This window comes from Taibaiella sp. KBW10, from assembly GCF_003852495.1.
In the GTDB taxonomy this organism is placed as follows: Bacteria; Bacteroidota; Bacteroidia; order Chitinophagales; family Chitinophagaceae; genus Edaphocola.
The window spans coordinates 263,573-321,243 of record NZ_QAJI01000003.1; the positions used below are offsets into that span (position 1 = coordinate 263,573).

A 57,671-nucleotide genomic window follows, 5' to 3' on the forward strand; every position below is an offset into this window, starting at 1 on the left:
TTAAAGTGCAGCGGGCGTTTTCTTACGTGGCCTCAACACATTTAATAAAGCACTTGCTGTAAAGCCACCCAGCCCTCCGGTGATAAAACCAATTACCGCACCGATCAAAATCACAAAAATATAAGAGGGTACGCCCATCAAAACCACAATCTGCCGGCTCAGAATATGTTCATTACTAAAATCACGGAACACGATGACCACCAGCCAACACAGACCGGTGCCCAAACCTGTAGCCAGTGTAGCGGCACCCATTCTTAGGGGCATCATCAAAACCAGCAAGAAGCCAATCACCATACATACCCACCAGGGCAGGAAATGCAATAGCAGTACTGATGCCAAAGCGGTAATCGTCATGATAATCAAAAAACGCATAGCTGCTAGTTATTTTTTTTAGGATAAAAAGTGAGTTCATTATACAACCCTTCTGTCCATTGCTGCAGAAAGGAACGATAATATTTGCTGCCGGGATGTCCGCTTTGTCCGCCGGGGTAAATGCCATAGGCCTTAATTCCTTTCGGATCCATGTCTACAATCATTCTCCAGCTTGGCCCCATACGTTCCTGCATAGCATTTAAAGTATTATGATCGCCGCCCGTGGCCAGATCGGTAAACCCAAAGGCACTTTGCTTACTCAAATGCTCTACAGTTGTGCGTTTCTGCCGGTACCATTCGCCGCCGTTTTTTGCGACTACACGGTTAAAGCTATCCAATGTCTTAGCATAACTCTGACTCATTACTTCCGAAATCTTCTTCCCGGTAAGGCTTTCAAATAAAGCAGCCCCTTCTATTGTAGTATCATTGAGTAGTAATTGAAGCGTCACCGCTTCATCCGGCCGGGTCAGTAAAGGATACTTTTCAAAACGATTTGCCCACATCTGACGCTGGACCTGATACCAAAGAATGCCAAAAAAGGTGGCATCTTTACTGTCTTTCCATAATTGATACTGATGTGCCTGATCGTGCCATTTCAGCGCCGGAATATAGCCCTGTACCAATGGTATTAACTGTTCTGCCAGTAAAGAATAGGTACTGGTTTGCAATTCCATCATATCGGATACCGTAGCGCGGTACATCGTATCGGACAACCATTGTTGCAACGTTCTGTTCAGGTACCAGCTTCTGAATTCCGTAAAATCACCGTTATACCAATAAGGATAAGTCTGGTCGGTTACACTTTGATTTGCACTGGCAACATATCCCTGTGCGGGATTAAAGACCCAAGGGTTTTCATTCGTCGGGATACTTTTGCCCCATAAGGTTTTCGAAGTATTGCCTTTCATCACATATTTACCCTGTTCCTTCCATTTATTAATAAATTTACCTTGCGCCCAAAGGGCAATATTACCCAGTCGATCCGCATAAGCAAAGTTTTGTGCCGGGCATTCAAAATCCGTAATAGCCTGTACAAAAGCGGTATAATTTTCGGCCCGGTTCAATTTATAAAAGGCCAGCAATTCGTTGGAGGGACGATGTGCCATCCACTGTACAGCCAGTAGTTTACCCGATTTAAAGCGATCCGGGAATGTGGTATCATACTGTACCGGTCCATGAATCGTGTACTTCACACTATCTATAAAAGGATTCGTTCTGCCCCTCACCGCAATTTCTTCTACACTATAGTTATAAGGCACTTCCTGCCCGTCAAATATATAATAACGGGGATCTGCGGCCTGCGTGATCTCATAAAAATCTTTTACATCCCGTGCATTATTGGTGAAACCCCAACTCACACTATCATTAAAGCCTATCACTACAGAAGGAATACCGGGAAAGCTCACGCCATAGGTGTTGATACCGGGCGCGGTCAATTGTACTTCATACCATAAAGAAGGTAAATTAAGCTGTAAATGCGGATCATTACATAAGATCGCCCCGCCGGATCGGCTGTGTCGGCCATCAATAGCCCAGTTATTCGATCCGATGCCCGGCTCTTTTTGATCTTGCTCAGCAATATTTACTGCAGTCAGCGAGTCCTTAAGGGTAAAATTTGCCCAGAGATCGCCCGGAGGTATTTGCGCCGGCGCCATAGATGCCGCTGTAAATACTGTTCCCGCAGGAATCACGGTACTACTCCCTTTTATTTGTTCCGGATATAAAATATCAAATTGCTCTTTGGAAAGTATTTTCTTCAGGTAAGTATTTGAAATATCATCGGAATACCCGGTCAGCTTATCGGCCATGAACTTTATGATCAGTACCGAATTCAGATTGCTCCATAATTCGGGTTTAAAATCCATCATTTTATACTCCACCGGATAATCCATAAGGCGTAGAGAGGCAATATAGGCATTTACACCTTTAGTATAATTATGTAGCATTGCCCGGCTTTTCGGGTCTTTTTCGATGGTCTTCAAGGCATTTTTTGCGGCAAAAACCATGCCTTTGCGTCTTTGCAAACGGTCATATTCCAAAGCATCGCTACCCGCGATTTCACTAATGCGGCCCGAAGCGGCGCGGGCTTGCATATCCATTTGCCACAAACGGTAATAGGCATGTACATAACCCAAGGTAAAATAGAGATCCGCGTCATTCTGCGCATTAATATGCGGCACCAAACGATCATCAAACCTGATGTCGACCGCTTGTAACAAACTGGCCTGGGGAATGCGGAGTTCTCTGCCATCTTCTGTAACCGGGATGGCATTTTTCCAAAACCCTTTTACAGGGCCAAAGAATTTGCCCAGCGGAGGCGTATTGCCGATGCGATTTCCCATAAAGAAAATCCAGGCAGCACTCATCAACAAGGCCAATGTGGCTACGATTATGCGCATTTCAGTATTTGTGTGCTTTTATGCATTATTTATAGGCACAAAGATAATAAGTCGCTTATGTTTTGCCCGATTTTATTTTATCTATTCGGATGTTCCTCTATTTGACCCATATTCATCATAAATTAATACACAAAACAGGGAATTTTAAAGGTTCAAAATGAGTACTTTTAAAGAAATATACAAAAATAGTTGTTTAACTAACTATTTTTAGTTTAACTTTGCAGTTGTCTAAACAACTATAATTATGAACACAGATCATATCATTTCCACAGAAGACAAACACAACTTACTGACCGGAAGAATTTTCATGTATGTAAACCGGTTTTTGGGCCAGCAATTCAAAGCGAATGATATCACCCTGACCAGGGAGCAATGGACGATTCTGGTGGTTTTATGGAAACAAGACGGTGTATCGCAGCAGGCTATCGCAGATGAAACGGGTAGAGATAAACCCAGCACCACCCGATTGCTTGATAACCTGGAGAAGGAAGGCTACATCCTCCGTAAACCGGATGCAAAGGACAAAAGGCTCAACCTGATTTGCCTGACCCCAAAAGGAAAAGCCATAGAGAAAAAGATCATGAAAGTGGCGAACGGTACTTTGGACACCATAACTCAGGGTTTGACCACGGCACAACTCCTTACTGTAAAAGAGGTGTTTGCTACTATTTATCACAATATTGACGCACATAAATAATGAAAAAGAAAATTTTTAGTTATCTCGTCTTCAGCATCCTGAGCATTCAGGGCATACAGGCACAACTGCAGCTTCCGGAAAGCTTGCAAGAGGCCATACAGGCTGCATTGCACAACAGCACCGAAATCACGAACCAAGGTTTAGAAATTGAGAAACTGGAACTCGAACGTAAGAGTGTGTGGAATAAATACATTCCTAAAGTAGAAGCCAGTGCCTTATACAGTTACCTGAATAACGAACTGACGCTGGATATTCCGGCTACAACTCTTCCGCTGTCAGGTACAACTCTTTTTGACGGCAAGCAGACGTTCAGCAACCAGGGACAGGTCTTCTACGGAGGCATTACCGCCAAGGCGGTCTTATTTAGCGGCGGACAAATTTATAACGGAGCCAAAGCAATTGAGGCTAAAACAAAAGGTACTGCTTATCTGCTGGAACCTAAAAAGGATGAAGTAATCAAAGATGTGATTCATTCTTTTGACCACATTCGCTTGCTCAATGAAGCGGAACAACTCTTGCAGGAAAGCGAAAAAAGGCTGAATAAGGAAACGGAACGGGTAGAAAAGGCCATCGCACTGGGTCTGGCGATTCCTTATGACCGGGATAAAATCAAACTCGCAGCACTGGAACTGGCTTCTAAAAAAGTAGAAATCTCTGGTAAACGTAAAGTATTGTATCAAAAAATAAATGACCTTACGGGTTATGATGATGTGCAGATTGATGCGGTTAATTACGAACTCTATCCTATTACGGTCGCAGAAGAAGCAGCGCTCAATACTGAAAACCGTGCGGAGGCAAAAGCGTTATCTTCTTTTAAAGACGCTTATAGTTATGCTTTGAAAAAGGAAAAAGGTAGCTTGCTCCCTACCCTGGGCGCTTTTGGTTCTTATAGCTATGCTTCTTTATTTAATGGACAAGCTACGGGCAATATTCCTTTGGGGAACATCGGCGGAACGGCTTATAATTATAACCTTAATTTACAATTGAATCAAGCTACCCTAAGCCCCAACTGGATGGTAGGACTGGCCTTTAAATGGGAAATCTTCAGTGGTTTTGAACGTAAGCACAAAATTGAAGAAGCAAGGATCAACATCACCCAGATCGAAAACAAACTGGCAGATACCAAGCATAAAATGAACCTGCAGTTACAGAATAATAAGGCACGTTACGAAACCTCCTTACAACAAATAGCGCTGGCAGAACAACGTCAAAAAATAGCGTCCAATAACCTGACGATGGCGGAAAAACAATATAAAGCAGGATTGATCAATATTACGGAGCGCCTGACGGCAGAAACCGATATTTATCAGGCTTCGCTAAACAAGATTAATGTGCTGATCGAAGAACGCTTGGCCGCTTTAGAAACCTATGCCGCCACCGGAACATTACAATCATCTCTTCAAACAAAATAATCATGAAACACTATATTTTATGTGCAGCAGGAGCACTGTTACTGACTTCCTGCGGAAATAATAAGACCAATAAAGATCAGATTCAGGGAAAAGTAGAACGGGAGCAAATCTCGGTGGTGGGCAAAATAGCCGGCAGAATCACGACGATTAATGTAAAACAAGGAGACCTGGTCAAAAAAGGAGATACGCTCGCTATACTGGACATACCGGAGGTAGCCGCTAAAAAAACGCAGGCAGAAGGTGCCGTAACCTCGGCCAGCGCACAATATGCTATGAGTGTACATGGGGCTACGGGCAATCAGCTGAAACAATTAAATGCTAAAAAAATGGCTTTGAAAGAACAGTTCGATTTTGCGCAAAAATCGCTGGATCGTTTGGGGGCTATGGTCAAAGATTCGTTGATTCCACAGCAACAATATGACGAGGTCTTCGCAAAGTATCAGGGTGCTAAAGCACAGCTGAGTGCGGTAGATGCCGAAATTGCCGATGTGCAAAACGGCGTACGCATCGAGCAGCAAACGATGGCTTTGGGGCAGCAGGACCGCGCGCTGGGCGCCTTGCAAGAGGTATCGGTTGCGGATAAAGAACGTTATATCATTGCGCCTCAGGATATGCGTATTGAAAATATTACCTTAAGCGTGGGCGAGCTGGCCTTACCCGGCTATACCTTGTTTACCGGTTCTTTAAGTGAAACGACTTATTTCAGATTTACGATTCCGGAAAGCCAGTTAAAAGCTTATCCTGTGGGCAAGACGATTAAGGTTAGCATTCCTTATCAGGACAATAAAGAGATCGCAGGTGTGATCAAGAATGTAAAACAAATGGGCGCTTATGCCAATATCGCTACGGCTTATCCGGATTATGAAATGCAGGATGCTTTATATGAAGTAACTGTTAGTCCTCAGGATCCGGCGACAGCCATCAACTTATATCCCAAAACGACGGTCCTTATCAGACCTTAATTTATCATCATGAAAACATTTCTTCAATTACTCAAAAGAGAGTTCGGCTTATTCTGGAATAATAAGGTGTTACGGGTGTTGTTTATCGGTGCGCCGCTCATGTATGGCTTATTGCTCGGCTATGTATACAGCAAAGGAAAAGTGACCGATCTGCCCATCGTTGTCGTAGATCATGATCAGAGTAACCTCAGTCATAAAGCGATCGAGATGATGAATGATAATGAAGTACTTTCCATTGCGGCTTTACGCTACAATGAAAACGACCTGAACAGGATTGCTATTGAGAAAGAGGCCGCCTGTATCGTTATCATTCCCGAAGGATTTGAAAAACAGGTACTGACCAAAAGATACCCGGAAATCACGACTATTGTTAATACATCTAATGTATTGACCGCCAATTATGCTTCTACAGCGATCCAGGTATGCCTCGGTACGCTGAAAGTCGGCAGCCAATTAGAAGCTTTACGTAAACAAGGGGTTCCGGAAAACCTATTGATGAGCCAGTACGAGCCCTTTAAAACTACTTTTATTAAAAAGTATAACCGCTCTACAAACTATATGTATTTCTTATGGCCGGGTATATTGGCCACGGTACTGCAACAGGTGCTGATGCTGGCTTTGGCGCTTTCTTTTGCTTCGGAATTTGAAAAAGGCACCTTCAAAGAACTATCCTTAAAGGTACCGTCCACCTTTAAACTGATCTGGATCAAAATTATTCCTTACCTGATTATGAGTTTCGGCATATGGTTGATGTACTGGGGCTTTACGAAATGGTTTCATATTCCCTTTACAGAAAACCTGGGTATGCTCACTCTGATTGCGGGGATATTTGTGCTCTCGGTTTGTTTCATTGGTATATTGGTCAGTATTCTTATTCCCAATCAGTTGAAAGCAACAGAGATACTGATGGTGATCGCTACGCCAAGCTTTATTCTATCAGGTTTTACCTGGCCTTTAAGCCAGATGCCGGTATGGATACAATATATTGCGAACGTTATCCCGCTCACTCATTTTTTACCGGCATTCCGCATTTTAATTATCGAGAACGGACCGGTAGACCTTACCTATCCTTATATCTTTAACCTCTTGCTGATCGCCGTTATCGGATTTATTTTATCCTTTATCGCTTTACATTTTAAACAGAAAAAAGCCATACCGCTTCCTGTAAAAAAATAATGATAAGAAAAGAAAAGCCGCGCATCTGCGCGGCTTTTCTTTTCTTATCATTTAACTGTTTTATCTTATCAGCATGATTTCTCCTTTAAATTCTTTAACCCCTTCCCTCGTTCTGATGCGGGCGGTGTAGTAATAAACCCCACCGTCAACCATCTCTCCGTTAAAGGTTCCATCCCAACCGCTCAGGGCTTTAGTACCATAAGATCCGAAGATCATCTGACCCCATCGGTTGAAGATATCGAACTGTTCTACCATAACTAAATTAGGATAGTTGATGACCGGCCCAAAACGATCGTTACGACCATCTCCGTTAGGGGTAAAGGCATTAGGGAACATAGTTACCTTGTCTTTATAGTTTACCTTAAGGTTTACAATTACCAAACTATCACAACCTACAGAAGATAAGAAGTGTTTCTTATAAGTACCGGGCGTGGTTAGGGTCAGCTTATCAAAAATATAGCTCTCCCCTTCATCAATTGTTTTATTAATTACAATAGAATCGCTTGGCAGTACGACTACCGTTACAATCGCGGTATCCTTACAACCCTTATCAGTCGTACCGACTGCGCGGTAAGTTGTGCTTTGTACAGGAGAGGCACTTACACTTGTTCCTGTTGTCGCGCTTAAACCCGAGTTAGCAGGAGACCAGACTACTGTAGAGGCTCCGGAAGCTACTAATAATATCGGCGTACCCTTACATATCTCCGCATAAGGCGGGTTTACGGTTACATCCGGTTTTGTATTTACCACAACACTAATCGGCATTCTGACACTTTCAATAGGACAACCTGCAGCGCTTTGAGATACATACCATGTAGTTGTACCCGGATTGCCGGTATTCGGTATTGGTGCTACAGTGCTGCCTGTTCCACCCGTCGGAGTAGTATACCAGTGAATAGTTGCACCCGGAAGCGCACCAGACACCGTCAGCGCAGGCGCAGGTGTACCGGCGCAATAGCTTAAGCTTGTCAAAGTCAAAGGATCAGGCTCTTGTCCACCGGAAATGATTACATTTCTGATAGAATGCACTTCATATAAGGCACCTGTAGAAGCCGAGAATCCGAAATAACCCACATTACTATTTAAGGCCAAAGGACCGGAAATAATAGCAGTGGTTCCTCCATCTAAATACACACTCATTACACCCGTTTGATAGATCATGGTACAAGTGTGCCAGTTCCCATCAATTAAGGAGCTTTGGTTGTACACCTCTGAACCGACCAAACCGGTCGTAGAACCCTCTACATAACCATTGTTATTGAATTTCCTTAAAGAAATCAAAGGGTTATTAGGAGGAGTCACATTGTTATCGTTACTATACACATCGAAAACTAGTCCAAACCCGTTCATGGTATTGGGCATTCCGATACCACCACCAAGCACAAAGCCAGAAGGCGGATTGGCAATATACCAGAAAGCAAAACCATCGGCAGGCTCTACACCCGGGGTTGTAATCATTTGAAAGTCAAAAGAAACGCTAAAATAATCACAGGCGCTACTCAAGTTTTGGGGCACATTATAATAAATGAACCCATTTTGAGAGGTCGTTGCGTTATTTAACTTAATAGAGGTGACGTTATTCGTAGCACTTCCTCCCATGGTCCAACCGGTAGTATTGATGGGATTTCCGTTCAGCGTATAGGTATAGCTTTGTGCATACACTTGTGCCATAAAGACACTAAACATACTACTAAGAATGAGTAAAAGTATTTTTTTCATATAACAAGACTGATTTATAGAATTTAAGACACCAATATACAGCCCTTTGGTTGGAATTCATAGCATTTTTCTTGTTTTTTGGGAAATAAACGATAACAAATGACTCGAAAATCCCGATATTGAAATTTAAAATTGCTTCCTATCTGCTCTTATTCCTTAATGGTCAATAAAATAAAGCGCCGAAANNTTTCGGCGCTTTATTTTATTGATAATCTTAATTATTGTTTTAGAAAAATTTCATCAGGTTGTCCCTACCGGTACCATTAGATACATATTGTACTTTCGTGCCCAAATAGGTTTCAATGAATTGACAATAGTCCGTAAAAGTCTTTGGCAATTGATCCAAAGTAGTACAGTCACTGATTCTTTGCTCAGTCCAACCCTTAAAAGATTGATATACCGGCTCAATAGCCATGTCACAAATATCAAAAGGCATTTCGGAAGTTTCCTCTCCGGCAACCTTATATGCAGTGGCCATTTTGATTTCGTCAAACTCATCCATTACATCGGCCTTCGTGATGATCAACCTTGTTACGCCGCTCAACATAATCGTATAACGTAAAGCAACCAGATCAATCCAACCGCAACGTCTCGGGCGTTTGGTAACCGCGCCAAATTCGTTTCCGGCTTTACGCAAGGCTTCTCCGGTCTCGTCATGCAGCTCCGTAGGGAACGGTCCGCTACCAACCCTGGTACAATAAGCCTTCGTAATCCCGTATACTTCACCTATCATAGAAGGTGCAATACCTAAACCGGTACATACGCCTGCTGTGATCGTATTGGAAGAGGTTACAAAAGGATAAGTACCATAATCCACATCAAGCATAGAGCCTTGTGCCCCTTCGGCCAATACTCTTTTGCCGTTCGCAATATGATTGTTCAGCCAATATTCTCCGTTCACCACATTTAATTGCTGTAAATAAGCAATGGCTTCAAAGAAATCCTGCTCCCATTCCTGCCAGGCAAGCTCCATATTATATAAACGAAGCATTTCAATATGTTTCGTTTTCAATTTTTCATAACGCTGCATCCAATCGGCCGCCATTACATCACCTACTCTAAGGCCATTTCTACCGGTCTTATCCATATAAGCCGGTCCGATACCTTTTAGCGTAGACCCTATTTTATCAGACCCTTTTGCCTGCTCAGAAGCGGCATCCAAAGCCCTGTGTGTCGGTAAGATGATATGTGCTTTATGAGAAATGAACAGGTTTTCCGCTACCGGCACCCCTAAAGCTTTTAAGCCCTCGATTTCTTCTTTTAAAGTCACCGGGTCAATCACGACCCCATTTCCGATCAGGTTCAGTTTATTTTCCTGAAAAACACCGGAAGGTATGGTACGTAGTACAACCTTTTGACCATTTACGTAAAGAGTATGACCCGCATTAGGGCCACCTTGAAAGCGTGCAATGATCTCGTACTGAGCGGCAAGATAATCTACAATTTTACCTTTACCCTCGTCTCCCCATTGCAAACCTATTAATACATCTACCATAGCTTATTGAAGTAAAGCGCAAAATTAAGGAATCTTTTGGGCTAAAAAAGTATTTTTATCAACAAGGGGAAAATAAAAAAAGCCTTCTATCAAAAAATGATAAAAGGCTTTTGTAAGGGTACCACGTACGGGAATCGAACCCGTGATTCCTCCGTGAAAGGGAGGCGTCTTAACCCCTTGACCAACGCGGCTAAAAAACGACTATTTTAAAATTACTCTGTACCACGTACGGGAATCGAACCCGTGATTCCTCCGTGAAAGGGAGGCGTCTTAACCCCTTGACCAACGCGGCAGTCGTTTCTTGTTTTGGGATTGCAAAGGTAAACACTTCTTTTTTAAAAACAAAATTTTATTTTATTAAAGATTTTTTTGAGCTGGAATGCCCTGTATTCCACCCTTTATGTGCCCCTCCTTCATGTGGTAATTTGGGTCGTTCGGTCGCCGGCAACCCTATGGGTTGGGCATAATTGATTTCTTTCAGTAAAATATCGACCTGATACTCGGCCTCCCTGACCAAATGGCCCGTCACCGGATTATAATAGCGCCAGTTTCCATGTTTCGTATATCCCTGTTCTGAAGGTGTGGCCACCAAAGTATCGATCAGGGTAATGGGATTGGTCACCAAAAAGGTATCATAAGCGTATTTAGAATAGATACCCCTATAGTTTCCGATGCAATACAATTTTCCATTTTCGAAATATTGTGCCTGCCCGTTGAGTACATTCTGCTTATAATTTTCTATAGCGATTAACTGCTGCTCTTTACTCAGCTTATACCACAAACCCGTCTTCTGATCATCTTTATAAGCCCCGAACTCCATATAAGCCGGATCTCCAAACTGTCCAGGTACATTATAAAACCACATACCCTGCTTGCGGTTTTGCTTGTCCTTTTTATTCAGGTTTTCGTCTGCAGCAGACTTCACCTCTTTGCTATTCTGCGCCAATACGGGTATTATCCCTAACCCAAAAGACACACAACTCAACCCTACACAAAGCATTATGCTCTTTATTCTTTTCATCAACAATTTAATTTCAATATTAATTCTATGTCAAAATAACGTAATTTTAGCTTATTACGTGTGTAAGCCATATTTTAATATTAATTTTGCCTCATATTCTTCTATGCGATTCTTCTTCCTGCTTTTATTCCTCTATTGTTTATCCCCTTCAAGGGAGCTAAAGGCGCAGGAATTATTACAGCAAAAAGTTCTGGCCAATGCGGTAAATATGACGACCGACGAGCTCGGTAATATTTATATTACCTTTTCCGATAATAGCCTGGTCAAATATAACAGCAACGGGGACAGCCTGGGGAACTTCCGAAGTATCCAAAATGGCCCTTTACAAATTGTCGATGCCAGTAACCCGCTCAAATTGCTGTTGTTTTATCCCGATTATTCCAAAGTTGTCTTTCTTGACCGGATGATGAGCTTTAAGAATGAGCTGGATTTAAAAAAGCTGAAACTCTACCAAACTACCGCGATCGGTATGGCCCGTGACGGGAATATCTGGGTTTTCGATGCCAATACGATCCGTTTATTGAAAATAGATGATAACCTTAGCCTGTTGCAACAAAGTGATGATCTCCGTTCTGCTTTGGGCGATGTGTTACAGGCCACCCAAATCATTGATAAAGACCGGAAAATCTATGTTTTAGACAGTCTTAAGGGCTTATATGTGTTCGATCAGTTTGCCAGTATTTTAAATAATATAAATTTGTTCCATGTGAAACATATACAGGTATTTAACAACACACTGATATATAATACTGCAGATAGTTTAGTGAGTTATGACTTCAATAGCCTTCAGGAAAAGAAAATACCCCTACCCCAAACAACCGGTTTTATTTGTGCCCGGATCGAAAAAGAACGTTTATTCTACCTGTATAAAGACAAGCTGGAAATATACCGGCTGAACAATTAATTCACCTTAAGACATTATAGTTTATGAACGAACTGAGCCATATCAATTTCAATGAGATTGTAACAATCTCCCTCACCCTTTTTGCCGTAATCGACATTTTGGGTTCCATACCGGTGCTGATCGGTATTAAGAAAAAAATGGGGGATATCAGTGCCCTGACCGCTACGGTAGTATCCGGTGCCTTAATGATTCTGTTCTTTATGGCAGGTAATGATATCTTAAAGTTTATGGGCCTGGATGTATCTTCCTTCGCCATAGCCGGTTCGATTATTATCTTTATTTTGGGACTGGAGATGATCCTGGGCATGGAATTTTTCAAACCGGATGGTGGCTCTGCCAAAACCGGCAGCATTGTCCCCATCGCTTTCCCACTGATTGCCGGTTCGGGTACGCTGACTACAGTATTATCTTTAAAATCGGCTTATCACCAGTATAATGTATTGATTGGTATCATCATTAACCTGATCATTATTTTCATCTGTATTCGCTCGCTGAATGCGCTGGAGAAATTACTGGGTCCTGCGGGTATCCTAGTGATCCGCAAATTTTTCGGGGTAATCCTGATTGCCATTGCTGTGAAAATATTCAAGGAAAATATCAAATTATAAAACGCTTTACCCCCTGTCATTCCAATCTTTATGGAAGAAACCAACTACGCTAACCGGAAAATCATTATCCTCGCTTCGGGACTAATTGTACTGAACTGGATCATGAGTTTTTTGCTGACATATATTACGATTGCCGTAACGCCTTTTCTGTATATTATCGTTGCGGCGATGATCTGTATTCTTACCCAGCAACTCAATCTAGTATATAAATCGCTGATTATTGCTTTGCTGATTATCATTAATGACCTGGTACTGAAATGGACAACCCAAGCCTACAAGCTGCCTGAAAACATGGAATTCATTAATTTAATGCGCCTGCTGGGCATGATTCCGGCTTATCTTACTGTGCTGATCGATGCCTTAGTTACCAAAAAACGCAGCATTGGGGAGAAGGTATTGGCTATTGTACTCTTCCCTGCACTGATAGCTGCTTATATTTTTGGTACGGCCTTGATTGTTAATAACATACCATAAATCAATTGTATCCCGACCCGATTATAAATATTACTTGGAGTTTGGGCGGTATTACAACCCTTCATTTGAGCAAATCTAGATCGGCTGCGCCGGTTTTATGGAATCGTACGTAAAACGGCTCCAAAACGGATACCTATTTCCGGCAAAAAGCCGTTATGATGAACAAAGTCGCTTTTCAAGCCATTTTCCATAAGAAGTTAGTAAACAAGGAACTTGTATTGGGCGTAAGTTTAAGTTGCTCTTAGGATTTCTAATTTTAAAATCCTGATCATTTAGCCTAATTTTGAGCCACTTTTACTGCGGCAACGCGGTTACCCTAATCTTTATAAAAATCTAAATAATGAGTGCAGACAAAAAATACGGCATTGGTACTACGTTAATTCATGCAGGTGTAACACCGGATCCGAGTACAGGGGCCATTATGACCCCTATTTTCCAAACCTCTACTTATGTACAGGATGCCCCGGACGAGCATAAAGGATATGATTATTCCCGTGCCGGCAACCCGACCCGTACTGCTTTGGAAAATGCTTTGGCCGGTATCGAACATGGCGCGTATGGCCTGGCTTTTAGCAGCGGTGTAGCGGCTACAGATGCCATTATTCGCTTGCTTCATCCCGGAGACGAAGTAATTGCGGCTAATGATATGTATGGTGGTACTTATCGCTTGTTTGAAAAATTGTTTGTAAAATTCGGCATCCGCTTTCAATATGTAGATATGAAAGATCCCGAAAACATTCGAAAAGCCATTAATCCAAATACGAAACTGATCTGGACGGAAACCCCGACCAATCCCCTGATTAACATTACTGATATTGAGGCGGTAGCTGCTATTACCAAGGAAGCTAAGGTGCTTTTATGTGTTGACAATACCTTTGCCTCTCCCTATTTGCAAAATCCATTAGATCTGGGTGCGGATATAGTGATGCACTCGGCAACCAAATACTTGGGCGGACATAGCGATGTGATCTTAGGCGCGGTAATTGTGAATGACAAACAACTGAGAGACGATCTGTTTTTTATTCAGAAAAGCAGTGGTGCCGTACCGGGACCTCAGGACTGTTTCCTGGTCTTAAGAGGGATCAAAACCCTGCACGTACGTATGGACAGGCATTGTGAAAACGGCGAAAAAGTAGCCCATTTCCTGCGCAACCATGATAAAGTAGCTAAAGTGCACTGGGCAGGTTTTGAAGACCATCCCGGCCATGCTGTGGCCAAAAAGCAGATGCGCGGTTTTGGCGGTATGATCAGTTTTGAACTGAAAGATGACAGCCCCGAAAATGTAAAAAGAATGCTGATGTCCACTAAATTGATTGCCCTGGCAGAAAGTTTAGGTGGTGTAGAATCCCTGATCAATCATCCGGCAACGATGACACATGCATCCATTCCTCGTGAAGAACGCCTCAAAAATGGTCTTTCTGATGGCCTGATCCGTCTGAGCACGGGTATTGAAGACGTAGCTGATATTATCAACGATTTAAACCAGGCTATCGGATAGCAGGTCACTCTTATATCCTTTTATACAGAGTACCTTAAACCTAAATATGAAGGTTGTAACACAAATAGCCCTATACTGTTTTATACTACTGCTTGCTGCTGTGCCGGGTATGGCGCAGCAGCAAGTTCCTGTTGTGGCTAATGATACGGCCAAAAACAGCAATACCTCCTTTATTGAAATCCTGAATTCTGAGTATACAGACATCGTTAAGGTGGGTACTGAACAGGTAACTAAGATCGTGGGCAATGTAAAGCTGCGCAATGGTACAGATATGTTGTACTGCGACAGTGCGGTCTTATACCAGAATAAAAAAGTAGCCGAGGCCTTTGGTAATGTCTCCATAGAGCAGGCCGATGGCACGGAAGCCTTTGCCGACTACCTTAAATATACCGGTGGCAGCAAAACGGTATATATGAAGGGAGATGTGATTCTTACCGATAATAAAGGCAATGAATTATGGTCTGATGAAGTGGATTATAACCTGAGCACTAAAGTGGGTAAGTTTTACAAAACAGGTACTTTAAAAAATGAATCCACCCTACTCTCCAGTAAATACGGAGAATATAATCTTAAATCAAAAGATGCCCGTTTTAAGGGTGATGTGGTGGTGAATGACCCTGAGTATACCGTCACTTCTGAAGATATTGGCTATAATACAGACACGAAACTGGTTCGTTTTTATGCTCCTGCAGTGGTTCAGAATGAAAGTACCTATCTGGTAGCCAAGGCGGGAACCTATGATGCCAAAAATAAGATTGCAAAGTTTCTGGGACGCTCTAATATGATCCATAATGCGCAATTTATAGAGGCCGATGATATTAAATATAATAAAGTGTCGGGCTGGGCGGTCGCAAAAGGCAATGTTGTGGCGATTGATACGGCGATGAAAACAACCTTATACAGTGGCTTTGCGGTATATAATGAGATTTCGGAGAAAATGACAGCGACGGATCATCCCATTATGAAACGAAAAGACGGAAAGGATAGCCTGTTTATCTTTTCGGACACCGTATTCAGTGAGCCGGTTGCTAACCTGAAACGTCCGGATGCCGGACCGATCGATACGGCTAAAGTACAGCTGGACAAGCTGATTAATGAATTACAATCCGGGATTGAAGTGGACAGCACTAAAATCCCTTTACAAGTTCCTGCGGCCAGGGATTCTTTGGGCGCTAAGTTGCCTAAAGATAGCATTGCTCATCCTGCTGACAGCCTTATTCATGTTCAAGCGACAGACACCCCGATCACTGCGGCCGATAGCCTCAACCTACCGGAAGAAGCGCCTTTGGACCTTCCTCAGATGAATATTGCAGGCAGCGATAGCCTTGCAGACCATAACAATACCGATACCATACGGCATGCCGTAGACCTGAACCCGGCAGATAGCCTGGAAGCGACAGGTGATCGCCCACAACGGCCAAAGCATGGCATCGGAGAAAACCCGGAGCAAAAAATCTTTGAAAAAGGAACACAAGGCACTAAAGAGGGGGAACAAAAACCCCGGTATTTCATTGCCTATCATAATGTAAAAGTGTATGCCGATTCGGCACAGGCTAAATGTGATAGCCTTCGCTATTCTCAGCTGGACTCCCTGATGATTCTGTATAAAAATCCGGTGATCTGGGGCAGACAAAGCCAGATATTAGGCGATACGATCTATGCGCTGTTGGACAGCAGTAAGATACAGGAAGTATATGTTCCGAAAAATGCGATTGTCATTCAGCAGAATGGCCCCGCAAAAGCAGGTATGTTCGACCAGATACAAGGGAGCCGGATTCATGCTTTCTTTGTTAATAATGAATTGGATTCTGCTGTAGCCTACCCTAATGCAGAAACGATTTATTTTGCTAAGGATGACGATGACGCTTACCTTGGGGCTTCCCAGGCTTCCAGCACGCGTTTACGGATTCAGTTTAAAAACCGTAAGATTAAGAAAATCCATTACCTTTTGGATTTCAAACAAACCATGACCCCCATGAGGAATGCGGATCCGGAAGCGCTAAGGCTCAGCCGCTTTAAATGGCGGGAAGCGGAAAGACCTAAATCATTGGAGGAACTTATGAAAGACGCTACCCCTTTTCAAAGACTACAAATTTTAGATCAACCAGAACCCGCTGTAGCCGACAAAGAAGCGCCGAAAGAAGATCAGAAAAAGGAGCCAAAACAAAAGAAAAAGGGTAAGCAGAAAAAGAAATAAGCTGAAAATAGGATATAAAAAAAAGTTGCGCGCCGCTATGCGGCGCGCAACTTTTTTTTATATAAAGTCCGCTTTACTGTTTTTGTACTTTTACCGTACCGGTTCTTGCGCCATCTGTATATTTTATGAAGTAAGCACCTGCAGGTAAGGCCTGCATATCAATCACGGTATTGTTGCTGTTGGTTTTTAGTTGCTGTTGCACCTTACCTTCAATACTTAATACCTGGATCGTAGCCTGTTTCACTATTCCTTCTACCAGCAAATTTACGGTTGCCGTAGCCGGATTCGGGAACGCATAACAGAAAGTATGTTGGTCTACCCCTTCTGTAGCCGTCGGTGTGGCTATTGGCTTGATCTCAAAAATACTCAGGCTGGAAGAAACCTCATTGGCCAGAATCACATAAGGTTTTCCGGTAGGTGAACTTGCAGAATCAATGTATAAAACACCTTCGGCACCATTGTCCCCACCATAAGTCGCTATGGTACGGCTATTTTTATAATCTACGTATGCAGGCATAGCCGGATTAGTAATATCATAGACCATACAACCACCTATTCTTTCCAAAGCGACAAAGGCATATACTTTGGCACCGATTTTAGCCACTACGATACCTTCGGGTTCGGGACCTTTATCATCGCTTCTGTTTTTAAGGGTATTATTGGTATTGCTGGCATTAAAAATTGCTGCAAGCTCCGGATGTTTGGCGATCAGCAATTCAAAATCCTGCCCGTTATCCGATACCAAAGCGCCGGTCGTTGCATTCCAGATGGAGAAGGAACGGGCACCAAAAGTATGAATTTCATCAAAATCACCATCTCCATCTGTATCTCCAGAGGCTGTGGTTACATTTAACCTGCCCAGGTTAGCTTTAAGAAATGCCGCATTCGGAAAGGCAACAGGATCTAAGACATAAGCAGATGATCCTAAACGCAGCACTTCAGCATAAGCATCGTATTCACGAGCATCCCCTTCATTGGCGGTAACCAGATAGGTTTGTCCGTTCACACGGTAAGAACCAATCGCATCCGGCATATACAAGCCTTTAACCGGCCAGTTTGCTAATACGACATTTGTTCCCTGGTCGCTGACATCTAAAGCATTGGCAGGCGCCATATGGTCTTTGGTACCCAAAGGAAAGATGTCGGTAATACTATTGGTCACCAGGTCTATTACGGCAATAGCATTGTTTTCCTGGCAGGTAACCCATGCCTTACTGTTATCTTCTGCCACAGTAATATATTCCGGTTCCATATCCTGCGCTACGCTTGCATTAGGCCCGAAAATACGTACCCCGGCAGTTCTTAAAGCAGCAATCTGGCTGTTAAAAGATTGAAAGCCAGCTGTAGCCACATTTGTTTGTGCCAAACCGGCAATACCGCCACTGATATCAATGATCGAAACAGAACCTTCCGGATCGATGGAATAATCTGTTTTCGGTTGGCCTTCATTTGCCACCAATACTTTTGCACCGTCATGTGTAAAGGTGATCATATCGGGCATAGCGCCTACCGTTACCTGGTTTTTAAAGACCCCATTGGTATCGAAGAATACTACTTTTCCCGGGTTTTCAGGCACCAGGTCTTCTACAGCTGCCGCAACAATCCCGTTTCTAACCGCAATGGAATTGATATTACCATAAGTAGGATTAATATCAATGGAAGAAATCATAGACGGGCTGGCAGGATTATGAAAATCGACAATATCAATTTTACCGCCAATAGAGTTGGCAATAAATAAGCGTTTTGATTGTTTATCAAAAGCAACGATCTCCGCAGAATTGGTTCCAGCAGGGTGGTTTTGATAAGAACTGATATACGTCAGAAAATCTGATTTTAAAGCTACCGGCGCTTGTTTATCATCATCTAAGATGAAGGCTGTAAATACATTAGCCGCAGCATTAGGTAAGGTTACATTTACCGGATTAGTAAATTTAAAGGCAAAGTATTCTGCATTTTCCGCAATATTATCATTGTTGATTACAATGGTGATGGTATCATTTACATTATTGGCTAAAGCCGGCCATTCAAAGCTCAGGTTAGTCGGTAAGGTATAATCAGAACCACTGGTCGCCGTTCCGTTTGGCAATAGCTCGATCGCTACAGAAGCGGGATTGGCAATACCGCCTACCAGGTTGGCTACTATTTTTAATTCCAGTTGGTTTTCATTTACGGCAACCGAACTGCCCACAAAACTTACAGAAGCATTGGTCGGCACAATAACCGGTGGCGGATAAATACCGGCAGTGGAACGGATGACACCGACACTCGGTTGAGGAGTAATCTCATTTATCGGTACGATCCAGTTGGTGCCTACATTATTATCCAGATTGGCCGCCATCAACTCATAGGAATACCCATAAATACCGACCGGAGGTGTAGGCCAGTTATTGGTACCCACAAAATAATGTACCGAGTCAATGACTTGGTTCAGTGAGTTACGCACCACCAAAATATCATCCGTAGAACTCAAACCGGCATTCAACATATATATAGTCGGTACGTGCAACAGGGTATCCGCAACAGCAGGGCTTGTAGAAAACACTACATTTCCACCTGCGGCTAAAGACATCACCGGGAAATTTCCGCTTGTGCCGTCGGTCCATTTCAAACCACCTAAATTCACAGCAGTCGTTCCGGCATTATACACCTCGATCATTTCTATCGTATTCGGACTGTGAATGATCTCGGTAATCACCAGATTCGGTGTTCCTTGGTTCCATAATAAATCCACGGTATCTGCCACATTATTAGCACCACCTGCATTTTGCACGCCATTTATGGCTAAAGTATAGGCAACCCCATTGGCTAGCGGTGCATGCGTCAACACAACCGAATCATTACCGGCCGTTAATACCGCACTGCTCACCGCAATCGAAGGACTGATCACATAATGACTGGTATTGATCGCCGAAGCATTGGTCACCGTCTGATTAAATTTAACAGAGGTACTCGTAGCACTGTTTTGTTTAAATGAAGTAACGATGGGTGCCGGATTAGGCACCGGAGGCGGATAAACACCCGGAGTGGCCCATATCGGTCCCGAAGCAGAAGAAATAATATTCTGTGTAGTTGCCGTCCAGTTAGCACCTACATTATTATCTAAAGCCGCATTATTCAGTTCAATTGAAGCACCATAGTAGGTACCTGCAGGTGCGGCCGGCCAACCGGCTGTACCTACCTGATAGGCTACAGAATCGATGATATTACCTGCCGCATTCTTGATCACCAGGATATCGGAAGTCGCTCCTAAACCGCCGGTAAGGCTATAATAGGTACCTCCCATTAAGCTATTGGCGCTAGTCGGATTGGTTGAAAACAAAACGGTAGCACCGGCTGCCAGCATCTGGGCAGGAAAGTTTCCGCTTGTACCATTACTCAGGTATAAGCCCGTCATATCCACCGCGGTAGTACCGGCATTATACACTTCGACCATCTCTATATTATTAGGCGTATGGAGGATTTCTGTAATCACCAGATTGGGCAATACTGGTGTGGTGGAGATTACATCTCCTTTTACGGTCAACATATCGAAACGCCAGGTACCGCTCACGCCATAACTGGACGCAGGATTACTAGGGGCATAGTTACCGCCCGGAGCAAAGGCCGAAACGACCCGGAATCCGGCATTGGGATTATTATTCAAACCCGTAACTGCCGACAAATTGAAGGATCTGCTGTTCCAGATATCTCCGGATGGAGCGGATGCCGTATCAACATCAACCCATACCGGATTACTCACCGTCGCGTTCAGCGTATACTGTAACTGCATATGTGCCGGACCGGTATTACTATGGCGTTGATCAAAGGATATTTTAATGTTTTGATAACCGGAAGTACCCGCAATGAATTGGATGCCCGCTGTTTTATTTGCAGTTCCCTGCGCAGGAAAGGTAGACAAACCCAATCCTGTATTATCTGTAGTCGCAGGATCAGAAGACCCTCCGTTTGAGGTACCACTGGCAAAAGAGCTGATGGTTCCACCTACGGCTGTTATGGTACCCACACCCAGTGATGACGCCATGCTGCCCGTGGTGCTTGAAGCATCGGGCGGTACGGAATTAAAATTCCACTGGGTGATGGTCGTTTGTGCCAAAGACACCTGCGCCCAAAAGCATCCCAGAGAAACCAGTAATGCCGATTTCGTAAAAATCTTATTCATTGCTAAAAAATTGATAAGCTACAAATTTGATTCATGCATATTACCCCTGCCTTTATCCTGTATTATATTTATGTGAATTGCTTCAAAAAGGCGTTTCTTCAAAAGAGTAAATATTGACCCCTTAAATTGGCTTTTAGGAGCAAAAAGTACTGTTATTTACTGTTTTACACTATAACAAAAAACAATGTATGTTATTTATTTAATATTGTTATTATTTTGAATAACATAAAATTAACAAGCGCAAATACAAGACCTAAAACCAATACCACAAAGCATTACAGCAGATACCATTTCCCAAAAAGAAGCGAAATCATAGACTTAACCGATGTCAAAAACATTTGCTTTATATCTTTGCTGGGTATAATAAGGGCATCACAACGCACACAAGCCCTTATGGCTCACCGTCTTTTGACGCCAGGCCATAATTAGTTTGTTTGGGAGCGGTTTCCCTGACTGAAGGAGCATTACATTGATAATCAATCAATTAATTATTCACATGTATCAAAAGGTTTTTACACCTTTTTTGATTGATTGGCGGCATATACCGCCGCATAGAAATACATAAAACCTATTTGTAACAATTACCGTACTTATATATAATAATTACTGTACTTATATAATAAATAAAATGATCAATAAAGTATACTTTTTTATTTTACTGGGCTTGATATCTGTTTTTCGCTCCTATAGCCAGACTTATACAAAACATTACATTGCCCCGGCTCCCTGGCAATACTGGTCACAAGCCAATGAACTGGTGGTGACAACCAACTCAGCCAGTACAACGGTAACCGTAAAGAAGAGTGATGGTACATTGGTAACCACTCTTACCCCTACCCCAACAGTACCTTCTGTGTACCGTTTTGTAGGGGCGCCTAATAGCATTGCCCTCAATCCACTGAATACTATTGTATCTGATCAGGGTATGATTGTGGAAGGCAATAACCCCATTACGGTAAATGTAAGGAATGTAGCCTCTGATCAATATAATGATGCCAATATTAAAGGAAATTCGGCCCTGTTTTCTTTTGGAAATGCAGCGATTGGTACGATTTTCAGAGTTGGATATTATCGGGACGGCATTCTTCAAGGCACGACACAAAAACCTATCTATAGCATTATGGCTATAGAAAACAATACAACCATAAGGCTGAATGGCTCTGCCATCGTAACCCTTAATGCAGGGCAGAGTTATTTATTCCAAACAGCAATTGGTAGCCTGGTAGAATCTTCTGCATCTGCTGTGATGAACTCAGCGGCTCATATTGATGCACCTGCAGGTTGCGGAGATGGTGTGTATAATCCTGTACCCCCTGTTAACTCTTTGGGAAGCGAATATATTATTATCCGGAGTGCGGGGAATAGTACGGCAGAACAAACCACTATAGTTGCTACCCAACCCAATACAACCTTAAGCATTACCAATTTTAATGTTAATGGCTCTATTGCGTCTACCAGTACACAAACGCTTGTTGGTGCAGGTAGTTTTACAACAATACCCAACGGAAACGGAACCAATCAATATAGTGCGACACGCGTTCTGAGTTCGAAGAATGTGGTTACCTATTCCGGAACCGCTAATACCTGTGAAGTAGATATGCTTACCCTTGCTCCGGTATCCAGTTGCGGAGGAAGCTTGATTGCCAAAACCTATAAATTCAGGAACAGCAGTGGCGCAGACCTTCCGTACTTTGCCTACATTACGACGACAAGTCCTACGGAGAAGATATTTTTAACCACAACAGGAGGCACTACAAACTACACTAATACTGATATTGAATCGATTAGCGGCGTTGGTGTAAGAAGGCAGCTCGGCAGCACCGGCGTGTACCTGATCGATTTTACAAATAGCAATATCGGTACACCGGCAGCCATAACGCTCAACAGTGCTTCAAGAATAAATGCCGTAATGGTACAAAGCGGGGCCGGTTACTCGATGTCTAACTTTATCACGCCTCTTCCGGAACAAGCGGTGACTCCTACTGCTACACAAACAAGCTGCGCTAATGTGACGCTCACGGCTGCGCCTTCAGCTACCGGACCCTATCAATGGTATTTAAACGGGATTGCGCTTGCGGGTGCCACCAATAATACTTATACCCCTACAGAATCAGGGTCCTATTCGCTCACGACCATGTTGCCCTGCGGGATCAGCGCACAATCGGTACCGGTTACGGTTGCACTTTGCAATATTGAGCGTTCTATCGTAAAAACAGTCGATATGGCTACTCCGGCGGTCAATGGTACGGTTCAGTTTACCTTAACGGCCAGCAATCTGGGTGTGGGTACGGCTTTAGGTGTTTCTGTGACTGATTTATTAAAATCGGGCTATACCTATTTGAGCAGCAATGCTGCTCCGGGAACAACGTACAGCAGCACCACAGGAATCTGGAATATTGGTTCTTTAGGTCCGGGTGCAACAGCCACATTGACGATTTCGGCTAAAGTAAAATCGACGGGTGATTATAGTAATACAGCCACCATTACCGGATCACAAATAGATCCGGTGAGTACAAATGATACCAGTACTGTTAGCACAACCCCTTCATCGACGATTACCCTTACCTCAGTATCCCCGCCCCCCTCAGATGCACAAACGGTATGCATCAATACCCCAATTGTAAACATTTCTTATTCCATTGGCGGTTCGGCCACAGGTGCTATTGTGACCGGTTTACCGACCGGGATCAGCTATAGTTACAACAATACTACGAGGGAAGTGACCATTACCGGTACCCCTACAGTAGCTACAGCAGGGCCACAAACCTATACGGTTACAACTACCGGAGGTAGCCCCAATGCCAGCACGACGGGAACCATACAGGTTAATGGTATCGTGGGTACGCCTACCTTCGCTGCAGGAAGCACTTCTACAAGATGCCAGGGACCTGGCACCCAAACGTATACCGCAACTGCTGCCAATGCCAGCAGCATAAGGTATAGCATCAACACAACGAGTACACAAGCCATTATTGATTCGATAACGGGTACGGTAACCTTTTCTTCTTTATATACAGGCACTGCCGTGATTACGGTCACAGCTGCGGGTTGTACACCCAAGACAGCAACACATACGATTACAGTAACCTCTACCGGTACGGTGACCGGTGCCACACCGGTATGTAGCGGTGCCAATGGTACGTTGACACTGGCCGGCACGACCGCAACGGTGGTACGATGGGAACAGTCGATCGATAACGGAACTACCTGGACGACCTTTTTACCCAACAATGCAACAAACACTTTAAATTATACAAATCTCAATACGAGCACGATGTTTCGTGCTGTAGTGAGCGGCGGTGGCTGTTCTAATGCCGCTTCCAGCCCGGTGTCTATCAATGTGACCCAACGCCCCGACCTTGCCAGCCAAAGCTACCGTATCTGTACCAGCGATTCGTTTAATTACGCACCGGTTACGGCACCTGCGGGTACCACATATACTTGGTCTGCCCCAACAATTACCGGCGGCACAGTTACCGGCGCTACTGCGGGAAATACATTGGCATCGGTACGCCAAACCTTGACCAATACCGGAACCACTACGGCTACGGTAGTCTATAATGTCACTGCAACCAATGCCAGTTGTGTAGGTACGCCCTTTACCATAACCACGACAGTGGTACCGGCGCTCTCTGCATCGGCAACCAATCCACCGGTGGTTTGTAACAGTGGCCTGTTCTCCGTAACACCAAGCACGACAATCAGCAACCTAAAATATACTTGGACAGCGGCGCTGCAAAGTGGTTCAGGACTCAGCGGATTCAGCAATCAGACTAGCCCGGTTTCCGGCCCCATAAGCCAGACCTTAACCAATAGTTCTACAGCCATTGCGACGGTACGCTATACGGTGACACCGGTGATGGATAGCTGTAGCGGCAGTCCCTTTACGTTTGACGTTACGGTACAAAAATCACCCGTAGCGCCTACCCTGAGCATCACACAACCGACCTGTTCGGTCACAACGGGCAGTATTACGGTAACGACACCGACCGGATCAGGACTGACCTATAGCATCAATGGTACCAGCTATCAATCTTCCCCCAATTTTACGACGGTAGCGACCGGCACCTATAATGTTACGGTGCGCAATACTGAGGGCTGCACTTCTACATCCTCCCCTGCCACAATCAGCGCAGTAATAGGATGTGAACCGCCTGAATCGTACAGCGTCACCAATACCCAAACCGGAGCACCAAGAGTGACCAACCTGGGTGGTTCACCCCTACAAGGCAGCGATCCGACAGATCAGCCGGTGCAAGGATCCTGGTCGGGCAGAACAATCGTCATCACTACACTGCCCACAAATGGTTATGTTTTGAGGTATAACGGATCTGTGGTAACAACGAATCAGGTAATTCCCAATTACAATCCTACACTACTGACGATCGAACCGGGGCCGACTTCTTTTGGTACTTTATCTACAATATTTTATTATGCTACGAGGGATGGTTTGGATATTCAGGACAATACACCTGCTGCCTATACAATCAACTGGCAAGTTCCTTTACCGCTACAATTATTGTCTTTTACCGGCCAACAAGATAAAGACTGTGGTATTTATCTGTCCTGGACAACCGGGCTGGAAGATAACGTGAGCCATATCATACTTGAGCGTGGTAGCAATGGACAAACATTTAGCAACATACAAACATTTGCGCCCAAAGGTTCTGATAGCCGATATGTGTATACAGATGAAACACCGCTGAACAGCAGTAATTATTACCGTTTAAAAATAACGGATGCGGACCGGAGCACTGCTTACAGCGCAGTGATTAAAATCGATAATGACTGTAAGGATGCGATAGCGATCTATCCTAATCCGGGCACGGACCACGTCTCTGTCAAAGGGATCAAGGAAGGGAAGACCACGATTCGTATTTATACACAGGATGGGAAACAGGTTTATCAAAACCGGTTCATCGGTGTGATCCCGAAAATTGATATCAGCCATCTTGCTGCAGGGGTATACCAATTTACCATTACAACCGATTCAGACAGCAAAACCATTAAACTGATCAAGCAATAAGACAGGCATGAAAAAGTCACCAGCTTGGAGCGAGCCGATACTAAAATAGCCTGAGCGCAGTATGTGTTTTAGCTAGGAATAATTATTACATAATTATTGTAAACGGCTATTTAAAAAATTTGTGGTATTCTTATACCGGGATGAGCAGTACCCATAAAATAAGGTGGTCCGTTTGGACCACCTTATTTATTAAAATCAACCTGTATAGTATCTCTTATTGCTTACCTATTCTTAAGGTTTGCACTGCATCTCCTTCCGTTATTTTTAATACATAAACACCTTTGGCCAAATGATGCAAATCGATTGTCGTAACCGGTTTTGTAGCACTATATACCTCTTCTCCAATAATAGTATACATTTTTACGGTTACTTCTTTCACTTGTTTTTTCCAATTGATATTCAGTTTATCGGTCACCGGATTTGGATATACACCCACTAATTCCACGTTTACTTTATTTATTGCAGTAGGGCTATTGGGTTTAACTTTTGTAGCGGTTTGGGTAAAATCTCTCGTGTTACTGCTCGGATTTGTGTTCCCTAAAGTGATATGCTCATCCGCTATGGTTTCAAAATTAAGCGCATCGGGAAACACCGTATACGTTCCTAAAGGTAAATTAGCGAATGCATAGTGACCTTGCATATCTGTTGTCGTATATCCTACGATAGAACCTGTCGCGTCATCTTTCAAATAAATATCCATATTACTTACCGGATCACCTATGGCAAGCGTTCCTGCTCCGGCAGGGCGATTAGCACCTTGGGTAACATCTCCTCCTATAAAACCAGGACCTGTAGTTTGTGCGCCACCCATCATCATTACATTCCTATTATAAAAAGGCCCAACAAGGTTACTATGATTAATTGTGCTTGCATTGTACCAATATATATCATCCATGTGATAGGTAGGAACCATATAAGTACTATTATAAGTAAGGCCTAACATATCTTTAGCTTTAACTAAATAACTACCATCTGGTTTATTATGAAAGGCGTAGGGTACCATATAAGTATTGGTGCCATTTACAATTTGTGAGTCCACAGCACTTAACATGTTGGTGGCCGCATTATACTGAATGAGCCATACTTTAAAGGAGAGGTTAGGATAAGTGTACGTGGCAGGATTATTGATACTGTCATGGAGCGCAATAATAGTTCCTTGAATAGGATTGTTGATCACTACAGTTTGTGTATCGTATGCGTGACAGTAACCAAGTGCCGATGAATCATCCATGGCAAGTACAACCTTATAGATCCCCGGACCACTAAATGTATGTTGCGCCGTAGATCCGTTGCCGCCAATAGAAGCCAATGATGTTAAGTAAAGATTATTGTTCAGCAAATAAAGTGTATAGCTTTGATAAGAGCTGCTGCTGGCAACTGTCGTGTTTGTAAATGCGTATGTAAGATAGTTGGAACCCGTTTGTGCATAAGAAAAATCCGGGTTACAGGTAACTTGTGCTGTCGCAGCATCGCATAACAGCGATGCACATACGAAACTGGCAAGGGTGATAAAGTTGTTTTTCATAAAAGATAATTTTTTGGGGTTAACAATTTGGCATTATTATCTGCCACTATATATAACGATACTGCTATACCGTTCGTTAGTAAAAAGAAAATTATTTTTATTGAGTATCTGCTTTTAAGAAACAAAGACTTAATTATTCTTTTGGTTTCCGTTTATCACTATGCTACCTTTTGCCTTGAGGCAAAAGGTAGCGCCAAAAAATCAGGGCTGTATAAATCCATGGCTAAAAATCAATGTGTCGGTCGGTCGCCAACCAAACTCGCTGCGCTCAGATAGTGGTTTGCACCTTTATCGACCGAGCCAATTATTTTCTTGACGCCGGATTTATAAGGCAGGACCTAAGCAATCTGTTCTGTACGGATCGCTTATTGTTTTCACCACAGCGATAACAATTTTGTGAGTGAAGTTGCGATGCACAGCAATCGCCTTGATAAAAACAGGGTCGCCTATATGCGGATTTCATATTATTTTTTACCTAGACGGAAGAGTGTATACCCCAAGGATAGTCGGATATAGGTTTGCGAAAATATTTGACGCAAATCAGGTTCCGCAATGCGATTATAACCCGATAGATTTTGTTGTATTAACACATCAAGCATCAGCTTCTCTCTGAAAGTATAACTAAGCCCTAAACTATACCCGAAGCATACTGGGCTTTGGTTTTGGGGTATCAGGGATGGCTTATAGTTATAGAAGGGATTGCTTCCCGGGTGCAAAAACTTACCTGAGGCCGCAGGTGCTGTGGTATCGATACTATTTAATACGGTATCAGTAATCGTAAGACCAGATAATGTGCGTAGTTTATTATTCCACAAAACGATCTTACCAAAAGTCAAATTGACTCCTGCCGTGGCAGAAAAATGCCGGCTTATTTTATATTGGAATAGGAAAGGCAGTTCCAGTTCTACAAAATTTCTTTTCGCTTCTATTGAAGTAATGATAGAGTCATAGGTTTGCCTGTATGCAAAATCATATCTATTTCCGAGTAAGCTATCTTGTCTGATATTAAATAGTTCCGCTATGGTTGGCCCCGCCTGATAAAAATTACCGGTCATACGTGTATAGGAGCGGTTTAACCGCGCTACTTTAATACTTGGCTGGAACAAGAAATTCCAGCGGTTTGAAAACTGCAGCGCTCCAAATATAGAACCCACATACTTTCCGGCAGTAAAACTATTGAATCCATTTTCATAGCCGGCCTTGATGCCCATAGATACATTTAGCGGTTTCTTGATCTTCTTTTCTTCTGTAACATTAAGGGTTTTGGTTTTTGATATGCTCTCTTTAGGGAACGTATTATTTTTATCTTGTTCTTTCTTTACAACAGCTGATTTTCCGGTATGCGGAACAATTGTATGCTCTACTGTGTTCTTGGTGCTTTCCTCCGCTTTTATGGATATATCAGGATTAGCAGCTATCGTTTGCAAGCCCGGTTCCGGAGTATTATTTTGCTCCTTTAGGGTTCCGATTCGACCCACCTCGGCATTGGTTTTTTTATGGGCCGGTGCGTCTGTCGGATCTTTAAATTGCGCGCTATGCACGATTATCGAATTTGACTCATTTTTCGCTGCACTTTTCGGAGCAGGCTTATTGTACTTCTGCCTTTTCGATTTGCTGCTTACCGCAATATCCTTTTTATATGGTTGCTTTATGGCGTTCTGATCGCTTGTTACTTCGGTATTTGATTCTTCCATACCCACTGTAGTACTCGACTTTTGTGCTGATTTTTTAGATTTCGTCAAAGTATTTTCAACCACGCGTCCTTTTAAGACCGTATTTTCTGCCGGGGAAGCCTCATCCGTAATACGATTTACGTGATGTGCTTCGATTTGCCGATCCTGATGCGGCAATGTGTGCTCATTTTGTGCTACAGTCCTTTGTGCCACATTAGGGGTTGCCTTCCTTTTTTGATGAAGCAATTGTACTTCCTCTTTTGTAACCACACCTCTAACAGCATCCGATTTAGCCCTATGATTGCGCTTACCCGGATTACGCTCCGGTTTATTTTTAGTTAACGGATGCTTGCTTACCGACATCGCTATGTCATTTATATTGACCCGCTCCTGCGTTTTTTGTTTCGTATTTATTTTGGGGCTATACTGTTGTGCTACATTTGTCTTATTTCTTTGAGACACAATAGACTGGCTCACTGCATGCTTAATCAAAGAGAATGAGGACTTGGACCGGGTGGCATAATATGCCGCAATAGCGACCCCAATCAGTAACACCGCTAGTGAGATCTGAAACCACCATCCGAATATACGGCGATCCGCACGATCGTCATCTAATCTCTTTTCCAATGCCTCCCATACCAATAAGGGAGGTGTCTCGGTAGCATTACCGAGCTCTTCTTGAAAAAATTGGTCAATATTTCTTTTGTTATTATTCATTGCTTTACGTTAAAGCGTCAATCTTTTCTTTTAATCGGCGTCTGGCATCATTTAAATGCCATCGACTATTGTTTTCTGTAATACCCAATAAACCTGCAATTTCTTTATGCGAAAAATCGTCAAATACAAACAAATTGAAGACACTCCGCTGCATATCGGGTAAACCATGAACTAATGTGATCAATTCATTGTAGGCTAATTTTGCTATACTTGTTTCGGGGATGGAGATCTCTTGTCCTTTGACTTCTGTCTTTACAATCTGATCTTGTTTTATTTTTTTACGCAGAAAGTCCATCGTGGTATTGATCGTAATTCTATGCATCCAGCCTTCAAAAGAACCGGAATGAGCATATTTTTCGATATGCGTCAAAATTTTAAAAAAACTTTCGTTCAGGATTTCTCCGGCATGATTTACATCATATACATATCTACGGATTTTGGCATAGAGGGCAGGCGAAAAATGGTCATACAGCGTTTTTTGCGCACGTTTATCTTTGGCAATACACTGTTGAATAAGCAAAAACAACCCTTCAACGCCTGAAAAGGCTCTGTCTTTTTTCAAAGGGGCGGTTTGTGTTTCTTCTATTCTCAAAATATTTAGCGGGATCTATTAGGTCATTACGAAGCATACTTCCATAAGCATGACGTATGGAAATCATAAAGCGTTAGTACTTAATCATATTTTATTTTCAATCATATCATTCATCATCCCCGACTGAACTTACCGATAACCGTTTGCTACACGAAAAGCGGGTACAGTACTTTAAAAGATAAAGAACAATCTGTTTATAAAAAACAGGGTTTGATAATATTTCAATACGCATCTATTTGCATCATGGTGGCAACCATCCTATTGGCACAAACAGGCATTTTGGTCGGGTTGTTGTCTGGTAAAAAACGGAAAAGCACCTGTCACTTTGAATCATCAAAATCGCTTAGCCGGAGAAAGAATAGAACAACATTTCGATTGCCTAAAAATAGTCAAATAAAATTGTATATTTAACCCGTTGAATAAAAATGAATAACATGAGTAAAATATATGTAACCCACTTAACCATATTGCTACTATTATTTAACGCCTTAGCCGCACTAGGTCAGGGAGAGAATAATCAATGGCATTTTGGAAGGGGTCATCATATGGATTTCAATAATAGTCCGCCCACTTATGATACGAACTCAAATATAGTTACTTCGGAGGGCAGCGCTACGGTTTCCGATGCTCAGGGTAATCTAATCTTCTATACGATGGGTTGTCGTATCTGGGATCGGAACGGCAATGAAATGCCTAATGCCACCGGCCTCTTGGGCAATGGACCGGCCAATAGTGGATTTGTGGGTTCCGGACGGGAAAGTGTTCAAATCCTTCCCAACCCCGGCAATGCCAATCAGTTTTATGTTTTTTCGGCCAGCGATGCGGAAGACGGCCTGGATACACTTTTCTACCACATTGTGGATATGAGTCTGAATGGCGGTTTGGGCGATGTGATACCCGCTTCTAAAAACACGGTATTATTTGATGCCGGCTATTTCGGACTTACGGAAATAACCGCTACAGCTTACGGAGATTGTAATACCTATTGGTATATTGTCGCTACCGGCACACCTCAAAATGGCGATATCCTTGCCTTCAAAGTAGATGAGGACGGCGTATCTACTACTCCGGTCAGGTCTATAGTGGGTATAAACTATATGGCTGATATGTACATATCAAACATGAGTCCGATAGCCTATTTTGCAGTACATCAGGGTGTAGTACGTTCCTCATTCAATAAAAGTACCGGGGTATTCAATAATTTCGAGATGCTCATTAATAATTTTGGCGATAGCCACATTGCATTGTCGCCTAATGAGCAGGTTTTATACCGTGCTACTCCTTATTCCTTAACGCAATATAATCTGCAACCCTATCCCGATACGACAGCCATTGCAGCCTCTGTAGTCACGCTTCTGCCATTAGCCAATTTAGGAGATATCCGGCTGGGTCCCGACAACAAAATCTATATGCCGCAGGCTTTTCTAAACGCATATATGTCCCGGATAGAACAGCCCAATGTATTAGGTACAGGCTGTATGTTTATCCCACAGTACATGTCGATCCCCAACCAAATATCCTATTATGCTTCTTTCGGTCCACCCGCGAGAATCCGGACACACCGGGATACTATTTTCAGCAAAACCATGCCCGCGTTTCCCTGTTCCAGTAGTGGTCTGCAGTTAAGTAGTACACATCCCAATATCACTTCATATCGTTGGAATAATGGAAATACCAGTTCACAGCAGACCGTTTCCCAACCAGGAATTTACTGGGTCGAGGCCCGATCCAGCGATTGCAAACTCTACATCGACAGCTTTATTGTACAGTACCCGAATATGACTTCATTTCTTGGCGCCGATACGCTAATCTGCACGGGACAACCTTTAATATTGAATGCATATCCCCCGGATGCAGATGCTTATACCTGGAGCGATGCCAGTACTGGCGCTACACTTGCGGTAACTGCCGCCGGCACCTATTATGTGACCGCAAAAGAGGGCAATTGCACTTTTTACGATACGATAAAGGTCGACATGGTGAGCCCGGCAATAGCCATCCTGCAGGCAGATACAACTATTTGTTCCGGAAGCAGCATAATGGTAACGGCCGCTACGAATATGAATAGCACCATATATTGGAACACAGGACAGACTGGTTCTTCTGTGTCAGCAACCAAAGCCGGGCCTTATATTGCTGCTACGCAAAATATATGTGGTATACAGTCCGATACTCTGCTCCTTACAGAAGTAAACTGCGACTGTCTACCTATGGTGCCTAATACCTTTACCCCAAACAAGGATGGCCGTAATGATGTCTTTATGCCCTTATTCCGCGGCACTTGTGAGACAAAGTTCTATGAACTGCATATCTATAACCGTTACGGACAGCTGGTCTTCTCTTCTTTTCAGAAAGACAAAGGTTGGGATGGGAATTACCAGAATAACAAATCAGCAGATCCAGGGGTCTATTTCTATATGGTTAAGGTGATCAGCCGCTATGGAGCTGAGGACAAATCGCTTATATTTAAAGGGGATATTACTCTGATACGATAAGACTCCCATTTAATGCACGGATAAAATTCTTTATTACTATCCGCATATAAGCAACTATTTCATTCGTCCTTTTGTGGCAATGGTCATTACCGTTTAGCTTACAAATAACTTGGGTAGAAAACCCCGCGAAATAAAAGCAATAAACACGGGCCGTAAAAGCGCATTAAAAAAATAAAAAGGGGTGCCTGCGCATCTCTTTTTTATTGATCTTGCTTGTTTTAGCTGAAGTTTGTTCAAGGAGATTGGCCCATAAATAAAGCAGTCTTCCAGCTCACATAAAAGAAAAAAAATTGTATATTGAGGGGGTATAATCAGATTCACATGAAGAAAATATACCGTATCTGGCTACCGCTATTATTTATGTTGCTGTCAGGGAGCATGGTGGCACTGGCGCAGGGAGAGAATAAGCAATGGCACTTCGGAATGGGTCATCATATCAACTTTAATACCACGCCACCCAGCTATAACCAGAATTCTAATATGGCTACTTTTGAAAGCAGTGCTGCCGTAAGTGATGCTCAGGGCAACCTGCTTTTTTATACCATAGGCTGCCGCATCTGGGACCGCAATGGCAACCAGATGCCCAATGCTACCGGCCTGTTGGGCAATGGGCCATCCTGGGGTACCGTGCAAGGTTCGGGCCAGGAAAGTGTGCAGATATTGCCCAACCCGGCAAATTCCAATCAGTATTACGTGTTCTCTGCCAATGCCAGCGAGGACGGTATGGATAAAGTATATTACCATATCGTGGATATGAGCCTGAATGGAGGCTTGGGAGATGTGATACCGGCTTCAAAAAACACCTTGTTGCTGGATGCAGGGCTGTATGGTATCACCGAGAATACCGGTACTGCTTATGGCGATTGTAATAATTACTGGTATATTGTATTAACAAAGGCCCCTTGTCAATATTATGCTTTTAAAGTAGATGCCAACGGTGTATCAACCACTCCTGTTATCTCCACGCCTAATATTCCGGTTGCTGAAGGATCTTTTAAGGTCTCGAATCTCCGGCAGGCTTCCTATACCGCCTCGAATAGCGGCGATATGATACGTTCCTCATTTAATAAAACCACCGGGATATTCAGTAATTTCGGAACTATTCCGAATACGGCGACCTGGCATTTTGAACTGTCTCCTGATGAGCAAATCCTATACACTTCTGATGCCGCAACCATAAAGCAATTTAACTTACAGCTCTACCCTAACCTAACGGCGATCGGGGCTTCGGTAACAACTGTTGGCACAGGTGGCCCTCATTTTGATTTTCGACTCGCTCCTGACGGTAAAATCTATGTGTCCAGCATCGGCAACTATATCGGCCGGATTGAACAGCCCAATCTCATCGGCCCGGCCTGTACCTTTACACCTCAGTTTTTCACCGTCACCGGAACTGCAAGCTCTTTACTCTTGGCCAGATTGGGGCCCAATAATTTAAAGCCGCCACATAACTCTTCAGATACAATCCGCAGCCACACCTCAGCAATGCTTCTTTGCGAGGAAGACAGTGTAGTGCTCGAAAACCTGCACCCGGGCAATACTACTTTTTACTGGTATGACGGCAGTAATGCTGATCACCATACGATAACGCAGCCTGGGACTTATTGGGTACGCTCCTCCCATAATGCCTGCACGCTCTATATAGACACTTTTACCGTCAGCAGGTCTCCCGCTCCCCTGATCCTGGGCAAGGACACCATGATCTGTAAAGGCCATGAAGCCATCTTAAATGCTTTCGATCCCAGGTTCGATCATTATGAATGGAGCGACGGCAGCACCGGAACAACACTTACAGTAAATACGCCGGGCACTTATTATGTGACCGTACAAGCAGGGCCATGCACTTTCTCCGATTCGATTAAGTTAGGTATCACGGAACCGGAAATAAATATCCTTCAAGCGGATACATCAATTTGCAGCGGAAGCACAATATATGTAAGCGCCAGCACCAATATGAACAGTGCTATCTACTGGAATTCCGGGCAAAGCGGGCCGTCCATTCCCATAAGCAAGCCGGGGACTTATGTGGCTTCCACGCAAAATATGTGCGGTATACAGTCGGATACTCTGCTGCTCACAGAAATCAATTGTGACTGTGTACCCATCATCCCTAATAGCTTTACCCCCAACAGGGATGGTCGTAATGATGTATTTATGCCGGTATTTCCAGGCAGTTGTGATGCAAAGTTTTATGAGTTGCATATCTATAACCGCTATGGCCAGCTGGTTTTCTCCTCCTTTCAGAGAGACAGGGGCTGGGACGGAACCTATCAGGGCAATACACCCGCAGATCCCGGCACCTATTTCTATATCGTTAAGGTCATCAATCGTTATGGCGCGGAGGACAAACCGCTTACGCTCAAAGGAGATATTAGCCTGATACGGTAATATTTATACCGGGTAAAATGCATAACTGAAAACATATTCGCAAAAAAAATCCCCCGAAACCAAGGTTCCGGGGGATTTTAATATAATAATCGTACAGACAAACTTAGAGATTACCTCTTTTCGCTTGTTCTCTCTCGATACTTTCAAACAATGCTTTAAAATTACCCGCGCCAAAACTTTGGGCACCATGTCTTTCGATAATTTCAAAGAACAAGGTCGGACGATCTTCTACCGGTTTGGTAAAGATCTGTAACAAATAACCTTCTTCATCGCGATCTACGAGGATGCCTAAAGCCTGCAGCTTTTTCATATCTTCATCGATCTTGCCTACCCTTTCAGGCAACATATCATAGTAAGCTTCCGGTGGTGCACTTAAAAATTCTACGCCTCTGCTTTTCAGATCTGTAACGGTTTTTACGATGTCTTTAGTCGCTACGGCAATATGCTGTACGCCTTCACCTTCATAATACTCCAGGTATTCTTCAATCTGGGATTTCTTCTTTCCTTCTGCGGGTTCGTTGATCGGGAATTTAGAGAATCCGTTACCATTACTCATTACCTTACTCATTAAGGCAGAATATTCGGTATTGATTTGCTTATCATCAAAAGAAAGGATGTTTACAAATCCCATCACGTCTTCATACCATTTTACGGTCGGCAACATTCTGTTCCAGCCTACATTACCCACACAGTGATCTACATATAACAATCCGGCCTCTGCAGGTTGATAATCACTTTCCGATTTTTCATAACCCGGCATAAATGCACCATTGTAGTTTTTACGCTCAATGAACATATGTACCGTTTCTCCATAAGTAAAGATACCACTCATGCGTACCTCTCCGTTCTCGTCACTAATCGTCACCGGCTCCATATAAGGCTTACCACCTCTTTTCGTTGTTTCTTCAAATGCGCTATAGGCATCATCTACCCATAAAGCCAGTATTTTCACTCCATCTCCATGTTTTTTCACGTGCTCCGCAATGGGATGATCTGAATGCAAGGCGGTCGTTAATACTAAACGGATCTTACCTTGTTGTAACACGTAAGAAGCTCTGTCGCGCACACCCGTTTCAGGACCGGCATAAGCAACCGATTGAAAGCCAAACGCCGTTTTATAGTAGTGTGCCGCCTGCTTGGCATTACCTACGTAAAACTCGATATAATCTGTACCATTAATTGGTAAAAAATCCTGCGCTTTGGCAATTTTCTGTGCAAATGTTTCTGTAGTTGACATGATATATTTTTAATTAATTATGTAAATAGTTTTTGCCGTTCAAATGTAATATTTTTTTTACAAACACTTACGCAAGATATTGCTGCATTTGCTGTATTTGCGGCATCAGCTGGGGCTGTACTTTTAGTCCCTTCATACGCTGCAAATAGCTCCTGGCCACTTCTTTTTCCCCCTTAATCACCGCAATATCAGCCAAAGACAGTAAAGCAATGGCCTTATCCTGTTCAACACGCAGACCTTCATCCAATGCCAGTTCAAACAGGTTTTTAGCCGTACTAAAATCATCTTTTTCCCTGGCGAGGTATGCTTTAATATAATAGAAATAGGCCCTGCGGTTTTTCATTAATCGCTCCGGCTTCGTATTAAGGTTGATGATGGTCTCCGCTTCTTCCAACTGATTTCTACGCAGTTTGCCCAATGCAAGGTAAACAGTACCCAATTTATAGTATCCCCATAGCAAAGACACGGAAAGTAATGTCGCTAAGACCAGCAGGATCTTCAGATTCAAAACAGAGGCAACAATGGCGATGATAATACATAAGACCATTAAAGCAAAACGAACAATCGGAGTAAACAAAATAAAAAATTTAGAGCAACAAAGATAAACATATTTATGTAGTCTGAAATTGCCTTTTTAATACCCCCTTGCCATAATGATAATCAAGGCTTGTAATCAAGCGGCAGCTGTTTATCGAGTTTTTCATAAGACCAATAGCCTTCCAGAAACAGGTCATAAAAATTTAGATAATTACCATCTTCCAAAACGGGTATTTCATTGTCATTGAGGATTGTAATGATGCTTGTCTGCTGTTTTGCCGGGATGTGTTTATAGGGTGACAAGCGTTTCAAATAAGCTGCTTCTTCCAATTCGCGGGTATAGGTAACATGCAAATACCCCTTAAAGGCAAGTATGATCGCTCCCGCTTCACTGACCCGAAAAGAATCGGAAGGTAGTATATCGGTATATAATATATCCATATAACGCACCCGATTGTACGGCATACGATCTGCCTGTTCTGGTTTTCCGGAAAAAGATATGTTTTTCATCGCTGCCGCTGTAATACTATCCTGTGGACTTAAGCGGTTGTGATCATAATAGGTAACAATCAGCGCCGTATCCTTTGCCGTTTTTTCAAAAGAATAGTAATCATGTGCTGTTTGCATGCTATCCTTCATAGGCAATGCCAGTTGAGATACCCTACTACCTGTATCGCTGCTGAGCCAGGCCTTTAAAGCCAAAAAAGCAGGAATAAGTTTCGCTGTATCCACTCCTGGTCTTTCGGTCATTCGGGTTACCAGGCGGCTTAAGTCTTCTTTCCGGGATAAGTTCAGGGTATCAACCCATACCGGCATATACTTCCCATATTCAGTACTCCGGATTCTTTGCAAAACCCGCACTTCAAATCCTTCCGGAAGGATACTATTCTTATATACCGAGCGGATAAAATGATTTAAGGAACCGTCATAAGCCGATTTCCGGTTCTGCGACACAGTATTGATGCGCTTTTTCTGCTTTATTTGATCAATTACATATCTGGAATAGCCCGAGTAAAAAGCTTTCTGTGCTGCATAATCTTTGGTGAAATCAATAAGATCGTAGTAAATGGTATAACCCAATTGTTTGTGCCTGATCCTAATCGGCTCCTTGGCCTGTACATATAATATCTGTTTCAGGTTGTCGAACCGGAAAACAATGGCCTTTTTATTCACGATCTCACAGTCTTTTGCCCAATCGGAATAACCGATAAAATTCTCCATAAAATCCTGTCCGTATTGTGCCCAACCATTTTTAAGGGGAGACAATACATTTACTTCCGACAATTCCTCTGTCCTCACCTGAAGCACTACTTGTAAGGGTTCAAGGGGCTCCTCTTTTAGATTCATGCTTTTCAGTTCATAGCCTAGTGACTGGAATACAAGATTGACAGGAAGTGGTTGCGCATAAGATAAGGTGAAATAGCCTTTTTCATCTGTAGTGGTGCCAATCGTTGTATTATTAATATATACTGCACAAGCGCTTATAGGAACTTGTGTCGCCTGATCGATTACCCTTCCTGTCACCGTTTTTCCCCAAGCAGCAGGCCATACGAATAATATGCATAGGATGGTGCACAGACCGGTTGTTTTTATATCCTTCATACTAAATCTACGAATATTTCGTACAAATATAATTCATAAATTCTTTTTACAACATTAGCCCCAAAAAGTATGCTCATTTTATTACCTTTGGCGTTCTTTTATAATACATACATCTCATTACATATCATAATAATGAAAAAAAATATCGCCTTAGTAGCTGGTGGTTACAGCGAAGAACATATTATCTCTATCGGTTCAGCTAAAACAATAGAAAAAAATTTAGATGCCGATAAATATTCCGTCTATAAGATTATCATTACAAAAGAGAGTTGGTATTATGAATACCAGGATAGCAGGATTGAGGTTGATAAGAATGATTTTTCCATTATAGTAGCCGGTAATAAAATCAATTTTGAAGCGGTATTCATCGCGATTCATGGTACTCCGGGTGAAGATGGGAAACTGCAGGGCTATTTTGATATGATCGGTATGCCTTATACCACCTGTAATGCGATTGTATCGGCAGTGACGTTCAACAAAAGTTTCTGTAACAAAGTAGTGAACGACTTTGGCGTCGTCAATATTGCCAAATCGGTACACTTGTTCAAGGAAGATCCTTATTCCCTGGGATCGGTACTGGACAAAATACAGTTACCCGTATTCGTAAAGCCCAATGAAGGAGGTTCCAGCATTGCGACTACAAAGGTTTCTAAAGTAGAAGATTTACACGGTGCAATCGAAGCGGTATTTGCCGTGGATACGCAGGCTTTAATCGAAGAATTTATTGAAGGCAGGGAACTGACTATGGGTGTTTACCGTATCGGCGGAGAGATCAATACGCTCCCCCCGACGGAGATTATCTCTAAAAATGAGTTTTTTGATTATGCAGCAAAGTATAATAATGAAAGCGAAGAAGTAACCCCGGCGCAAATTCCGGACAATATCTTAAGGGATCTGCAAGACAAAGCAAAAGTGATCTTTTTAAGACTCAATTGTAAGGGTTTTGTGCGCATGGACTTTATCCTGAATAAACACAATAACGAATTATACTTTTTGGAAGTCAATACCATGCCGGGACAAAGTGAGCAAAGTCTGATCCCGCAACAGGTAAGGGCCGCAGGTATGCAACTAAATGCTTTCTACGAGCAAATGCTTGAAGAATGTTTACGCAATAAAAAATAAAAATTACCTTAGCACTTGATTTAAGGATCAAAATATTCATTTGATGAAAAAACTTTTTCGCTCGTTCTGGTTTAACGTACTCTTTATTGTAACCATTTGTTTTGCCTTGTATTTTGCTTTTTTTGCATCATTAAGCATGCTGACTAATCATGGTAAATCGACCAATGTGCCGCAACTGAAGGGCAAAAAACTGGATATTGCCTTAAAAGAACTGGAAAAGCAAGGCTTTAAAGTGAGTGTGGACTCTGTATTTGACCCTACCAAAAAAGGAATGGAGGTGATTGATGTGCAACCACAGGAAGGATCTATCGTAAAACAGGGCCGTACCATATTTTTAATTGTCAATAAAATGTATCCGCCAGAAGTGGATATGCCCAATCTCGTCAACCTTTCGTTTAGAAGTGCTCAGCTGATTCTGGAGAGTAATAAACTGGTGTTGGGTGATACTATTTTCAAACCGGATATGGCCAAAGGAGCTGTTTTACAACAACTGTTGAATGGCGTACCTATTCGCCCCGGTCAGAAAATCAAACAAGGCACGCGTATTGATCTCGTAGTTGGTGATGGCTTAAGTAATGTAAGTGTAAATGTACCTAACCTGATCAATTTACCTTATCGGGAGGCCATTAAACTACTCAACGCGAGCAATATATTCATTACAGAGGTTTGGGATGGGTCTATTAGCGATTCCAGCACGGCGGTGGTCTACTTTCAGATGCCTGCAGCCAGAAATGAACAAGGCTACCCTAATACGATATTAGAAGGCGAAAATATGGATATCCGTATCCGCCAGCAACCTTTGTCTGTAGAAGAAACAAATGAAAATCCGCAATAATGTAGGATTGCTCAAAATTATTTTTATATTTACACTATTAATTATTATTTAGATATGAAAAAGGTATTACTTGCCGTATTGTGTTCCACGCTACTCTTCACTTCTTGTAAAGAAGAAGCCAAAATTGACATCTCTTACGAAAAAACATTAATGGATAAACATTGGGTATTGACAGATCTCAAAAACAATCCTAATGTAAATGTGAGTACCAATACCTGGACAAGTACCTTCGGTAGTGTTGCCCCATGTCTTAAGGATAACAGATGGTTTTTCAAATCGACTTCTGATTTATCCATTGACGAGTACTGGACAAAATGTACTAGTTCTGCTCCCGATGTCGCTAATGTATTTTACGTGATACAAAGCGAGAATTATATCAAAATATATACCAATAAGAGTAATGTAGATGGTTCTATTTTGGTAAAAGGCGATTTCAAAATGGTGGATGTCAACACCTTTACTATTGATGAGCGGAAACAGGGCACCACAGCCGCTATTACCATCAGCAATATTTATACGTACAAAAAGCAATTACAATAAGAGCATACAGCTTATTTTCAATAAGGGTTTATCTGGCAAAAAGATAAACCCTTATTTTGTATCATACCATAAAAAACATCATGAGTCCAGATTACACAGCATTATACCCTTATCCGATACAATACCAGAAAGTATTATTTGGCTCGGTCGAAATTGCCTATTGTGACGAAGGGCCTAAAGATGCTCCCGTACTGCTGTTCATTCATGGGCTTGGGCATACGATGATCGCTTGGCAAAAATGTATTGATCTGTTGAAAAAAGACTATCGGTGTATTGCCATAGACTTACCGGGCAACGGCATGTCATCCCAGGATATGGCCTATCCCTACAGCATGCATTTTTTTGCAGATGCAATAAAAGATTTCATCTTGCAACTACACTTAGAAAGGGTCTATTTATGTGGTCATTCTATGGGCGGGCAAATAGCCTTCACACTGGCCGCTCAGAACCAGCCGAATGTAAGCGGGTTAATCCAATGTGCCCCTGCAGGTATCGAAACCTTTAATGAATGGGAGAAATCGTTATACAAAAACACAATGTTATTTGTTGATATGCTGAGTACTGAAGAAAACAGCCTTCGGAAAGCCATCAACAATAGCTTCTATATTTTGCCGGCGAGTGCGCAAACGCTCATCAAAGACCTGATTACGCTCATGCAGTTACAAACAAAAGAGCATTACCGGTTAATGATGGATAAGTGCATTTCTGCCATGCTGGAAGAACCTGTAGATACGCAATTTGCTCATATTCACGTTCCGGTATTGGTGCTCTTTGGAGAAAAAGATACCCTGATCCCCAATAAGTTTATCCATCCAACAAGCCTTAAACAGATGATGATGGCCGTACAACCCAAGTTTAGCGACCTGCAATTTGCCTTAATTGCCCAATGCGGTCATTTTCTGCAATGGGAAAAACCACAGGATGTGTCTTATTATATACGCAGCTTTATTAAAGAAAAGCAGGCCTGATTTGAAATAAGCAGTACCTTTGCTAACTTCGAAAAATGCAGGATTGAGTACCATGGAATATGCCATAAACATCACAAATCTTTACAAAAAGTATCCCCATGCAGAGTTTAACTCTGTAGATGGCCTGAACTTACAATTTCCTAAAGGAAAGATATCCGGGCTTTTAGGTCCTAATGGCGCCGGAAAAACAACAACGATTTCCATTATGTGCGGCTTGGTCGCAGCCGATTCCGGCTCCGTAAAAGTGTTAGGCCTGGATGCCCAAACAGATATCCATAAAATCTTACAAAAAACGGGTATTGTAACCCAACATGTGGCCTTATATCCCCTGTTATCCGCCTGGGAGAACCTTGTTTACATAGGCGGCCTGTACAATATCCCTCAGAAAGCACTGCACGATAAAATCTCCTTTCTGCTGGAGCGCTTTGGCCTCCAAAACAGCGCAAAAAAACAGGTAAAGCATTTTAGCGGTGGTATGAAAAGACGCTGTAATATTATTGCCTCTCTGCTACACGACCCCGAATTACTAATTCTTGATGAGCCTACTGCCGGAGTAGACATTCATTCGCGTGCGATGATCCTTGACTTTTTAAGCGCCTATAATGAAGAGGGCCATACCATATTGTATACCTCACATCTGCTGGACGAAGCGGAACGCCTTTGTACAGAGGTCGCGATTATAGATGATGGAAAACAAGTGGTACAGGGCAGTATCCAGGATTTAAAAGCCCAGGTAGCTGGTGTAAATACCCTGGAGGAATTATTTTTACACTATACCGGACGCTCCTTAAGAGAGTAATTTCATGCAATGAGCATCACAGCCATCATACAAAAAACATATGTACTCCCCGACAGTGCCCTTCATAAGGTGGAACGACTGGCGGAGCATATGCTGCTCCCCAAAGGCCACCTCTTGTTAAGGGCCGATAAAATAGAACATCAGATGTATTTTATCGAGAAAGGCATTGTAAGAGCTTATGCTAATCCCGATGATACAGATATAACCTTTTGGTTCGGGAAGGAACAGGATATTATTATCTCGATGAAAAGCTATGTAGACGGTGCGGCCGGTTATGAACATATTGAACTATTGGAAGACTGTAGTTTATACCGGATACATACCAGTTCACTACAACAACTGTTCGAAACAGATATCCACATCAGCAATTGGGGCAGGAAATTTGCAGAACAGGAACTGATTAAAACTGAAGAACGGCTTATCTCCAGGCAGTTCAAGACCGCCAAAGAGCGTTACCAGGAACTCCTGCACAATCACCCCGATCTGCTACAAAGGGTACAACTGGGACATATTGCCTCCTATCTGGGCATTACCCAAGTAAGCCTGAGCCGTATACGCGCCGAAATCAAATAGCTTTTTTATCATTTGTAAAAAATTAATACAGAAAGAAGCCGGAACTTCGCTGTAAATTAATTTATATGAATTGGATTATCCTGATCTTTGCGGGTTTATTTGAAGTGGCCTTTACGTCTTGCTTAGGCAAAGCACAACAAACGACTGGCAGCACTGCCTACGGCTGGTACGCCGGTTTTGTGATCACTTGCTGTATCAGTATGTTATTACTCATGAAAGCAACCCAAACCCTTCCCCTCGGAACGGCTTATGCCGTATGGACAGGAATTGGTGCGGTAGGTACCGTCCTGATCGGCATTTTCGTATTTAAAGATCCGGCAACCTTTTGGCGTGTATTCTTTATCTGTACCTTAATTGCCTCTATTATCGGACTTAAAACGGTATCACACTAAATCCATACCGAAATCAAAACATTCGGCTATATCATTGCATTTTTGTGTCTTTTTTGCCGGAGCATAGGGCAAAAGCGAATATGACAAATTGTCATCCCATAAGATTGTCCCAAAATAACACGGCCTCCAATTTGGAGGCCGTGTCTGGTTGATGGTGGTAGAATTGTATTTATGTTGCTAATAAGCGCCCAGTTCTGGTGGCCTATTGTATGGTTTGTCTTAATTGTATGGTGTATTGACGCAAATGGTTAATCAAGTTAACACCCTTTATAGCCATAGTTCCCTTTTAGAGAACCTATACGCTATATTTGCGCCCACTCTATATATAGACGGTCGTCTTCTAAAAAACGTTTGAAAAAACCTGAAAAAGATTTCATTTATCCGTGAGGGATACGAAATTGTCGTATAAAAAATATGTGATAGATACTGCAGCTGAGGGTAGAGCAACATAGATATCATACCAAAATGCCGATAAAGAATCGGCCGCCACTAGGCTACATAAGGACAGGCGCTAAAAAACGTAAGCTGTTACTTAAATATTGAGGGAAACATAATATATATCTTTATACTTTATAGGAACCGATCACACATAGAATTTCAAAAATGTATTACATTTGGGCTGTGACACAATATTGTGCCTGTTCCGAATAATCATTTTCTTGAAAGCTAAAGTATCAATCCCAACCAATAATCAACCTGAAACGCAAAAAAGATGGCACACCTGGACCCTACCCGGATTCGAAGGATTCCCTGTTTATGTGATCTTAGGGGATATTGTAAAAGGTAATCGGGATCTGAGGCTTTTTGAACGGGCAGCAGCCATTTCCTTTAATATGCTGATGGCGATACCGCCAACTTTGATTTTCCTGGCGTCTTTAGTGCCCTTCTTGCCTTTAAATAATACAGAACCGGCAATCATTGATGCCATAAAACTCTTATCACCCAACGAAAAAATATTTGAAAACGTTTCCGCTATCGTCACCGATTTCCTGCATACCAAACGCAGAGACCTCCTCTCTATAGGGATCCTGTTCACGATCTTCTACTCTTCCAATGGGTTAATGGGCTTGATGCGGGCATTTGACCGCGTGTCCGATGCGACAAAATTCAGAACGGGCGTTAACCGTCGGTTGAATGCGATTTGGCTAACCATCATTCTCATGCTCCTTTCGCTGATGATTGTCGCATTTTTGATCTTCCAGAGTAATATGCTCGCCTATTTCTTCCAGTCGTTTGAGCATAATTCTACTTTAGTTACGATTATCAGCCGGCTGAGTATGCTCATTATTATGTTTTTGATGATCTGCCTCATCTATAAATTCTGCCCCTCATTGCATGAGCGCAGCAAATTCTTTTCTCCCGGAGCTTGGTTTGCCACTGTCATGAGTATGCTGGTGTCCTATGTATTTGTATATTTTGCAACTAATATTATCCACTACAATAAGGTGTATGGTTCCCTGGGCTCTTTGCTTATGTTCTTGGCTTGGCTATCGATCAGCAGCGTGATCATTATATTGGGTTTTGAACTCAATATTGCCATCTATTTGCGCAAAAGAAGCCTTAAGAAGGCTCCGCAACAGTAAAAGCTGTATTCATTTTTTCGTCATCCAGCTCTCCTTCCCAACGGGCCACTACGGCGCTAGCCAGACAATTCCCAATCACATTAACCGAAGTCCTGGCCATATCCATCAGTTCGTCTATACCCAAAATAGCCATTACCGGCAGCATAGGCAAATCAAAAGAAGTCACCACTCCCATTAAAATAACCAGAGAAGCCCGGGGAATACCCGCTACCCCTTTACTCGTGAGCATCAGGGTAAGCCCGATCAATAGCTGCTCGCTAAAGGGCAGATCTTTACCGGCTACCTGTGCCACAAAGATGCTGGCAAGGGATAAATAAAGCGTTGTACCATCCAAATTAAAGGTATATCCGGTAGGCAGTACAAAGGCCACAATTTTACGCGGAACGCCTATTTTCTCCATATTCTCCATCGCCAAAGGCAGTGCCGATTCTGAGCTGGTAGTCGCAAAAGCAATCGAAACCGGTTCTGAAACGGCCTTGATAAACTGCCGGATATTGATCCTTGCGATGAGCGCAATCGGCACCAAAATCACCACGATAAATACGACTAAAGTTATATATAAAGTAATCAGCAATTTCAGTAAAGAAATCAACATATCGATTCCCATATGAGCGGTCGTATAGGCGATGGCACCACCTACTCCCAGGGGAGCAAATTTCATAATGATATTGGTAAACCGGAACATAACGTCTGCCAAACTTTCCGTAAAATTCAACAGCGGCTCTTTCTTATGAATGGGCAGTTGTGCCAGTGCGATCCCAAAAATAATGCTGAATACCACAATCGGCAATACCTCTCCATGATAAATAGATTTAATAAAATTCTCAGGGAAAATATGAATAATATGATCCTGCCAGCTCATTGCTGCAGTAGCCGGCAAGTCCTCATGTAAGCCGGCGGGAATAACCACCCCTTTACCTGCCTGGGAAATGTTGATCGCGATCAATCCAATAACCAAAGCCAAAGTCGTTACGACTTCAAAATATAAAATAGACTTCCAACCCATACGGCCCAATTGCTTCATATTGGAATGAGAGGCGATCCCCACAACGAGGGTTGCGAACAAAATCGGGGCGATGATCGTTTTGATCAGCCTTAGAAATATCTTACTTAAAAACTGAAGCTGAAAGGCGAAATCCGGGAAGTTAAGCCCGACCTGAACCCCAACGATCATCGCGAAAATAATCCAGCTTGTGAGGGATTTTTTTTGAATTGAGTAAAATAAATATATAATAGAAAACAGGAGCCAAATTACTTTCAAAATATCACCGTCAAAAGATAGTATATTTTTAATATATAAAAATGAAATAATACTTGAAAAGAAAAAGGAGATCAGTGTTAATAGTTGTAATTTATTTTTCATGTATATAATATATATATTATTAAATTATTGCAAGAGATATCATGTAAATATACTAAATATTAGCCTTTTAACAAATAATATTATAGCACTTGTATTTATGAATAATAAAATTTATTAATCTGATACAACTTTTTGAGATTAACTGCGATTTAATATAAATAAAACATGAAGTAGACTTTATATTTTATTGAAAATCATCATTTTAAAATATAGATAATAATAAAACAAAATAAAAATTGACATAATGTCATAAAAATCATTTAAAGTATAATTAAGTACTTCATTTTATATCTATTATAAAGTTTAACTAATTTAAAATATAGAATAATTCATTTAACTTATATATTTCAATATATGATTTTTTAAGTTTTCACATGAAATATGTTACTATATATAAAAATAAAAAACGGAAGTGATACCAAAAATCCCGGCAGCATCACTATTGCTCCGATTCGATAATTAGTAAATTAATATTTATTATTGTTCATTTTTATTTAATATTAATTTACATTAATATGAATGTAAAAAAAATAATTAGCCTACCCTACTCCAAGAGCAGATGTACCTAATTTTCATATTTAGAAGAACTGGAGCAGGAAGCAATATTTAATATTATATTTATAACACATATTAATATATTAGCATAAAAAGAAGGTGCATACCACCCAAATAATCCGTTTTGGGTATTTTCAAATTACACAAATAATACTTATTACACATTTAAATAAACAACAATAAGAAAGAAGTAAAAACAACATATAGTGTATTGTAACAATATATAGTAGGCGCAAAAAAATAGGGCCTGGCTAACCAGACCCTATTCAAATTATACTTTTATAATATGCTATAAAATAAAAATTCAATTAATAATTACATAAATATTAGCCTACATATGAAAATTCATGAGTCGCTCTAAAAACAAAGCACCATGACTCGAATCAATAATAATCATATATACCAAGCCATAGACTGAACCCAAAAAGTGTGCCGTGTGATTGATCGTTTGCTTTGCCCGCCGACTCATAATAGCGGAGTAAATAAGATAGCCTACTGCAAATAAAATAGCGGGGATACAGAGAAAGAAAAAGATACAGATCCGCTCCCAGGGAATAAAGTAAATACATGCAAAAATGACAGATGCCACCCCACCGGATGCCCCTAAGCTTGCAAACCGGGGATTATGCATATGCCGGTAAAAAGAAGGCAGGTTGGCCACAATAATCCCACTTAAATAAAGCATCAGAAACTGATCTGCACCGATAAACCGCTCCAGCAAAGGGCCGAAAAAATACAAGGTAATCATGTTAAAAACCAGGTGTGCTGTATCCACATGAACAAAGCCGGAAGTGATCAGCCGGTAGGCCTGTAAGGGGTGGCGCATGGCAACAGGATAGAGCATCAGCTTTTGACGGATAGCTTCCTGTTTGAAACAATATAAGGAGATCAATACGGATATACCGATGATAATATAGGTTACGGGCATAGATAGAAATACTTTTTGAACATGAATTGTAAACTTACGCAAATCAAGGCATTGACCCGCTTTATGAAACGGTAAAATTCCGCGTGCCATTTTTAATTTATCATTATGAAAGTAAAGCACATATGTCAAAACTGAAAAATCAGAAAGCACTCCCTTTCCACAGCCCGTTCAAGATTTGTCATTATATTGTCAAAATATAGCAATCTGGATATATATGACTAATCCGCGACAGTTTCCCAACCTTGCTCTGATATATTTGCAGCGAATCATAAAAAACCAGTTAAAAAAATGAAAAAACAACTTTTACTTACCGCAGGTTCCCTTGTACTATTATTTAGTGCCTGTAAGAAAGACACCAAGAAAAATGATGAGGCCAATCTGAAGATTAAGTATAGTACCTTAACAAGCACCTCACACTACTTCAATACCTTTAAAGATGATGCCGGTGCCACAACGGTTAATTTTGACGGACAAACTACCCGCATCAAAATGTTATCTGAATTAGATGCCTATATGAAAAAGGGTACCACTTCCACCCTGGATGTTACCAAAATGGAAAATATGTTCCGCAATACCAATGCTCCGTTTACAAATGCAGCACTGAACAGCGCCACAGACAAGACAATCATTTCTAAAACCGCACAGTCATTCAGTACCGCCAATGCAGAACTGGAGCGCCAGCGCTTTCTTTCTTACTTTGCGAAACTAAAAGCGGCCAGTGAGCATTATACTCAGGTAGCGACCAGTGGTACTGCAGGTTTACTGGAAAGCAAATACCTGGTTAATGAAAAGGGTATTGAATACAATCAATTGGTACAAAAAGGACTGATCGGAGCGATGCTTTTAGACCAGATTAGTAATATTTACTTAGGCACCGAAAAGATGGCTGCCGATAATGAAGCCCTTATTGCCGGTAAAAACTATACGGCTTTGGCCCATAACTGGGATGAAGCTTATGGATACCTTACTGCAAACGAATACTATCCTAAACCAGACCCTGCTGATGCCACTAAATGGCTGGAAGTATTCCTGGGTAGCTATGCCCGTCAGGTAGGCCCAAGTGTAGGTGGAGATCCGAGCGCGATCTATATGGCCCTGTTAAAAGGTAGAGCAGCTATCGTCAACAAAGACCTGACTACCCGTAATGCACAAATTACAGCCGTTCGCAGTTCATTGGAAAAAGCAATTGCAACGATTGCCATCAGTTACCTCAACAAAACCAAAACGGCAACCAGCAATGGCGCTAAAATGCACTCTTTAGCAGAAGGCGTGGGTTTCGTGTATTCTTTACGTTTTGCCTTTAATGCAAAAGTAAACGCTACCAAATCTCAGGAATTAATGGATGCCCTGATGAATAAGCCTAATGGATTCTGGGACCTGACGAATGCGGATATTGATGCGGTTAGAGATCAGATTGCTACCCTGACCGGAGTAGACAAAGCTGCAGTGGTTAACCACTAAACCTTATTTTTCTTTATTTTATATAAACCAATGGGCTGTTCAATAAAACAACCCATTGGTTTATTGTCAAAAAAGCAATCCCATATGTTACGTAAAATCCTTTTGTATGCAAGTCTGTCAACGGTCTTTTTACTTTCTTTGTATGCCTGTAATAAAGGCAAGAAGAAGACAGACGATACAGCTGCCCTGGACAGGAAACCGATGCTCAGTCATTATGCAGATCAATATGTACTGCCCGGTTATGATGCCCTCATCCGCGATCTGAATACCCTGAATACACAAGCCGCTGCTTTTACCAGTACACCGAACAACTCCAGCCTGATCGCCTTAAAAAATGCCTGGGAAACGGCCTATCTGACCTGGCAAACCGTAGATATGCTGGAATTTGGGGCAACGGAAGAAATCTCTTTGCGTTCATATATGAACACCTACCCGGCCACCGAATCCAAAATTGAAGCGAATATCACAGCAGGTAATTATAACCTGGAGACTTTTGGGAATAAAGATGCCCAGGGTTTTCCGGCTGTAGACTATCTGATCAATGCCCTGGACGCATCGGGCACCATCGCCCGGTTTACCACAGCCGCTAATGCCGCTGCCTATAAAACATATTTAAGCGATGTCATTCGGAAAATGCAGGAAAAAGCAATTACGGTTAAGAACAATTGGGTATCGGGCAGAAATACGTTTGTGGATGCCACAGGAACAGATGCCGCCGGTGGGCTTTCTAAAATGACTAATGCCGTTGTCTTGTATTATGAGCGTTATTTACGTTCGGGCAAGGTCGGTTATCCTGTAGGTGCCATGACAGGTGTTGCCCTACCGGGTCATGTAGAAGCCTACTACAGCCCAGAATTATCCAAAAGACTTGCTATAAAAGCCCTGGAAAGCTTTATTGCCTTTTATGAAGGAAAAAATTATGATGGCACAGCAAGCACCAATGGCATGAAGCAGTACCTGAGTAGTATCGGCACTAAAGATAGTGACGGTACCTTGATGGCAACCGTCCTTAGTACTTCTCTTACGAATGGATTGACTGCCTTACAAAACCTGAACGGTACCCTTAAAGATGGGGTCAATACCAACCGAGTGGCGGTGTTGTCGGTATATGATAAATTACAATTATCCGTGGCTTTGCTAAAAGTTGATATGGTCTCTGCCTTTGGGATCTCCATAACCTATTTAGATAACGACGGGGACTAATATATTTGCTTAAGCCCTCAAAATATATATACATGAACCAAAAACGCATCGTATCCTATATCCATGCCCTGCTAACGCTGGCATTAGCTGCTTTTTTTATCTACAAAGGTTTTCAAAAATTTGAACCGGGAAAGCTGCGGGAAAAAAATATTAAAATAGAAAACCAGGCGGATATTGTACAAAAAATCCTTGTAGAGAAAAATTATGCCGCACCCTATGGATATGATCTGACGATGAACACCTTTCGCCAAAGCGGATTTCTGAAGGTAATCGGTATTTTTCAAATCCTTTCGGGTTTGCTGATGCTTTTCCCTCAAACCAGAATGGCGGGCCTGCTCACCTTACTACCGATTATACTGAACATTTTCCTGATGCATTTTGTCTTTGACAACCGGCCACATGAAAATATAGAGACCGGCCGCTATTTGGCCGCAACAATTCTTCTTTTGTCATTTTACTACAAAAGATTGCTCCCGGTCTTGTGGCACAAAAAGGTAAACCTTGCCTGATTCTTTACTAAAACATACGCGCATAAATCAACTAAGGAAGCCCATTTACTCGGCTTCCTTAGCTACTTTCAGGATTCTTTTCGGATTGATGATTGTAGCCAGTATGCTGCGTTTTTTTGCCAAAGGCTGGATCGAAACCCTTTATATTAACCCCGGCTTTTATTTTAAGTATTATGGATTCAACTGGGTAAGCAATTGGGGTAACTATACGTATTGGTTATTTGCGATTTGTGGTATCAGCGCCCTGTCATTTGCCTTAGGCTTGTTTTACCGGATTTCTGCGGTGGTACTGTTCCTGAGTTTTACCTATATAGAACTACTCGACAAAACAAACTACCTGAACCATTATTACTTTGTGAGCCTGGTTCTGTTTCTGATGATTTTTTTACCGGCCCATAGCAACCTGGCCTTAGACAATATCCGGAAACCGGCAACGCAAAAACGACAGGTACCCTTATGGACTACTGCAAGTATCCGGCTCTTACTTGGAATAGTATATGTATATGCCGGCCTGGCGAAGTTAAATTCAGACTGGCTATTGGAGGCCATGCCCCTAAAGCTGTGGCTGCCGGCCAAAAATGATCTTCCGCTTCTGGGCAATCTGCTGAATAAAACCTGGGTCGCCTACTTTTTCAGTTGGTTTGGTGCGGCCTACGATTTGAGCATTCCCTGGTTGCTTTTTTATAAAAGAACCCGAATACCGGCTTATTTGACGGTTATAGCGTTTCACATTGCGACTGCAATCCTGTTTCCTATTGGTATGTTTCCTTATGTGATGATCCTGTCAACCCTTATCTTTTTTCCTTCCGCCGGTATAGATGCTTTTTGGATTAAGATAAAGGCTATACTTCCCTCCATACCTTTGGCCAAACATTATAATGTCTATCATTACCACCCGCTCGCCAAACGGCTGACGGGTATCGTATTTATCCTTTTCTTTACGATTCAGGCGCTGCTTCCCTGGCGGTATTTATGTTATAAAGGAACATTATTCTGGACCGAAGAGGGATATCGCTTTTCCTGGCGGGTGATGCTCATGGAGAAAATGGGTTATGCCCAATTTGTCGTTAAAGAGGAAGGCAGCGACCGGAGGGTGGGCATCAACAATAATGAATTTTTGAGTCCTAATCAGGAAAAAATGATGAGTACACAGGCCGATTTTATCCTGCAATACGCCCATTTCCTGGCCGGGCATTACAAAAGTATGGGCTGGAAAAACCCAAAGGTCCATGCTACGATTCATGTTAGTGTCAATGGCAGAAGAAGCGTGCTGTATATTGATCCGAACAGGGATCTGGCACAGGAAAAAGATAATTTTACACATAAAGACTGGATCACTCCATTCAACGATATTATTTATGGCTTATAAATACGTGCTATTATTTGCATGCTTCCTTATTGCTACTCCAAGAATCTTTGCGCAAACGGACTCCCTGCGGCAAGCCAGGGTTTTAGATGAAGTACAGGTTAACGATAAGGCATCAAGCGATTTTGACAACCTGCGCAAGATTGATGGGATGAAAATTACTGTAGGAAAGAAAACGGAGGTAATCAATGTGGAGCAACTCACGGTAAACAAATCTAACAATAATACTCGGCAGCTATATGCCAAGGTCACGGGGCTGAATATTTTTGAAAATGATGGTTCCGGATTACAGCTCAGTATTGGTGGCAGGGGCTTGGATCCTAACCGCACCGCAAATTTCAATGTACGCCAAAACGGGTATGATATCAGCGCCGATGCACTGGGTTATCCGGAAAGTTACTATACCCCACCCGCCGATGCCCTGCAAAGGATCGAGATCATAAAGGGCGCGGCCAGTCTTCAGTTCGGTACCCAATTTGGCGGTCTGGTCAACTTCAAAATGAAACCGGCAGGGGGCAATAAACCTTTCGAACTGACCTCTAAACAAACCCTGGGTTCCTGGAATTTCTTTGGTTCGTTCAACCGCATTAATGGCCATATCGGCAAAAAAATAGATTATATCGCTTATGCGCATTATAAACGTGGGGATGGCTGGCGCCCCAACAGTGGTTTTAATGCGATCAATGCTTATACCGAAATTACCTATAGGGTGAATGATCAGCATAAGATCAGCTTCCAATATACCCTTCTTAAATACCTGGCGCAACAACCAGGCGGTCTTGATGACCGAATGTATGCTCAAGATCCGCGTCAAAGCAACCGCGCACGCAACTGGTTTGATGTTAGCTGGAACTTGTTCAGCATCGAATGGCTGAGCCAAATCAGCCCGAACACGAGCTTACAAACTACTGCTTATGGTCTTATGGCGCACCGGAAAGCACTTGGGTTCCGACCAAATCGACCTGCACAGACCGATCCCGGAGGAAAGCGTGACCTGCTGATCGGTACTTTTCAGAATTATGCACTTGAATCCCGTTTGCTGCATCATTATCAATTATTCGGAAAAAGACAAAGTGCCTTAATCGGAGTAAGGATTTACAAGGGCAATACTTTAAGTAAACAAGGCAATGTAGACAATGGCAGCGGTGCTGATTTTACGTTCCACAAAGAAGTTGATGAGCTGATCAGCGATTATCGCTTCCCAAATCTGAATATGGCAGCTTTTGCAGAACAGGTTTTTCGCTTGTCGGATCGATGGAGCATTACGCCCGGTCTTCGCTTTGAATTTATACAAACACGCTCGACGGGTACGTTTAATGAAATCATCTATGACCTGAGGGATAGTATCATTAGCAAAACGGCGACTCCGGAATCACGGTCTTTAGCCCGCAGCTTTCTTATAGGCGGGCTTGGCAGCAGCTACCAATTCCGGCAAGACCTGGAACTGTATGGCAATATTTCACAAAATTATCGTTCGGTGACTTTTAGTGATATACAATTGGTGAATGCCTCTCTGGAAATTGACCCCAATATCCGCGATGAGAAAGGATGGAGTGCCGATTTGGGCTTAAGGGGTAACTTAGGAACAAGCCTTCGTTTTGACATCAGTGGTTTTCATTTATACTATGGTAATAAGATTGGCGAGTACTTTTTTGCCCGGACAAACGGGCAGGTGATTCGCAGAAGGGGCAATATCGGGGTCGCCCAAATTTCGGGATTGGAAAGTTTTCTCGAACTCAATATCCTTCATGCCCTGGCAAAGCAGGAAAAACAATTCAAACTATCGGTATATTCTAATCTTGCCCTCACCCATTCGCGCATCAGCAAAAGCAAGCTTCCGAATGTACTGCATAAACAGGTAGAGTATGTACCTGAAGTAAACTGGAAAACAGGTATACAAAGCCAGTATAAACAGCTGAAAGTATCGGTACAACTCAGTCATTTAAGCCAACAGTACACCGATGCCACCAATGCCACTTCGGGCAATTTCAGTGGAGTAATCGGTTTGTTACCGGCTTATACCTTAATCGATCTCTCGGCCGCCTGGCGCTGGAAATACCTTTTGATTGAGCTATCCCTTAATAACCTGGGTAATGCTACGTACACCACCAGAAGAGCAACCGGATATCCGGGACCGGGCATCATTCCGGGAGAGGGCCGGGCCATTTATGCCACTTTGGGGGTGCAGTTGTAAGCTATTTATAAAAAAGCCACCCGACGAGAACGTCGGGCGGCTACCGTAAACAAACTATAGACTAATAGTTAAGGTAATGGGCTGATGCTGCCATCATTTTCCATTTTATATAAGGTATTGGCTTTCCAGTTTGGATGATCATTTACATTGATTGTATAGCCTCTGTGTCCTTTAATTCTCCAGGATTTGGAAAAAGATTTAGGGATATCACCCATACGGAATACTTTGCCTTTGGGAATCTGCACTTCTGCGGTCAGCAACTGGCCTCTGTATACTTTTGGTCCTCCGAGAGAGATGTACCTTGGAAAGCTCAGCCCGCTGCTATCCTGGGCAAAGCGGAAAGGCATGGCCGTGGCATATTGTTGTGCCGTAGCGACATTTTTCCCGTTACTTTGCCTGATCAGGTTTAAATGATAGAGGCTATCGGCGCTGGGCACTACTTTTACACTCATGGCTTCAAATTCATAGCCTCCGGCAACGGTTTCCCTCACAAAAGTAAAGTCCTCTGCACTGGTTGATATTGAATCCCTGATCTGTCCGATAGTGAGTGTATCCTTTGGTTGGACCATAGACAGCCTTTCTTCAAGAATAAATTCTTTTTTTACATCTGAAAAAAGATCGCTCCCAACATAAAATAGGGTAAAAATACTCAGCATGAAGGTGATGCCTAAACCATAACCCACCCATTTGTTGGTCTTTTTGGGCTTTTTGATCAGGTGTATCAACCATCTGATGATCGCCACGATAGGAATGACAGCTGCTAAAATAGCCGATATATATAATAAACTTGACTGCCACGAATGCTCAAAGATGATATTGGAGAAGGGCATGACGGCGACACCCAAAGTCGAGAAACCAAAGAGCAGGGCCAGTAAACCGATCAGAATGGCAATAAGCACCAGTGCCAGGGTACCCAGCACAAAGAATAAGATCGTATAAGCAAATATTTTCAGCAAGACCACGAAAAAGTTGCTTCCGGAATTGCGTACCGGTGTAGGAACCGCACTATTTTCTGTTTTCAAGGCCGCACTGAGGTTTTGCACATCAATTTTTTCGCCGCGTAAATCCATTTTATCAGTCAGGGTTGATGCTTTTGGCAAAATAGCCCAAAGGACAATATACAAAAGGGATAACGTTGGAAATGCCGCTGTCGAAAAGGAGGCCAGCTCATTTTCATTAATGATATTGAAAAAGATAATCCCTAAGAGCGGAAAGGCAAAGAATAAGCGCAGCCAATTAACGGATACGTTCATATATGCGGACAGTCCTTTACAGACGCCTCCTAATATTTTACCATCCAGATCGCGGTATAATCTTCTTTTTAATTGGGTTGTGGGGATAAAGTAAGCCGGTAAAGCGATCCACAGTAAGAAGTACAACAGTACACCGCTTCCATAAAGCAAGGTTAAGAGCACAAAGGCAATCCGCACTACGGCAACATCTACATTCAGGTAAGATGCGACACCACTACAAACCCCTCCGAGTATTTTATCGTTGGCGTTACGCACCAGTTTTTTTCCTGATGGCTGTGCCAGATTGCTCTGAGGCAGGCCTTGTGCCGGGCGCAGCTGTTCTATTTCCGGTTCTATAAATTCGTCGGAAGTTTCCATCACGATTTGTTCCGGGCTGCCCATTATTTTAATGACCGATTGTACATCTTCTTTTGCGATGGACACATTGTCTTTTTTCAGCTTGTCATGAAAAAGTTCTGCAATACGGTCTTCCATATCGCTATAGATTTCCATGCCGCCTTTTTCTTTTCCAAAATGTTGTTTTAACCAATTGAGGTACGTGGTGAGTTGACTATACGCTTCATCATCGATGGGCAACAAACGCCCGGCTAAGTTGATATTGATTACCTTATTCATAATCTATGGCATTAGCGTTAATAATATTGTTTACGGCATTACTGAGCTGATCCCAGGTGGTGGCGAGTTCCTGATAAAACTTTTCCCCTTCTTCTGTGAGGGAAAAGTATTTTCTTGGCGGACCGGACTGGCTTTCTTCCCAACGATAATTCAATAAAGTTGCATTTTTGAGTCTTGTCAGTAAAGGATACAAGGTACCCTCCAGTATGTTAAGGCCGGCTTGCTTCATTTTATCTAAAATCTCTGAGGGATAAACTTCCCCATTACGGATAATCGACAAGATGCAAAACTCCAACACGCCTTTTCGCATTTGCGACTGTGTGTTATCTACATTCATGGCACTTTTTTTGTGTGAACAATTTTATTATATATGTTGATCCATTGTTGCAACAGACTGTATCCTAAAACAGGTATCAGTAAAAACAGAAGGGCGTTATGATGCCAGGCCAGCGTAATATCTCCTTGCAGCAAAGCGCTTACCGCTCTTGAAAGGCCACAACCCGGGCAATCGACCCCAAATGCTTTTT

42 protein-coding genes and 2 tRNA genes (1 of these 44 cut by a window edge) are annotated in these 57,671 nt (G+C 42.5%); 25 read left to right on the forward strand and 19 right to left on the reverse strand.

Annotated elements, in window-relative coordinates:
* Both DBR32_RS05480 and DBR32_RS05485 read right to left on the reverse strand, forming a co-directional pair.
* Positions 1–372, reverse strand: a complete 372-nt coding sequence (locus DBR32_RS05480) for a hypothetical protein (RefSeq protein WP_124635299.1) — start codon at positions 370–372, stop codon at positions 1–3.
* Positions 373–377: 5 nt separating this feature from the next.
* Entirely contained in the window at positions 378–2,771 is a 2,394-nt protein-coding gene (locus DBR32_RS05485; protein ID WP_124635300.1) for a penicillin acylase family protein, read from the reverse strand.
* A gap of 244 nt (positions 2,772–3,015) precedes the next feature.
* Here DBR32_RS05485 and DBR32_RS05490 point away from each other — a divergent pair, with 244 nt between their 5' ends.
* Genes DBR32_RS05490 through DBR32_RS05505 form a run of 4 tightly spaced genes read left to right on the forward strand, consistent with a single transcriptional unit; the run spans position 3,016 to position 7,018 of the window.
* Entirely contained in the window at positions 3,016–3,468 is a 453-nt protein-coding gene (locus tag DBR32_RS05490) for a MarR family winged helix-turn-helix transcriptional regulator (RefSeq protein ID WP_124635301.1), read from the forward strand.
* On the forward strand, positions 3,468–4,880 hold the full coding sequence (locus tag DBR32_RS05495) for a TolC family protein (protein WP_124635302.1): 1,413 nt from the start codon (positions 3,468–3,470) through the stop codon (positions 4,878–4,880). Before DBR32_RS05490 ends, DBR32_RS05495 begins: the two co-directional genes overlap by 1 nt.
* A gap of 2 nt (positions 4,881–4,882) precedes the next feature.
* Positions 4,883–5,842, forward strand: a complete 960-nt coding sequence (locus tag DBR32_RS05500) for an HlyD family secretion protein (RefSeq protein ID WP_124635303.1) — start codon at positions 4,883–4,885, stop codon at positions 5,840–5,842.
* A gap of 9 nt (positions 5,843–5,851) precedes the next feature.
* Positions 5,852–7,018 (forward strand): ABC transporter permease, encoded by a 1,167-nt coding sequence (locus tag DBR32_RS05505; protein WP_124635304.1) that lies wholly within the window; start codon positions 5,852–5,854, stop codon positions 7,016–7,018.
* Positions 7,019–7,078: 60 nt separating this feature from the next.
* Here DBR32_RS05505 and DBR32_RS05510 read toward each other — a convergent pair whose 3' ends face one another.
* The 5 genes from DBR32_RS05510 to DBR32_RS05530 all read right to left on the reverse strand — a co-directional run bounded on the left by DBR32_RS05510 (position 7,079) and on the right by DBR32_RS05530 (position 11,253).
* The gene (locus DBR32_RS05510; RefSeq protein WP_124635305.1) at positions 7,079–8,737 is read right to left on the reverse strand and encodes a gliding motility-associated C-terminal domain-containing protein; all 1,659 of its coding nucleotides are present in this window, start codon (positions 8,735–8,737) and stop codon (positions 7,079–7,081) included.
* Between the two features lie 226 nt (positions 8,738–8,963).
* Positions 8,964–10,232: an adenylosuccinate synthase gene (locus tag DBR32_RS05515; protein WP_124635306.1), complete on the reverse strand. Its 1,269-nt coding sequence runs from the start codon at positions 10,230–10,232 to the stop codon at positions 8,964–8,966.
* A gap of 119 nt (positions 10,233–10,351) precedes the next feature.
* Positions 10,352–10,423: transfer RNA gene (locus tag DBR32_RS05520), tRNA-Glu, on the reverse strand.
* 29 nt (positions 10,424–10,452) lie between these two features.
* Positions 10,453–10,524, reverse strand: a tRNA-Glu gene (locus DBR32_RS05525).
* Positions 10,525–10,581: 57 nt separating this feature from the next.
* Complete coding sequence (locus tag DBR32_RS05530; RefSeq protein ID WP_124635307.1) at positions 10,582–11,253, reverse strand: hypothetical protein; 672 nt, start codon at positions 11,251–11,253, stop codon at positions 10,582–10,584.
* A gap of 103 nt (positions 11,254–11,356) precedes the next feature.
* On the opposite strand from DBR32_RS05530, the gene DBR32_RS05535 reads away from it, so the two are divergent.
* From DBR32_RS05535 to DBR32_RS05555, 5 genes are all read left to right on the forward strand, one after another.
* Positions 11,357–12,157: a hypothetical protein gene (locus tag DBR32_RS05535; protein ID WP_124635308.1), complete on the forward strand. Its 801-nt coding sequence runs from the start codon at positions 11,357–11,359 to the stop codon at positions 12,155–12,157.
* Between the two features lie 23 nt (positions 12,158–12,180).
* Positions 12,181–12,765: a MarC family protein gene (locus tag DBR32_RS05540; protein WP_124635309.1), complete on the forward strand. Its 585-nt coding sequence runs from the start codon at positions 12,181–12,183 to the stop codon at positions 12,763–12,765.
* 30 nt (positions 12,766–12,795) lie between these two features.
* Positions 12,796–13,239, forward strand: coding sequence for a hypothetical protein (locus DBR32_RS05545; protein WP_124635310.1), 444 nt, complete (start codon positions 12,796–12,798; stop codon positions 13,237–13,239).
* 340 nt (positions 13,240–13,579) lie between these two features.
* Complete coding sequence (locus tag DBR32_RS05550; RefSeq protein WP_124635311.1) at positions 13,580–14,737, forward strand: cystathionine gamma-synthase; 1,158 nt, start codon at positions 13,580–13,582, stop codon at positions 14,735–14,737.
* 46 nt (positions 14,738–14,783) lie between these two features.
* Positions 14,784–16,934, forward strand: a complete 2,151-nt coding sequence (locus DBR32_RS05555) for an OstA-like protein (RefSeq protein WP_124635312.1) — start codon at positions 14,784–14,786, stop codon at positions 16,932–16,934.
* 73 nt (positions 16,935–17,007) lie between these two features.
* Here the strand turns inward: DBR32_RS05555 and DBR32_RS05560 are convergent, their stop codons facing one another.
* On the reverse strand, positions 17,008–21,093 hold the full coding sequence (locus tag DBR32_RS05560; protein ID WP_124635313.1) for a choice-of-anchor I family protein: 4,086 nt from the start codon (positions 21,091–21,093) through the stop codon (positions 17,008–17,010).
* A 628-nt stretch (positions 21,094–21,721) separates the two neighbouring features.
* Between DBR32_RS05560 and DBR32_RS05565 the strand changes: the two genes are divergently transcribed.
* Positions 21,722–26,119, forward strand: coding sequence for a PKD-like domain-containing protein (locus DBR32_RS05565; protein ID WP_124635314.1), 4,398 nt, complete (start codon positions 21,722–21,724; stop codon positions 26,117–26,119).
* 214 nt (positions 26,120–26,333) lie between these two features.
* Here DBR32_RS05565 and DBR32_RS05570 read toward each other — a convergent pair whose 3' ends face one another.
* The 3 genes from DBR32_RS05570 to DBR32_RS05580 form a co-directional block, all read right to left on the reverse strand.
* Positions 26,334–27,644, reverse strand: a complete 1,311-nt coding sequence (locus tag DBR32_RS05570; protein WP_124635315.1) for a T9SS type A sorting domain-containing protein — start codon at positions 27,642–27,644, stop codon at positions 26,334–26,336.
* Between the two features lie 464 nt (positions 27,645–28,108).
* Positions 28,109–30,034 carry a hypothetical protein gene (locus DBR32_RS05575; RefSeq protein ID WP_124635316.1) on the reverse strand — a complete coding sequence of 642 codons (1,926 nt, stop codon included), beginning with the start codon at positions 30,032–30,034 and terminating at the stop codon, positions 28,109–28,111.
* 4 nt (positions 30,035–30,038) lie between these two features.
* A complete protein-coding gene (locus DBR32_RS05580; protein ID WP_158605917.1) occupies positions 30,039–30,596 on the reverse strand; it encodes an RNA polymerase sigma factor in 558 nt (185 codons plus the stop codon).
* 464 nt (positions 30,597–31,060) lie between these two features.
* Between DBR32_RS05580 and DBR32_RS05585 the strand changes: the two genes are divergently transcribed.
* Entirely contained in the window at positions 31,061–33,121 is a 2,061-nt protein-coding gene (locus DBR32_RS05585) for a gliding motility-associated C-terminal domain-containing protein (RefSeq protein WP_158605918.1), read from the forward strand.
* A 321-nt stretch (positions 33,122–33,442) separates the two neighbouring features.
* Positions 33,443–35,509 (forward strand): gliding motility-associated C-terminal domain-containing protein, encoded by a 2,067-nt coding sequence (locus tag DBR32_RS05590; RefSeq protein WP_124635319.1) that lies wholly within the window; start codon positions 33,443–33,445, stop codon positions 35,507–35,509.
* Positions 35,510–35,612: 103 nt separating this feature from the next.
* Here the strand turns inward: DBR32_RS05590 and hppD are convergent, their stop codons facing one another.
* The 3 genes from hppD to DBR32_RS05605 all read right to left on the reverse strand — a co-directional run bounded on the left by hppD (position 35,613) and on the right by DBR32_RS05605 (position 38,885).
* Positions 35,613–36,746 carry a 4-hydroxyphenylpyruvate dioxygenase gene (hppD, locus tag DBR32_RS05595; protein WP_124635320.1) on the reverse strand — a complete coding sequence of 378 codons (1,134 nt, stop codon included), beginning with the start codon at positions 36,744–36,746 and terminating at the stop codon, positions 35,613–35,615.
* A gap of 67 nt (positions 36,747–36,813) precedes the next feature.
* Complete coding sequence (locus DBR32_RS05600; RefSeq protein ID WP_124635321.1) at positions 36,814–37,323, reverse strand: hypothetical protein; 510 nt, start codon at positions 37,321–37,323, stop codon at positions 36,814–36,816.
* Positions 37,324–37,406: 83 nt separating this feature from the next.
* The gene (locus DBR32_RS05605) at positions 37,407–38,885 is read right to left on the reverse strand and encodes a carboxypeptidase-like regulatory domain-containing protein (protein WP_124635322.1); all 1,479 of its coding nucleotides are present in this window, start codon (positions 38,883–38,885) and stop codon (positions 37,407–37,409) included.
* Positions 38,886–39,017: 132 nt separating this feature from the next.
* On the opposite strand from DBR32_RS05605, the gene DBR32_RS05610 reads away from it, so the two are divergent.
* The 8 genes from DBR32_RS05610 to DBR32_RS05645 all read left to right on the forward strand — a co-directional run bounded on the left by DBR32_RS05610 (position 39,018) and on the right by DBR32_RS05645 (position 45,697).
* Positions 39,018–40,007, forward strand: a complete 990-nt coding sequence (locus DBR32_RS05610; protein WP_124635323.1) for a D-alanine--D-alanine ligase — start codon at positions 39,018–39,020, stop codon at positions 40,005–40,007.
* Positions 40,008–40,050: 43 nt separating this feature from the next.
* On the forward strand, positions 40,051–40,842 hold the full coding sequence (locus DBR32_RS05615; protein WP_124635324.1) for a PASTA domain-containing protein: 792 nt from the start codon (positions 40,051–40,053) through the stop codon (positions 40,840–40,842).
* A 54-nt stretch (positions 40,843–40,896) separates the two neighbouring features.
* Positions 40,897–41,382, forward strand: coding sequence for a hypothetical protein (locus tag DBR32_RS05620; RefSeq protein ID WP_124635325.1), 486 nt, complete (start codon positions 40,897–40,899; stop codon positions 41,380–41,382).
* An 80-nt stretch (positions 41,383–41,462) separates the two neighbouring features.
* Positions 41,463–42,350, forward strand: coding sequence for an alpha/beta fold hydrolase (locus tag DBR32_RS05625; RefSeq protein WP_124635326.1), 888 nt, complete (start codon positions 41,463–41,465; stop codon positions 42,348–42,350).
* 19 nt (positions 42,351–42,369) lie between these two features.
* Entirely contained in the window at positions 42,370–43,149 is a 780-nt protein-coding gene (locus tag DBR32_RS05630; protein WP_233559670.1) for an ABC transporter ATP-binding protein, read from the forward strand.
* A 9-nt stretch (positions 43,150–43,158) separates the two neighbouring features.
* Positions 43,159–43,722, forward strand: coding sequence for a Crp/Fnr family transcriptional regulator (locus DBR32_RS05635; protein ID WP_124635327.1), 564 nt, complete (start codon positions 43,159–43,161; stop codon positions 43,720–43,722).
* A gap of 65 nt (positions 43,723–43,787) precedes the next feature.
* Positions 43,788–44,114 (forward strand): multidrug efflux SMR transporter, encoded by a 327-nt coding sequence (locus DBR32_RS05640; protein ID WP_124635328.1) that lies wholly within the window; start codon positions 43,788–43,790, stop codon positions 44,112–44,114.
* A gap of 659 nt (positions 44,115–44,773) precedes the next feature.
* Positions 44,774–45,697, forward strand: a complete 924-nt coding sequence (locus DBR32_RS05645; RefSeq protein WP_124635329.1) for a YihY/virulence factor BrkB family protein — start codon at positions 44,774–44,776, stop codon at positions 45,695–45,697.
* Here DBR32_RS05645 and DBR32_RS05650 read toward each other — a convergent pair.
* Together DBR32_RS05650 and DBR32_RS05655 are read right to left on the reverse strand one after the other, a co-directional pair.
* A complete protein-coding gene (locus DBR32_RS05650; RefSeq protein ID WP_124635330.1) occupies positions 45,675–47,060 on the reverse strand; it encodes a dicarboxylate/amino acid:cation symporter in 1,386 nt (461 codons plus the stop codon). The genes DBR32_RS05645 and DBR32_RS05650 overlap by 23 nt on opposite strands.
* Before the next feature lie 886 nt (positions 47,061–47,946).
* The gene (locus DBR32_RS05655) at positions 47,947–48,633 is read right to left on the reverse strand and encodes a rhomboid family intramembrane serine protease (RefSeq protein ID WP_124635331.1); all 687 of its coding nucleotides are present in this window, start codon (positions 48,631–48,633) and stop codon (positions 47,947–47,949) included.
* Between the two features lie 198 nt (positions 48,634–48,831).
* On the opposite strand from DBR32_RS05655, the gene DBR32_RS05660 reads away from it, so the two are divergent.
* The 5 genes from DBR32_RS05660 to DBR32_RS05680 all read left to right on the forward strand — a co-directional run bounded on the left by DBR32_RS05660 (position 48,832) and on the right by DBR32_RS05680 (position 55,276).
* A complete protein-coding gene (locus DBR32_RS05660; protein ID WP_124635332.1) occupies positions 48,832–50,004 on the forward strand; it encodes a DUF4856 domain-containing protein in 1,173 nt (390 codons plus the stop codon).
* A gap of 84 nt (positions 50,005–50,088) precedes the next feature.
* Positions 50,089–51,207, forward strand: a complete 1,119-nt coding sequence (locus DBR32_RS05665) for an imelysin family protein (RefSeq protein WP_158605919.1) — start codon at positions 50,089–50,091, stop codon at positions 51,205–51,207.
* Positions 51,208–51,239: 32 nt separating this feature from the next.
* Positions 51,240–51,716, forward strand: a complete 477-nt coding sequence (locus tag DBR32_RS05670; protein ID WP_124635334.1) for a hypothetical protein — start codon at positions 51,240–51,242, stop codon at positions 51,714–51,716.
* Positions 51,709–53,085, forward strand: coding sequence for an HTTM domain-containing protein (locus tag DBR32_RS05675; protein WP_199724367.1), 1,377 nt, complete (start codon positions 51,709–51,711; stop codon positions 53,083–53,085). The genes DBR32_RS05670 and DBR32_RS05675 overlap by 8 nt, the downstream gene beginning before the upstream one ends.
* Positions 53,075–55,276, forward strand: a complete 2,202-nt coding sequence (locus tag DBR32_RS05680; protein ID WP_158605920.1) for a TonB-dependent receptor domain-containing protein — start codon at positions 53,075–53,077, stop codon at positions 55,274–55,276. The genes DBR32_RS05675 and DBR32_RS05680 overlap by 11 nt, the downstream gene beginning before the upstream one ends.
* 68 nt (positions 55,277–55,344) lie before the next feature.
* On the opposite strand, the gene DBR32_RS05685 is transcribed toward DBR32_RS05680, so the two are convergent.
* The 3 genes in view from DBR32_RS05685 to DBR32_RS05695 are tightly spaced (each overlapping or abutting the next) and all read right to left on the reverse strand, a layout consistent with a single transcriptional unit that may run on beyond the window.
* Positions 55,345–57,144, reverse strand: a complete 1,800-nt coding sequence (locus DBR32_RS05685; protein WP_124635336.1) for a PspC domain-containing protein — start codon at positions 57,142–57,144, stop codon at positions 55,345–55,347.
* The gene (locus DBR32_RS05690; protein ID WP_124635337.1) at positions 57,137–57,481 is read right to left on the reverse strand and encodes a PadR family transcriptional regulator; all 345 of its coding nucleotides are present in this window, start codon (positions 57,479–57,481) and stop codon (positions 57,137–57,139) included. Before DBR32_RS05690 ends, DBR32_RS05685 begins: the two co-directional genes overlap by 8 nt.
* Positions 57,478–57,671 carry the 3' portion of a DUF2752 domain-containing protein gene (locus tag DBR32_RS05695; protein WP_158605921.1) on the reverse strand. The gene runs 103 nt beyond the window's last position, so the window shows 194 of its 297 coding nt (coding positions 104–297); its start codon lies beyond the right edge, outside the window — the gene reads right to left on this strand; its stop codon occupies positions 57,478–57,480. Before DBR32_RS05695 ends, DBR32_RS05690 begins: the two co-directional genes overlap by 4 nt.

Excerpts from the sequence above, each read along its gene's own strand:
- DBR32_RS05480 (WP_124635299.1), bottom strand. The coding sequence starts at position 372 with ATGCGTTTTTTGATTATCATGACGATTACCGCTTTGGCATCAGTACTG.
- DBR32_RS05485 (WP_124635300.1), bottom strand. The coding sequence starts at position 2,771 with ATGCGCATAATCGTAGCCACATTGGCCTTGTTGATGAGTGCTGCCTGG.
- DBR32_RS05490 (WP_124635301.1), top strand. The coding sequence starts at position 3,016 with ATGAACACAGATCATATCATTTCCACAGAAGACAAACACAACTTACTG.
- DBR32_RS05495 (WP_124635302.1), top strand. The coding sequence starts at position 3,468 with ATGAAAAAGAAAATTTTTAGTTATCTCGTCTTCAGCATCCTGAGCATT.
- DBR32_RS05500 (WP_124635303.1), top strand. The coding sequence starts at position 4,883 with ATGAAACACTATATTTTATGTGCAGCAGGAGCACTGTTACTGACTTCC.
- DBR32_RS05505 (WP_124635304.1), top strand. The coding sequence starts at position 5,852 with ATGAAAACATTTCTTCAATTACTCAAAAGAGAGTTCGGCTTATTCTGG.
- DBR32_RS05510 (WP_124635305.1), bottom strand. The coding sequence starts at position 8,737 with ATGAAAAAAATACTTTTACTCATTCTTAGTAGTATGTTTAGTGTCTTT.
- DBR32_RS05515 (WP_124635306.1), bottom strand. The coding sequence starts at position 10,232 with ATGGTAGATGTATTAATAGGTTTGCAATGGGGAGACGAGGGTAAAGGT.
- DBR32_RS05530 (WP_124635307.1), bottom strand. The coding sequence starts at position 11,253 with ATGAAAAGAATAAAGAGCATAATGCTTTGTGTAGGGTTGAGTTGTGTG.
- DBR32_RS05535 (WP_124635308.1), top strand. The coding sequence starts at position 11,357 with ATGCGATTCTTCTTCCTGCTTTTATTCCTCTATTGTTTATCCCCTTCA.
- DBR32_RS05540 (WP_124635309.1), top strand. The coding sequence starts at position 12,181 with ATGAACGAACTGAGCCATATCAATTTCAATGAGATTGTAACAATCTCC.
- DBR32_RS05545 (WP_124635310.1), top strand. The coding sequence starts at position 12,796 with ATGGAAGAAACCAACTACGCTAACCGGAAAATCATTATCCTCGCTTCG.
- DBR32_RS05550 (WP_124635311.1), top strand. The coding sequence starts at position 13,580 with ATGAGTGCAGACAAAAAATACGGCATTGGTACTACGTTAATTCATGCA.
- DBR32_RS05555 (WP_124635312.1), top strand. The coding sequence starts at position 14,784 with ATGAAGGTTGTAACACAAATAGCCCTATACTGTTTTATACTACTGCTT.
- DBR32_RS05560 (WP_124635313.1), bottom strand. The coding sequence starts at position 21,093 with ATGAATAAGATTTTTACGAAATCGGCATTACTGGTTTCTCTGGGATGC.
- DBR32_RS05565 (WP_124635314.1), top strand. The coding sequence starts at position 21,722 with ATGATCAATAAAGTATACTTTTTTATTTTACTGGGCTTGATATCTGTT.
- DBR32_RS05570 (WP_124635315.1), bottom strand. The coding sequence starts at position 27,644 with ATGAAAAACAACTTTATCACCCTTGCCAGTTTCGTATGTGCATCGCTG.
- DBR32_RS05575 (WP_124635316.1), bottom strand. The coding sequence starts at position 30,034 with ATGAATAATAACAAAAGAAATATTGACCAATTTTTTCAAGAAGAGCTC.
- DBR32_RS05585 (WP_158605918.1), top strand. The coding sequence starts at position 31,061 with ATGAGTAAAATATATGTAACCCACTTAACCATATTGCTACTATTATTT.
- DBR32_RS05590 (WP_124635319.1), top strand. The coding sequence starts at position 33,443 with ATGAAGAAAATATACCGTATCTGGCTACCGCTATTATTTATGTTGCTG.
- hppD (WP_124635320.1), bottom strand. The coding sequence starts at position 36,746 with ATGTCAACTACAGAAACATTTGCACAGAAAATTGCCAAAGCGCAGGAT.
- DBR32_RS05605 (WP_124635322.1), bottom strand. The coding sequence starts at position 38,885 with ATGAAGGATATAAAAACAACCGGTCTGTGCACCATCCTATGCATATTA.
- DBR32_RS05610 (WP_124635323.1), top strand. The coding sequence starts at position 39,018 with ATGAAAAAAAATATCGCCTTAGTAGCTGGTGGTTACAGCGAAGAACAT.
- DBR32_RS05615 (WP_124635324.1), top strand. The coding sequence starts at position 40,051 with ATGAAAAAACTTTTTCGCTCGTTCTGGTTTAACGTACTCTTTATTGTA.
- DBR32_RS05620 (WP_124635325.1), top strand. The coding sequence starts at position 40,897 with ATGAAAAAGGTATTACTTGCCGTATTGTGTTCCACGCTACTCTTCACT.
- DBR32_RS05625 (WP_124635326.1), top strand. The coding sequence starts at position 41,463 with ATGAGTCCAGATTACACAGCATTATACCCTTATCCGATACAATACCAG.
- DBR32_RS05635 (WP_124635327.1), top strand. The coding sequence starts at position 43,159 with ATGAGCATCACAGCCATCATACAAAAAACATATGTACTCCCCGACAGT.
- DBR32_RS05640 (WP_124635328.1), top strand. The coding sequence starts at position 43,788 with ATGAATTGGATTATCCTGATCTTTGCGGGTTTATTTGAAGTGGCCTTT.
- DBR32_RS05650 (WP_124635330.1), bottom strand. The coding sequence starts at position 47,060 with ATGAAAAATAAATTACAACTATTAACACTGATCTCCTTTTTCTTTTCA.
- DBR32_RS05655 (WP_124635331.1), bottom strand. The coding sequence starts at position 48,633 with ATGGCACGCGGAATTTTACCGTTTCATAAAGCGGGTCAATGCCTTGAT.
- DBR32_RS05660 (WP_124635332.1), top strand. The coding sequence starts at position 48,832 with ATGAAAAAACAACTTTTACTTACCGCAGGTTCCCTTGTACTATTATTT.
- DBR32_RS05665 (WP_158605919.1), top strand. The coding sequence starts at position 50,089 with ATGTTACGTAAAATCCTTTTGTATGCAAGTCTGTCAACGGTCTTTTTA.
- DBR32_RS05670 (WP_124635334.1), top strand. The coding sequence starts at position 51,240 with ATGAACCAAAAACGCATCGTATCCTATATCCATGCCCTGCTAACGCTG.
- DBR32_RS05680 (WP_158605920.1), top strand. The coding sequence starts at position 53,075 with ATGGCTTATAAATACGTGCTATTATTTGCATGCTTCCTTATTGCTACT.
- DBR32_RS05685 (WP_124635336.1), bottom strand. The coding sequence starts at position 57,144 with ATGAATAAGGTAATCAATATCAACTTAGCCGGGCGTTTGTTGCCCATC.
- DBR32_RS05690 (WP_124635337.1), bottom strand. The coding sequence starts at position 57,481 with ATGAATGTAGATAACACACAGTCGCAAATGCGAAAAGGCGTGTTGGAG.